This is a genomic window from Fervidicoccus sp., from assembly GCF_049967375.1.
Classification (GTDB): Archaea; Thermoproteota; Thermoprotei_A; order Sulfolobales; family Fervidicoccaceae; genus Fervidicoccus; species Fervidicoccus fontis.
Genome location: NZ_JBMFSV010000011.1, coordinates 1 through 40652, shown reverse-complemented (window position 1 = coordinate 40652; position 40652 = coordinate 1). Strand labels below are relative to the sequence as shown.

The 40652-nt window shown below is 34.8% G+C and carries 43 protein-coding genes and 1 pseudogene; 21 read left to right on the top strand and 23 right to left on the bottom strand.

Annotated features, from left to right (window positions below):
- Nucleotides 1-309: pseudogene (locus ACP5SL_RS03270) on the bottom strand (hypothetical protein); the annotation flags it as partial.
- Nucleotides 310-329: 20 nt separating this feature from the next.
- A complete protein-coding gene (locus tag ACP5SL_RS03265) occupies nucleotides 330-1070 on the bottom strand; it encodes a PAC2 family protein (protein WP_428228182.1) in 741 nt (246 codons plus the stop codon).
- Between the two features lie 137 nt (nucleotides 1071-1207).
- Here ACP5SL_RS03265 and aspS point away from each other — a divergent pair, with 137 nt between their 5' ends.
- Entirely contained in the window at nucleotides 1208-2533 is a 1326-nt protein-coding gene (aspS, locus tag ACP5SL_RS03260) for an aspartate--tRNA(Asn) ligase (RefSeq protein WP_014557974.1), read from the top strand.
- 2 nt (nucleotides 2534-2535) lie between these two features.
- Here aspS and ACP5SL_RS03255 read toward each other — a convergent pair whose 3' ends face one another.
- Nucleotides 2536-3180, bottom strand: coding sequence for a DUF4443 domain-containing protein (locus ACP5SL_RS03255; RefSeq protein ID WP_428228179.1), 645 nt, complete (start codon nucleotides 3178-3180; stop codon nucleotides 2536-2538).
- Nucleotides 3161-3400 (bottom strand): hypothetical protein, encoded by a 240-nt coding sequence (locus tag ACP5SL_RS03250; protein ID WP_014557976.1) that lies wholly within the window; start codon nucleotides 3398-3400, stop codon nucleotides 3161-3163. Before ACP5SL_RS03250 ends, ACP5SL_RS03255 begins: the two co-directional genes overlap by 20 nt.
- Nucleotides 3401-3489: 89 nt before the next feature.
- Between ACP5SL_RS03250 and coaBC the strand changes: the two genes are divergently transcribed.
- Complete coding sequence (gene coaBC / locus ACP5SL_RS03245) at nucleotides 3490-4743, top strand: bifunctional phosphopantothenoylcysteine decarboxylase/phosphopantothenate--cysteine ligase CoaBC (protein WP_193804019.1); 1254 nt, start codon at nucleotides 3490-3492, stop codon at nucleotides 4741-4743.
- The gene (locus ACP5SL_RS03240) at nucleotides 4721-5578 is read left to right on the top strand and encodes a pantoate kinase (RefSeq protein WP_428228178.1); all 858 of its coding nucleotides are present in this window, start codon (nucleotides 4721-4723) and stop codon (nucleotides 5576-5578) included. Before coaBC ends, ACP5SL_RS03240 begins: the two co-directional genes overlap by 23 nt.
- On the opposite strand, the gene ACP5SL_RS03235 is transcribed toward ACP5SL_RS03240, so the two are convergent.
- The gene (locus ACP5SL_RS03235; protein WP_014557979.1) at nucleotides 5575-6345 is read right to left on the bottom strand and encodes a 4-phosphopantoate--beta-alanine ligase; all 771 of its coding nucleotides are present in this window, start codon (nucleotides 6343-6345) and stop codon (nucleotides 5575-5577) included. The two genes, ACP5SL_RS03240 and ACP5SL_RS03235, sit on opposite strands and share 4 nt — an antisense overlap.
- 95 nt (nucleotides 6346-6440) lie before the next feature.
- Between ACP5SL_RS03235 and ACP5SL_RS03230 the strand changes: the two genes are divergently transcribed.
- Both ACP5SL_RS03230 and ACP5SL_RS03225 read left to right on the top strand, forming a co-directional pair.
- A complete protein-coding gene (locus tag ACP5SL_RS03230) occupies nucleotides 6441-6995 on the top strand; it encodes a rubrerythrin family protein (RefSeq protein ID WP_428228177.1) in 555 nt (184 codons plus the stop codon).
- A 120-nt stretch (nucleotides 6996-7115) separates the two neighbouring features.
- On the top strand, nucleotides 7116-7481 hold the full coding sequence (locus tag ACP5SL_RS03225) for an Sjogren's syndrome/scleroderma autoantigen 1 family protein (RefSeq protein WP_014557981.1): 366 nt from the start codon (nucleotides 7116-7118) through the stop codon (nucleotides 7479-7481).
- 17 nt (nucleotides 7482-7498) lie between these two features.
- Here ACP5SL_RS03225 and tes read toward each other — a convergent pair whose 3' ends face one another.
- A complete protein-coding gene (tes, locus tag ACP5SL_RS03220; protein ID WP_428228176.1) occupies nucleotides 7499-9271 on the bottom strand; it encodes a tetraether lipid synthase Tes in 1773 nt (590 codons plus the stop codon).
- Nucleotides 9272-9435: 164 nt separating this feature from the next.
- Here tes and ACP5SL_RS03215 point away from each other — a divergent pair, with 164 nt between their 5' ends.
- Nucleotides 9436-9972 (top strand): hypothetical protein, encoded by a 537-nt coding sequence (locus tag ACP5SL_RS03215; RefSeq protein WP_428228175.1) that lies wholly within the window; start codon nucleotides 9436-9438, stop codon nucleotides 9970-9972.
- A gap of 16 nt (nucleotides 9973-9988) precedes the next feature.
- Entirely contained in the window at nucleotides 9989-11410 is a 1422-nt protein-coding gene (locus ACP5SL_RS03210) for a phosphopentomutase/phosphoglucosamine mutase (RefSeq protein ID WP_014557984.1), read from the top strand.
- A gap of 19 nt (nucleotides 11411-11429) precedes the next feature.
- Here ACP5SL_RS03210 and ACP5SL_RS03205 read toward each other — a convergent pair whose 3' ends face one another.
- From ACP5SL_RS03205 to hxlB, 3 genes are read right to left on the bottom strand one after another with little or no spacing between them, the layout of a single operon-like run.
- Nucleotides 11430-11771 carry a hypothetical protein gene (locus ACP5SL_RS03205; protein ID WP_148683642.1) on the bottom strand — a complete coding sequence of 114 codons (342 nt, stop codon included), beginning with the start codon at nucleotides 11769-11771 and terminating at the stop codon, nucleotides 11430-11432.
- 13 nt (nucleotides 11772-11784) lie between these two features.
- Nucleotides 11785-12798, bottom strand: coding sequence for an AIR synthase-related protein (locus ACP5SL_RS03200; protein ID WP_014557986.1), 1014 nt, complete (start codon nucleotides 12796-12798; stop codon nucleotides 11785-11787).
- A 13-nt stretch (nucleotides 12799-12811) separates the two neighbouring features.
- Nucleotides 12812-13414, bottom strand: coding sequence for a 6-phospho-3-hexuloisomerase (gene hxlB / locus ACP5SL_RS03195; RefSeq protein ID WP_014557987.1), 603 nt, complete (start codon nucleotides 13412-13414; stop codon nucleotides 12812-12814).
- 163 nt (nucleotides 13415-13577) lie between these two features.
- On the opposite strand from hxlB, the gene ACP5SL_RS03190 reads away from it, so the two are divergent.
- Entirely contained in the window at nucleotides 13578-13916 is a 339-nt protein-coding gene (locus ACP5SL_RS03190; protein ID WP_148683643.1) for a hypothetical protein, read from the top strand.
- A gap of 324 nt (nucleotides 13917-14240) precedes the next feature.
- Here the strand turns inward: ACP5SL_RS03190 and gyaR are convergent, their stop codons facing one another.
- Nucleotides 14241-15254 carry a glyoxylate reductase gene (gene gyaR / locus ACP5SL_RS03185; protein ID WP_014557989.1) on the bottom strand — a complete coding sequence of 338 codons (1014 nt, stop codon included), beginning with the start codon at nucleotides 15252-15254 and terminating at the stop codon, nucleotides 14241-14243.
- Between the two features lie 186 nt (nucleotides 15255-15440).
- On the opposite strand from gyaR, the gene ACP5SL_RS03180 reads away from it, so the two are divergent.
- A complete protein-coding gene (locus ACP5SL_RS03180; RefSeq protein ID WP_014557990.1) occupies nucleotides 15441-16664 on the top strand; it encodes a Cdc6/Cdc18 family protein in 1224 nt (407 codons plus the stop codon).
- Nucleotides 16651-17238, top strand: coding sequence for a DUF99 family protein (locus ACP5SL_RS03175; RefSeq protein WP_014557991.1), 588 nt, complete (start codon nucleotides 16651-16653; stop codon nucleotides 17236-17238). Before ACP5SL_RS03180 ends, ACP5SL_RS03175 begins: the two co-directional genes overlap by 14 nt.
- A gap of 19 nt (nucleotides 17239-17257) precedes the next feature.
- Here the strand turns inward: ACP5SL_RS03175 and ACP5SL_RS03170 are convergent, their stop codons facing one another.
- Both ACP5SL_RS03170 and ACP5SL_RS03165 read right to left on the bottom strand, forming a co-directional pair.
- The gene (locus tag ACP5SL_RS03170; protein ID WP_244403698.1) at nucleotides 17258-17755 is read right to left on the bottom strand and encodes an AAA family ATPase; all 498 of its coding nucleotides are present in this window, start codon (nucleotides 17753-17755) and stop codon (nucleotides 17258-17260) included.
- Between the two features lie 410 nt (nucleotides 17756-18165).
- Nucleotides 18166-18378, bottom strand: a complete 213-nt coding sequence (locus ACP5SL_RS03165) for a DUF2148 domain-containing protein (RefSeq protein WP_428228181.1) — start codon at nucleotides 18376-18378, stop codon at nucleotides 18166-18168.
- Nucleotides 18379-18895: 517 nt separating this feature from the next.
- On the opposite strand from ACP5SL_RS03165, the gene ACP5SL_RS03160 reads away from it, so the two are divergent.
- Nucleotides 18896-19582 (top strand): RibD family protein, encoded by a 687-nt coding sequence (locus ACP5SL_RS03160; protein WP_014557994.1) that lies wholly within the window; start codon nucleotides 18896-18898, stop codon nucleotides 19580-19582.
- Nucleotides 19583-19637: 55 nt separating this feature from the next.
- On the opposite strand, the gene ACP5SL_RS03155 is transcribed toward ACP5SL_RS03160, so the two are convergent.
- Entirely contained in the window at nucleotides 19638-19826 is a 189-nt protein-coding gene (locus ACP5SL_RS03155) for a 50S ribosomal protein L37e (RefSeq protein WP_014557995.1), read from the bottom strand.
- A 24-nt stretch (nucleotides 19827-19850) separates the two neighbouring features.
- Nucleotides 19851-20081: an LSM domain-containing protein gene (locus tag ACP5SL_RS03150; protein WP_014557996.1), complete on the bottom strand. Its 231-nt coding sequence runs from the start codon at nucleotides 20079-20081 to the stop codon at nucleotides 19851-19853.
- Nucleotides 20082-20229: 148 nt separating this feature from the next.
- On the opposite strand from ACP5SL_RS03150, the gene ACP5SL_RS03145 reads away from it, so the two are divergent.
- Nucleotides 20230-20694, top strand: coding sequence for a DUF1947 domain-containing protein (locus tag ACP5SL_RS03145; RefSeq protein ID WP_014557997.1), 465 nt, complete (start codon nucleotides 20230-20232; stop codon nucleotides 20692-20694).
- Between the two features lie 46 nt (nucleotides 20695-20740).
- Here ACP5SL_RS03145 and ACP5SL_RS03140 read toward each other — a convergent pair whose 3' ends face one another.
- Nucleotides 20741-21136: a hypothetical protein gene (locus tag ACP5SL_RS03140; protein ID WP_272984733.1), complete on the bottom strand. Its 396-nt coding sequence runs from the start codon at nucleotides 21134-21136 to the stop codon at nucleotides 20741-20743.
- Complete coding sequence (gene rpiA, locus ACP5SL_RS03135; protein ID WP_014557999.1) at nucleotides 21102-21803, bottom strand: ribose-5-phosphate isomerase RpiA; 702 nt, start codon at nucleotides 21801-21803, stop codon at nucleotides 21102-21104. The genes ACP5SL_RS03140 and rpiA overlap by 35 nt, the downstream gene beginning before the upstream one ends.
- Nucleotides 21804-21923: 120 nt before the next feature.
- Here rpiA and ACP5SL_RS03130 point away from each other — a divergent pair, with 120 nt between their 5' ends.
- Nucleotides 21924-22280 carry a transcription elongation factor gene (locus tag ACP5SL_RS03130; RefSeq protein ID WP_158308313.1) on the top strand — a complete coding sequence of 119 codons (357 nt, stop codon included), beginning with the start codon at nucleotides 21924-21926 and terminating at the stop codon, nucleotides 22278-22280.
- Entirely contained in the window at nucleotides 22270-23004 is a 735-nt protein-coding gene (locus ACP5SL_RS03125) for a geranylgeranylglyceryl/heptaprenylglyceryl phosphate synthase (RefSeq protein WP_428228174.1), read from the top strand. Before ACP5SL_RS03130 ends, ACP5SL_RS03125 begins: the two co-directional genes overlap by 11 nt.
- A 301-nt stretch (nucleotides 23005-23305) precedes the next feature.
- Here the strand turns inward: ACP5SL_RS03125 and ACP5SL_RS03120 are convergent, their stop codons facing one another.
- The gene (locus ACP5SL_RS03120) at nucleotides 23306-23686 is read right to left on the bottom strand and encodes a helix-turn-helix domain-containing protein (protein ID WP_014558002.1); all 381 of its coding nucleotides are present in this window, start codon (nucleotides 23684-23686) and stop codon (nucleotides 23306-23308) included.
- A 93-nt stretch (nucleotides 23687-23779) separates the two neighbouring features.
- Entirely contained in the window at nucleotides 23780-25270 is a 1491-nt protein-coding gene (locus ACP5SL_RS03115) for an NCS2 family permease (protein WP_428228180.1), read from the bottom strand.
- A 368-nt stretch (nucleotides 25271-25638) separates the two neighbouring features.
- Between ACP5SL_RS03115 and ACP5SL_RS03110 the strand changes: the two genes are divergently transcribed.
- Nucleotides 25639-26583 carry a DNA methyltransferase gene (locus ACP5SL_RS03110; RefSeq protein WP_428228173.1) on the top strand — a complete coding sequence of 315 codons (945 nt, stop codon included), beginning with the start codon at nucleotides 25639-25641 and terminating at the stop codon, nucleotides 26581-26583.
- Between the two features lie 20 nt (nucleotides 26584-26603).
- On the opposite strand, the gene ACP5SL_RS03105 is transcribed toward ACP5SL_RS03110, so the two are convergent.
- A complete protein-coding gene (locus tag ACP5SL_RS03105) occupies nucleotides 26604-26936 on the bottom strand; it encodes a helix-turn-helix transcriptional regulator (protein WP_014558005.1) in 333 nt (110 codons plus the stop codon).
- Between the two features lie 80 nt (nucleotides 26937-27016).
- On the opposite strand from ACP5SL_RS03105, the gene ACP5SL_RS03100 reads away from it, so the two are divergent.
- From ACP5SL_RS03100 to ACP5SL_RS03090, 3 genes are all read left to right on the top strand, one after another.
- Nucleotides 27017-28123 (top strand): inositol-3-phosphate synthase, encoded by a 1107-nt coding sequence (locus ACP5SL_RS03100; RefSeq protein WP_193804002.1) that lies wholly within the window; start codon nucleotides 27017-27019, stop codon nucleotides 28121-28123.
- Nucleotides 28124-28160: 37 nt separating this feature from the next.
- Complete coding sequence (locus ACP5SL_RS03095; protein WP_014558007.1) at nucleotides 28161-29297, top strand: ATP-NAD kinase family protein; 1137 nt, start codon at nucleotides 28161-28163, stop codon at nucleotides 29295-29297.
- A 106-nt stretch (nucleotides 29298-29403) separates the two neighbouring features.
- Nucleotides 29404-30615: a DUF401 family protein gene (locus ACP5SL_RS03090; protein ID WP_158308314.1), complete on the top strand. Its 1212-nt coding sequence runs from the start codon at nucleotides 29404-29406 to the stop codon at nucleotides 30613-30615.
- Nucleotides 30616-30671: 56 nt separating this feature from the next.
- On the opposite strand, the gene ACP5SL_RS03085 is transcribed toward ACP5SL_RS03090, so the two are convergent.
- Together ACP5SL_RS03085 and ACP5SL_RS03080 are read right to left on the bottom strand one after the other, a co-directional pair.
- A complete protein-coding gene (locus ACP5SL_RS03085; protein WP_014558009.1) occupies nucleotides 30672-31487 on the bottom strand; it encodes an SPL family radical SAM protein in 816 nt (271 codons plus the stop codon).
- A gap of 17 nt (nucleotides 31488-31504) precedes the next feature.
- Nucleotides 31505-32728 (bottom strand): Nre family DNA repair protein, encoded by a 1224-nt coding sequence (locus ACP5SL_RS03080; protein ID WP_014558010.1) that lies wholly within the window; start codon nucleotides 32726-32728, stop codon nucleotides 31505-31507.
- Between the two features lie 172 nt (nucleotides 32729-32900).
- On the opposite strand from ACP5SL_RS03080, the gene ACP5SL_RS03075 reads away from it, so the two are divergent.
- Nucleotides 32901-33989, top strand: a complete 1089-nt coding sequence (locus ACP5SL_RS03075) for a M24 family metallopeptidase (RefSeq protein WP_272984788.1) — start codon at nucleotides 32901-32903, stop codon at nucleotides 33987-33989.
- A gap of 72 nt (nucleotides 33990-34061) precedes the next feature.
- On the opposite strand, the gene ACP5SL_RS03070 is transcribed toward ACP5SL_RS03075, so the two are convergent.
- Entirely contained in the window at nucleotides 34062-36872 is a 2811-nt protein-coding gene (locus ACP5SL_RS03070) for a DNA-directed DNA polymerase I (protein ID WP_428228172.1), read from the bottom strand.
- Between the two features lie 565 nt (nucleotides 36873-37437).
- Here ACP5SL_RS03070 and ACP5SL_RS03065 point away from each other — a divergent pair.
- Nucleotides 37438-39078, top strand: coding sequence for an APC family permease (locus tag ACP5SL_RS03065; RefSeq protein WP_428228171.1), 1641 nt, complete (start codon nucleotides 37438-37440; stop codon nucleotides 39076-39078).
- A gap of 21 nt (nucleotides 39079-39099) precedes the next feature.
- Here the strand turns inward: ACP5SL_RS03065 and pcp are convergent, their stop codons facing one another.
- On the bottom strand, nucleotides 39100-39768 hold the full coding sequence (gene pcp / locus ACP5SL_RS03060) for a pyroglutamyl-peptidase I (RefSeq protein ID WP_193804012.1): 669 nt from the start codon (nucleotides 39766-39768) through the stop codon (nucleotides 39100-39102).
- A gap of 126 nt (nucleotides 39769-39894) precedes the next feature.
- Between pcp and ACP5SL_RS03055 the strand changes: the two genes are divergently transcribed.
- Nucleotides 39895-40652: aminotransferase class III-fold pyridoxal phosphate-dependent enzyme (locus tag ACP5SL_RS03055; RefSeq protein ID WP_428228170.1), on the top strand; the 758-nt coding region annotated here is incomplete at its 3' end.

Sequence of the window (40652 nt, the reverse complement as noted above, 5' to 3'; positions counted from 1 at the left end):
AATGTACTCTCTCTTTATGTAATATTTCTCAAAGTTCTTTTCAATAATCTTAGGAACTAAAACTTCTCCTGAATAACTCTCAAAAAAATTTACTTCTCTTTTCATCCTTTCTAAAGGATCTACAGTAAATTGATAGAAAAACCATACTATAGGAATATTTAAAAGGAACCATTTGATAAGTCCGTTTGGCTTTATATAGTTTTTTACAACTATTTTTTTGCCGTTTTCCTCACGAACTTCTGACTGTTCAAAAAAAGAAGCTAATTGCCAGAGAAAACTTATCCTGATATTCCTATTCTTCATGCTCATAAAATTCACAGCTTAAATGTTTACATATGTGTTGATGGTTGTTCCTCTTTTTCTTCTGCTACTTCTTGGAACCCCTTTTCCATTGCCTTTTTAATTTTCTCATCTATATCTTTAGCCTTGGAAGTCAGGTCTTCTAGATCAATTTCAAATTTTAAATAAGATGAAAGGACTCTTAATATTTCACCGACTGCCATATAATCAACAACATTGCTTGCCACATAGACTTCAATCGTTTCTCCGAGCAGAACAGCTCCCTCAATACCGTACATTTCTGCCAGTGCAGGAATTAATCCGTTTAGCCCCGAGATACCGCCGTTCATTGGCACACAACCAACTTTTGACAGTTCATCGATAAATTCTTTATTTGTCGCCGCAACAAAAACTTTCCTTCCGTTTTTTATTTCAGGAGAAACATATGCAGCTGCAGAAATGATTTTAGAAAAACCTAGGTCTACAAGCTTTTTGCTGAGATCAAATGCTAATGCTGTTTGAGCCTCTTCGCCTTGAGGCTGAAAACTAGCTGTTAGAACTGCAATTTGCAGTGATGATGATGAGTATAATTTTATGGACAATGGCTGTATGATTCCATCCATTACTATTACTGAGCTTGGAGATTGAACAGGAAAGAATTCCACGTATTCTTCGAGCTTCATTTTTGATATGAGAAAATCTGCGGTAGCCTTTCCAACTAAGGCCATACCCGGAAAACCAACTATTAGTGTTTTTCCTCTAAGGTTTTTTGTATCATTTTTTTCTATCACTATCAAAATTAACACTCTCAATAATTTTTTAGAAAACAAGAGATGATTAAGGTTTTCTTTTTAATCAAATAGCTTATTAATCTTATTATTTTTTATTTTATAAATAGTGGTAATTTCTTCTGAGGAGAGTTTTTAATATGAGTTCATCTCTGAAAGAAAGGATAAGAATAGCCGATGTCTTTTCGAAGAATAACGGAGAAAAAGTGCTTATTGCTGGATGGATAGAAGCAGTAAGAATCATCGGAGGAGTAATTTTTATTGTACTAAGAGACAGAAGCGGAAAAGTGCAAGCAGTAATAAAGAAAAATATAGATGAAAAACTTTTTAATGAGGCATCTGAACTGGGTTCTGAAGATGTTGTAGCAATAAAAGGAGAGGTTAAAGAAGCAAAAACATCTTTAGGAGATAGAGAGATAGTTGTGGAGAAACTATACACAATATCGAGGGCAACTAAGCCTGTGCCTATAGTTCCTGAAGATTGGGAAAAGACAAATATAAATGTCAGACTTGACTGGAGATTTTTGGATTTAAGGGCTACAAGAAATAGGCTAATATTTGTGGTAACAGATGAGGCAGTCAACGCATTAAGAGAATTTTACAGAAGCAATGGATTTATTGAGGTTTTTACTCCAAAAATCGTTTCTGAAGCTACAGAAGGAGGTGCTGAGGTTTTTCCTGTTATCTACTTTGATAAACCGGCTTTTCTTGCTCAGAGCCCGCAACTTTATAAACAAATGATGATGGCAGCAGGCTTTGAAAGAGTGTTTGAAGTTGGTCCAGCATATAGAGCTGAAAAGCATCATACGAATAGGCATTTAACAGAATATGAATCAGTAGATATAGAAATGAGCTTTATTGATAGCCATGAAGATGTTATGAAGATGGTTGAAAATGCTGTAATTTATTCCATAAAAAAAGTCAATGAAAAATACGGAAGTTATATTAAGCAGTACTTCCCAAGAATTCCAGAAATTCCAAGCAATGTTCCAAGAATAACACTTAGGGAAGCCCATAAGTTGCTGGAAAACAAAGGTTTTAAGCAACCTGATCCGAATGATCTTGATACTGAAGGAGAAAGGCTCCTAGGAGAAATTATGGAGAAGGAATATGGTTCACAGTTATTCTTTGTAACTGAATATTCATGGCTATATAGACCATTTTACACAATGAAAAAACCGGAAGAACCAAGCTTAACGAGAAGCTTTGACTTGATATATAGAGGTACGGAGATAGTTAGTGGGAGCCAGAGAGAGCATAGGGCAGACGTGTTGGAGAACCAGATAAAGGAAAAGGGACTAAATGTAAAGAACTTTGAGTTCTTTATAAAGTTCTTCAGATACGGAATGCCGCCTCATGGAGGTGCAGGACTAGGGTTGGAAAGGCTGGTTCAAATGATGCTTGGGCTTAAAAACATAAGAGAAGTAAGGTTGCTCCCGAGAGATCCGGAAAGGTTGTCACCATAGCTTCAAATCAAAGAGAGCTCACACGCTGTTTTTAAAATTCCATAAACTACGGACATTTCTCTTTCTTTGTAATTCATGCCTATTATTATATATAACCCATTTTCAAGCTTCTGTAACTCCTTTTTGATTTCTTTTTCTATTTCATTTCTGATAGAAAGGTCTTCGATTCCTGGAATATTTGTTTCCATATTGCAGTACTGCAATATAATAGAACCTTCGGCTCCCCATCTGATCGCAGAATCTCTCAACATAACTGTTTCCTTTAAAGATATTCTTCTTTTGCATGATTGAGCAATAAAAATAATTATAATTCTTTCCCATGCATTCATTCCACGAAGAAGAAAAGCCTCCCTAATGCGTATAGATTTAAGAACGCTTAATAAGTTTTCTTCTAGTGATTTAATTTTACCTGTTTGCAATATATATGCTTTGTCTTTTAAGCACTTTAATGCTCTTCTTACATAATACTCACTAAATCCAAAAACAGTTGATATTTGAGACCTCCCTATTCTCTTGTTAATAGATAACAGGTAAAGTATGAAAAAAATAAGATCTGGAGGGACTTGGCATTCATTTTTAGAAATTTCATCTATAGTGTTAATAAGAGAACATATATCATGTATCTCGCTAGAACCAGAGCTGTTCATTTACATATCCTCCGTTTTCTATAATCAAAAGAGCAATATCATGAGAGGTTATTTCCTTACTTGAAAGGATCTTTTTCTTCAGAACTTCCTCTTTAGGTTCGGCTTTTATTCCATATTCTTCATATAGCCATTCGGAAATTTCCTCTAGCGAATCTTTCTTTATGGAAAAGAGATCTCTTAAAAGGATCTCTTTAATTTCCCTATCTTTTTCGCTTTTCAAACTGTGCACCTTTCTTTATATTTAACCAACTAGATTTTTTATCGTTTAATTAAATATAATTATTTATAGATTTTGCTGGATTGATCAGAATGGAAAAACATCCTTCACAAAAGATTATTGGCGAAATTTCAAAAGAGCTAGAGGGAAAGAAAATCGTTTTAGGAGTAACGTCGAGTGTTTCTGCTTATAAATCAATAGATCTTGCAAGAACCTTGATGAAAAATGGGGCTGAAGTAACTGTAGTTATGAGCAGTGAAGCAACCAGATTTATTTCTCCATTAATGTTTGAATGGGCAACCGGCAACAAAGTATACTATGAGAAATTTGGAGGAGAGACTGGACATATATCTCTTTCAGAAGAGTACGATGCAATGGTCATCGCACCTGCAACGGCCAATACTATAACAAAGCTCTCTTTTGGGATCGCGGATTCAGCTGTAACATTAGCCGCCTTATCATTTTTAGGAGCCAAAAAACCTGTGATGGTTGTTCCAGCTATGCACATACAGTTATATAGAGCGCCTCAGGTCCAACAGGCTATAAACAAGCTTAAGGAGTATGGGGTTAGTTTACACGAGCCAATTTTGGAGAGAGATAAAGCAAAATTTCCCGATTTAAATGAACTCGAGTGGCATATTGAATCTTTCCTTCTTAGAGGAAACGACATGAATGGAATAAAATTTTTGGTCACAGCAGGACCAACAAGAGAGTTTATTGATACAGTAAGATTCATTAGTAATCCAAGCTCTGGGAAGATGGGAATAGCTATAGCCAGTGAGGCATTATACAGAGGAGGCAAGGTGTCTTTTATACACGGTCCTCTTTCTGTAGAAAAGATCCCCTCTTTCCATTCAACGATTTCTGTAATCAGCACAGATGAAATGCTGAACAGCGTAATTAGTGAAATGAAAATGTTTGATCCAGACGTGATAATTATGTCTGCCGCACCGTCAGATTTCAAACCAATTCAAACACAAACGAAAAAAATCAGTAGCGATAAACCTCTGACTCTTTCGCTTGAGCCTACACCCAAAATACTGAAAGAAATAGTGAGTAGGAAAAGAGAGAGTAGTGTTGTTATTTCATTTGCTGCAGATACCGTTGATAGCGATGAAGAGCTCATCAAAAAAGCAACCGAAAAGATAGAAAAGTATAGAGTTGATGCAGTTGTTGCAAATAATGTTAGCAGAAAAGACATAGGTTTTTCGTCTGATTTTAATGAAGTTATAATCGTCAAAAATGATGGCGAAATAGAAAAAATTCCAAGATCAGAAAAGAAAATAGTTGCGAGAAAGCTAATAGATGTTGTTGGTGAAATTATTGAGAAGAAACGGAGAAGATAGATGTATTAAAATTGCTCATCATATTTCTACTTTTTGGGCTCCTATATACAAAGATAATGAACTTTATACTGGATCAATTGGTGCGGGAATTCTGATTTCTCCATATGCAATTGCATGCTTAAATGAGGAATCGAGTTTTGAAGAACCTAGCGATTTGATAAAAGAAATCGACAAAATGATGGGAAGAGAAAAAAGCTTGCATTTTAAGTATATAGATGAACTTCCTCCCGCTTACGGCTATGCTAGAAGCGCATCATTAGCTATAGGATACACTTTTCTTTCTTTCATATATGAAAATAAGAAATTCACACTATTTGATATAGGAAGAATAGCTCATGTTGCAGAAGTTAGATCAAAAACAGGACTTGGCGATGTGAGTGCAATATTGGGAGGAAGAAAAATCCCAATAAGGCTTAAGGCTGGTGCTCCGGGGATATCACTTGTTGATTCTCTTATGATAAGAGAAAAGATATCAATAATAACAATACCATTGAAGAAAATAAGCACGAAAGACATGCTAAAAAATAAGGAAAGAGAATTTTACAACGCTGGCATGGAAGCCATGAGGCTTTTTTTAGATGAACCTGATTTTGAAAAGCTCGTTACGCTTGCATATGATTTTAGCAAAAAGACTGGCATGTTAAGCGAAGAGGTAGAATCGGTTATAAAAGAAGTAACAAAAAGTGTTGGCATTATCGGGTATTTTATTAAGAAAGGCATAGTTGTATTATTTGCTGAAGAAGGTACAGAAGATGATGTTATAGAAATGGCAAAAAAGAAGCTTAAAACTCAGCCGTTTAAGCATAAACTCCTTGACACAGGTATAGTTGTTTAAGGAAAGCTCATTAATCTCTTTGCTTCATTTTCTAACCTTTCTTTTATGTATATAATGTACTCTCCAAGTCTTCTTCTGTTATTATAATTACTAATTTTCTTCTTTAATTCTTCTTTTGGCAGTTTTTTCATTATCCTGGCTTTATCTATCATAAGCGGTATAGCTCTAGTAACATTGTCCATTATACTTACATCTGCGGCCATTGATGTACGTGAAAATGGGTTTAGGTCGATTGCTATCACTCTTTTCCCAATCTTTTTTAAAGCTTCAGTTCTATCTCCATCTTCTAGCATAACCAAAACAACATCCGCCTTTAATATTCCCCGAGGATCAACCTTTCTTCTTTCGCTAGATAATCCCGGTATACCTTCAACATACTCAAGTCCTAAAACTTCCTTTGCTCCTCTTTCCTTTAGAAAATCTACTATTTTTTTAACCCTTTCTTCTGTTCTGTAAAAAAGATTAACCTCTATCTTTGCGTCAATTATATTTGAAAGATTAATTATTTCATCAGGTACCAGGGCAGCCGCATTTCCATTAACTGAGATGACAGGATAGTTAGAAAGTAAAAGCATAGCAACAGCCACCTCTATAGAATCTTCTGCTAGAGGTATCGTTTTTTCTCCTATTATATAATCAAATGCTTCTCCTCTTCCCTGAGAGATCAACCCATTTATTACGACTATCCCATTTTTGAAACCTTCGATTATCTTTTCCCTCTCCATAAGGCTTCTATATCTAGGATGATCCCTAGGAACATACTCCATTTTTTAACACCAAATTCTTAGGTCTTAATACCGAAGTAGATTATATTTTTATATTTTATATTTTATATAACCAATATAAAAATAGGTGAAAATAAATGGTAAGAGCTATGACCAAAGATGCTTTAATAGCTGCTTTTGGAGGAGAATCTATGGCTCATATGAGATACCAGATTTTTGCGGATATAGCAGAAAAAGAAGGTTTTAAAAATGTTTCTAGGCTCTTTTGGGGAATAGCATATGCTGAGAAAGTACATGCTTCCAACCATTATAATGCTCTAAGAGAGTACAATGAAGACCAAATTGCTCATTCAGGTGTACCAATAGGTCCAGGAAACACAAGCAAAAATCTTGAGCTTGCAATAAGGGGAGAAGAATTTGAAGTAAAAGAAATGTATCCTGTTTATATTGATATCGCAAAAATGCAGGGAGAAAATGAAGCGCTGAAAAGCTTTAACTTCGCTTTGAAAGCAGAAGAGATCCATGCAGAACTTTACAAGCAGGCAAAAAAAGATGTGGACTCAGGAAAAGACTTTAATTTGAAGGGAAGAGTTTATGTATGTCCTGTATGTGGATACACGTATGTAGGAGAAGAGCCGCCGGAAAGATGCCCAATCTGCGGAGCAAAGAGAGAGATGTTTAGAGACTTTTAAAATATAATTTTTTAAAAAATTTGAATTTGAAATTATTTGGGGGATGATACTCGATGGGCGGGTTGAGGGCTTCCGATGAAGAGTATTTGCAATGTTGACCCTTTATAATGGTGAAGGTAAATGAGTAAGGATGATGTTGTTAAAAAAAGCGCTGAGCTACTTAGGCAAGGAGCCACTATGCTTTCTTTAACCTGCCCAATATGCGGTTCTCCCTTATTTAAACTTAAAAACGGAGATATTGTTTGCCCTATACATGGAAAGGTAATTATCGCAAGAGATGAAAGAGAGGTAAAGGAAAAACTTTCAGTGAACATTTACGACAGTATTATAGAAATTGCCTACAAAAGACTTAAAGAATTGAGCAAAAAAATCATCGACTCAGAGGATATGGAAAATGAATCAAAAATAGCTGATCTTCTTTATAAATGGATGAATATTATAGAAAAGGCAAAAAGGCTAAAAGAAGAGCAGAGTAAACAAATTTAAAAAATTTTTAATAAAGTTTATTTTAAAAATGAACTATAGGTCTTCTTATAAAGCGGATGCTCTTTTATTTCTTGGATTTCTTTTGCACTCAAGACATATTTCTCGCTTATTCCATATTTATGCTTCCACTTTTTCGCATTCCATTCTTCAAGAGACATTCCATTTTTCCTGAGAATAGGGTCTCTGTATATATCATTTAAGACATTGTATGCGCAGAAGGGTATCACTCTTCCATCAGGAGATGTATAGTGAATATTGCACCTCATTACTCTTTGTACATCATAGTTATATTGATCCATAAAGTGCATCGTGCCCAAGAATAGCAAAGAGTAGTGAAACTCGCCTAATGCACTATAACTTCTCTCAGTTATTATTTTATACAAAAGCTTTTTGAGGCTTTGCCCATTAGGTAACTTATCCTGTTTAATGAATTTTCCTATCTCTATTAGCATGCCAGCAAGTTGTACGTATTTCATGAATTTACCGGAGTTTTCAATCCTCTCTCTCTTTTCATCTAAGTACTCAATAAATCCATCTACATCTAGAAAATCTGTAATTGAGTGGAACCTCTTAAAGCTTCCATCATTGTTTCTTTCTACAATTACATATGTAGCAGCGCCACATGCTATGTGATTGGCCATTAAAAACTGCTCCTTGCCAGTTATCGCCTCAATGAATCTTGCAAACTTTGCTGCAACAGGTATTGGATACCACGATTCGCTTTTTATTTGTCCATCTGTTTGCTCTTCAAGTAATCTGAATAGATCTGGTATGGTTATTCTGAACTTTTCAACCTCGTGTTGCTTCATTCTTCCAGTGAGGCTTACCGGCTGAAAGTTTACTCCTCTTACTATATCCATGTTCTCTGCTGCAAATTTTACTATATTACCTAGGTCTTCATCATTAACAGATTTAATAACTGTTGGAACCAACACTACACTTGTCATACCGCTTTTTCTAAAAGCATCAAATATGAAGGGTATGTCCCAGTGATTTTTCGGATTTGTCTTTGGTGAGACTCCATCGAAGCTCATATATATCGTGTTAACACCGGCTTCCCTAAGCTCTTTTGCCCATTTTATTGCCTCCTCAGGATTCTTTCTGTACAGCTCAGCTAAAGGTATAGCTTCCGTATTCAACTGAATATGCCTTACCCCCTCTTCTTTAAACATCTTAACTATATCAACAATATCGTCTCTCATTAAAGGCTCTCCGCCGGTAATCTGTATAGCTAAAGTTACTTTCTGCTTCTTCAGTGCTCTAACCTGCTCCCTCAGTTGTTCTATAGTAGGCTCATAAACATAACCAGCTTTTTCGGCAAAGAAGAAGCAATACCAACATGAAAGATCGCACCTATTCGTTACAACTATATTAGCAAGTGCTGTATGGTTCTTATGCATAGGACACAGTCCACAATTAAAAGGACATGGTGCTGAAAGAGGAACGTAGATATTAGTCCCTCTTCCCTCTTCTTGATACTTCAAAAACCTATAGTATATTTTTGCACTTCCATAGTAAAGATCTTCAAATTCTCCATGCTCAGGACAAACCTTTCTTATATAGAGCTTGTCATTTCTTTCTACAATTATAGCAGGAATCAGTCTTTCACAGTATGGACAAACGCTCTGCGTGACCCTTACTATCTTTTCCCCCTCCTTCAGTTCGGGAATTTTGCCTCCTATTCCTATAGTTTTACCTTCTATTACAATAGTTTTTCCTTCCATTTTAGAAATTGGAGTCATTGCACTATTGAGGCTTTTCTCCTTGTTAACTTTAGAACTTTCAGTCATTATTTACAACCCTTTTTAGCTTTAACTAAACCTTTATATCTCAAGTTGTCAATATAAATAATTCTACTCTTTTTCCAGTAAAAAGGGAAATTCTTATCAACTATTAAATTTAATATCTCACTTTCAAATTTATTATAATTATATTTAGAAAAAAGGAGATTATTGTGAGAAGGGAACCTTTTAATTTAATAATAACCCATTACCCCGGTTATGATAATTTTGTAGTAGCCAGAGAGCAGATAAAAAACATCATTGAAAACATAAGAATTGTTGATACCTCACAAAGCATCATATTAGCCATTGTTGATGAGCCATATGCTACAATTGAAAAAATTAAAAGCCTTGAGCTAAAAGAGACGCCTATTTTAAGAATCATTCCTGTAGATAGAGTTACTGATGTTTTTGTTGATAGAGTAAAAGAGGTTATACATGAACTGTTTAATACAAAGGTAAAGAAAGAAGAGACCTTCAAAATAAAGCTAGACGGTCACCTCTATAAAAGACAAGAAGGATCTATCGAAAAAATACACAAAGATGAAGCAATAAAAATACTTGCAGAAGGTCTTGAAAACCCGGTGAACCTAAAGTCTCCTTCCTGGCTTGTGTATGTAAAGACTCTCAGGATGTATAAAGCAACTGAGCTAGCTAGTATAACAGTAACAAAGCCTGAAAACATAATAAGTTTAGCTCCTAAAGAATAATGGCAGGCGTTTTAATATGAGTGGAAGCTCAAGGCTTTTTGGAACTGATGGTATAAGAGGTAAATATCTAGAAAAAGTCAAACCTGGTCTAGCATATGATATTGGACTTGCTGTAGCAGCTCATGTAGGTGGAAGGGGAACTATAACAATTGGACATGATATAAGAACAACAAGTCCTCTTCTCGCATTAAGCGCAGGTTCCGGAGCAATGAGTGGTGGAACAGACGCGATATTCTTAGGAATGGTCCCGACACCCGTTTTAGCATACAGCGTTCCACACACAAAAAGCAAAGCAGGTATTATGATAACTGCTAGCCATAATCCCCCTCCAGACAACGGGATAAAGGTATTTCAATATAATGGAATGGAATATACGGAAAGAATGGAAGACGAACTTGAAAGGATAATACAAGTAAAGTCCGAAGTTCATGCATCTTGGGATCAAGTTGGAAGGCTTATAAATGCACCTGAAATTGGAGAAGATTACGTTGATGAACTGTCCTCCATGATGTCCCCTAGAACGGTAAAATATGTGCCAAGGGTATATGTCGATTGCAGTAATGGCGCTGCATCTAACTATACACCAAGACTCTTAAGAAAAATGGGAGCAAAGGTCTTTTCTGCAAATTGCCATCCTGATGGATATTTTCCCGCACATGAACCGGAACCGAGACAAGACGTTCTTGAGCCTTTAATAAATGTGGCCCAGCCTTTATCTCCAGATGTGATATTAGCACATGACGGGGACGCAGACAGACTATCTGCTTTAACTATAAAGAGGGGATTTATAAAACAAGATCACTTAATTGCGCTTTATGCAAAAGAAAAACTCCTTGAAGGCAAAGGCACAATAATAGTTAGTGTCGACGTTGGAAATAGCGTTAGTGATATTGTAGAAAAATATGGAGGAAGGTTGGTAAGAGCAAAATTAGGAAAACTCCACGAAAAACTTCTTGAATATCCAGGTGCTTTATTTGCTGCAGAGCCGTGGAAGCTTATTGATCCTAAATGGGGCATGTGGGTAGACGGGATATATCAGGCAATTTACCTTACAAAGTTAATGATGGAAGAAGGACTCAGTTTAGATGGGCTTCTAAGTGATATACCATGTTATCCATGGGCAAGAATAAGTATTCCTATAATTAATGATGGAGAGAAGAAAAGAGAGCTATATATGTTGATTGAAGAGAACATCCTGAGTACCTTTGATGGTTATAAAACTTTAACAAAGGTTGATGGAATTAGGTTGGATTTTGATGACAAAACCTGGTTTTTAATAAGAATGAGCGGTACGGAACCGAAAATTAGGCTATATGCTGAAGCGCCTACCACGCAGAAGCTTGAAGAGCTAGTCGATAAACTCAGTAAGATAATAAATGAAATATCATCAAAGCTTGGCGTAAAGCTCGGTAACTACAACGTAAACAAAGGCACATAATTTTTATTAAAAGTTTGTTTCATTCGCTTCCGCATAGCTTTTCTTTAGCCATTTTCTTATATTCTTCTATACATTCAAAAAAACATTTCCCAAAGCATTCAGATTCCCTTGAGCCACATGTATTTTCGCACTTTTTTTCACATACTTGTACTTTAAATCTAACAACGATTACAGTATGCTCACTACTTCCTAGTGAACTGTAAAAACTCTTTACTTCTAAAATGTTTTCCAAACCTAAGTTCCTTACGATCTTAATTAGAGTCTGCACATCAGCATATTCCTCATTAATTATACAACAAGACAAGTAGCTTGTAAGAGAAACACATAGCCTCTCAGTTATCTCTTTTTCGTTTAAGCTCATCTTTAGTGCACTCTCATATTTTTCGTCTTTCAATAGCATTTATGTAGCTGTCCTGTGGTATATCATCAATAATAACCTCTTCTGAGCTTTTCTTTACTATCCTTAATTTTCCTCCACCTTTCAAAACCTCTCCTATAATTGTGCACTCTATTCCATTGTCTTTTAAAAGACCAATAGCTTCGTTGGCCTTTTCTTTTGGAACAGTTGCCAGTAAAGATCCACTTGAGAGCGAAGTTAGAGGATCAGCCCCTATTATTTTAAGAATTTTAAATGTCAATGGGAGCACTGGAATCTTATCTAAATATATTCTGACATCGTTTCTGGAGGCATATGCCATTTCAAAGGAAGACGCTATGATTCCACCCTCAGTAGGATCATGCATGCTATTTGCTAAGCCATTTTCGCTTAGCAACATTGCTTCTTTATATACTGAAATCTTTCTGATAAGACTTTTTGCAAAATTTATTTCATCACTCGAAACTCCTGATTTTACTAGCAGATCGCCATGATCTAAGGCGGCCAAGGCTGTTGCTTCCAATGCTGCATATTTAGTCATAATAATGTAGTCTCCCGGCTGAGCCATTCCTGTAAGCCTTACCTGATTCTTCGATGCCTCACCTATAGCAGTTGTTATTATGACTGATCTATTAACTGAATCTGTAAATTCTGTATGTCCGCCTACAAGGGTTCCATTTATCTCCTTTAAAGCTTCATTTATTCCTGACATTATCTTTATTATGTCATCATAACTTGTTCCAACAGGAAGAAGTAATACTGTTAGAAACCATCTAGGCCTTGCTCCACTGGAAACTATATCGTTAGCAACAACATGAATTGAAAGCCAACCAATGCTATCAATAGCGGATGTAATAGGATCTACATGTGTTACTATAACTTTTTCATTTCCTATATCAATAATAGATGCATCTTCGCCTACTTTTGCACCTACGAGGACTCTATTATCTTTTATTCCTGTATAGCTTAAAACTATTTTTTCTAAAGCAGATATAGGGAGCTTTCCTGACACTTTTCTCTCCTATTTAAAGTTCAATATTAGCGTGTTTCTGCTTTAAGTCTTCTTCTTTCTTTCCTAATCTGTACATTAAACCAACAACTATGCCATCTAGTACAACAAGTGCCGTATCTTCGAAAAGAGTTCCGAGAGGAGCGAGAGGCTCATGAATTCCCAGAATTTGCCTAGCAAAGTAATCGTGTTCGTCTGCAAGCTTTGTCCTTCCTGGAACCTCTAAAACTAAATCAGATATTTCCCCAAGCGGGCTATTTAAAAAAGATGTCACTGCAATTATTTCGGCTCCAGTCTTTTTTGCCGCTCTTGCTGCAGTAATAATGAGCTCAGTTCTCCCTGAACCACTAATCGCCACTACTATATCTCCCTTTGAAATGCTTGGAGTTATAGTATCGCCAAGGACGTAACTATTAAATCCTAAATGCATCAGTCTCATTGCAAAAGCTCTTCCAACCAGACCACTTCTTCCAGCACCCATAACTAATATTTTGCTCTTAGAGTTATAAGCATCAACTAGCCTTTTCACAACTCTATCCACTTCGTCAAATTTGAGCTCATCTATTGATTTATTAATGAACGTTGCTATTTCCTTCATAGCTTCATATTCGTACTCCATATTTGACCCTTCTCGAATATTTTTTTAACACTCTAAAGGTTATTTTTACGAGGATAATTTACTTTTTATTCTACTAAATTATCAAAATGTATACTTTGCCCTTCTTTTTAAAACTGTTAGCTTTCATAAAGGTTTTTTAGTATTTAATTTGGAGGTCGACAAATTGTCACTAATTAATGAATTTCAAGAAAAAATGCCTGGAGAAGTATTAGTAAAGTTTAAAGACATGCTTTACAAAGAAGCAGAAGAAACAAAAAAGCAAGCTCTTTCTACTATTAAACTCTCTATCGAAGTCTATAAGGATGGAGAAAAGGAACTTGCATTAGTCGTATTAAAAGAGAGCATGAGAATAGCTAAAAGCTATCTTGAATTAATGGATAAGCTAGATGCAGATAAGGACACTGCGATCTCAATAATAACAGCTATTGAAGAAATAGAGGAGCTGATGAATCAAAATGAAAAAGTCTCATACATTTATGATATCTACAATGAATTACAATAAACAACTTTTATTTCTATTTTTAACGTTGGGAATAACATAGTAATTTTATAGCTTAAAGCAACGTCATTTATAGCGGAAAAGAAGCCTGATAAGTTCTTAAAAATATATGTTTCAAATATAAATGTATACCGGTTTTTAAATAATTCCTAAATTCTTATAAAAAGGAGATAAAGCAAAACAAAGAGTTTTGGAAGTGTTCAGAGTATTAATAAAAAATTAATATTAATCAATATTCTAAAATATTTTTAAAAAATTAAACTACTGAGCTATAATTTTCTATAGTTATCTTCTCTTTTCTTCCATTAGTACTCACTTTATCATAGCTTAATAGAAACCTGGTTTTCTCACGTTTACAACTTCCTTATTTACAAGATCTGGAGGCACTCTACCGTTAAGAAACTCTATTAAATTAGTTGCAACTTTCATTGCCATTCCATTTCTTGCTTCATGAGTAGCACTTCCGATGTGAGGTACTATAACAACATTATTAAGTTTTGTTAGCTCATGATTTGAAGGAAGCGGTTCTGATTCAAACACATCTAGTCCTGCACCAGCTATCCATCCTTCCTTTAATGCTTTAACGAGAGCTTGCGTATCAATGATTGGCCCTCTAGCCACATTTATTATATATGCAGTCTTCTTCATTCTCTTGAGCCTTTCTTCATTAATTAAATGATACGTTGATTTATTGAGATCTGTGTGTATTGAAACTACATCGCTCTTCTCAAGAAGCTCCTCTAAACTTGCATATTGTGCATTCAATCTTTTCTCTTCTTCAGGTGGCAACTTATTTACATCATAATATAATATATTCATTTCAAAGCCTAATGCACGCTGGGCAACGGCCCTTCCAATTCTCCCCATTCCAATTATTCCCAGAGTCTTTCCCTTCAATTCCATTCCTAAAAGCATTAATGGGTGCCATCCAGTTCTAGATCTCTCCCAGCTTCCATCTCTAACAAATTTATCTGCCTCTACAATTCTTCTAGTTATAGCTAAAATCAAGGCAAAAGTGAGATCTGCAGTTGAGTCTGTAAGAACTCCTGGTGTATTCGTAACGTAAACTCCCTTCTTGGTTGCATAGCTTAAATCTATATTGTCATATCCTACTGCATATTGGCTAATTATCTTTAAGTTTTTCGCCTTATCAAGCAATTCTGCATCAATTTTATCTGTAAGCAAAGATACAAGCCCATCAATATTTTTGACTTTTTCTAATAGGATCTCTCTTGGCGGTGCCCAATATTCTGGCCAAACTTCTACTTCAAAATATTTTTTTATAAGTTCTAAGCCTACAGAAGGTATTTCCCTTGTAATGTATACTCTTGGTTTTGACAAAGTACATCACTATGATTTTTTTCATATCGAAAATATTTAAAATTTTAAAGTATATATTCTCAATATGTCTGACCTTCTCCCGCCCTAAACGGGTGAGGCTTATCGTTATCTGTCAAATAACTTTTTAATCCAAAGAAGCTTTAATTTTTAAAAGGAAATGCTTTTATTTCTACTGGAATGTGAAAGGTGTTGAAATTGCAAAATGAGGACTTTCTTGATGAGGTTTTCAAAAGCATCAAGAGAGCATCGATATTTCTCGACAGAGATAAGCTAACACCGGACTATGTTCCTGAAAACCTACCATTTAGAGAAGAACAAATTAAAAAAATTGCTTCTATCCTTGCACAGGCTTTAAGAAATTCCAGACCGAACAATATTTTCACATATGGTCTAACAGGTACAGGAAAAACTGCAGTCGTTAAATTAGTGACGAAAAAACTTCAAGAAAGAGCAGTAGAATTAAAACTGCCTATACAAACAGTATATGTAAATTGCAGACAAAGAGATACAAGTTATAGAGTTCTTGCAGATATAATAGAAAGTTTGGGCGGACACGTTCCATTTACTGGATTAAGTCTTGCAGAGTTATATAGAAGGCTGATTTCTAAGCTTGAAAGTTTGGGCGGAAGATTTATTGTAATTTTAGATGAAATCGATTTTATAATAAAGAAACAAGGTGATGATCTGCTCTATAAATTAACTAGGATAAATGAAGAACTTAAAAATAGCTCTTTAAGCATGATCGGGATTACTAATGATCTTAACTTCATTGATAATTTGGACCCTCGTATAAGAAGTAGCTTAGGAGAGGAGGAAATTGTCTTTCCTCCGTACAATGCACTACAATTGAAGAGCATTCTCGAAGATAGAGCAAAAATTGCTTTCAGAACTGGTGCTTTAGATGAGGGAGTAATTGATCTCTGCGCTGCTTTAGCCGCAAGAGAGCACGGCGATGCTCGGAAGGCTCTAGATTTGCTACGAGTTGCAGGAGAAATAGCTGAAAGAGAAGGAGATGAGAAGGTTAGAAAAGAACATGTTGAAAAAGCGAGAAAAGAACTAGAAAAGGACAAAGTATATGAGGTCGTTTCAACCCTTCCTTTACATGCAAAGCTAATATTAGCCTCTATAGTAGATTTAACTCGAAGAGGAAAAGATTCTGCTACAACTGGTGAGATCTTCGTTGAATACTCAAAAAAGACGTCAGAGTTGAGACTTGAAACTTTAACACAAAGGAGAGTAACAGATATAATAAGCGAACTAGATATGATGGGGCTTGTAAGTGCTAGAGTTATCAGCAGAGGAAGATATGGAAAAACTAAAGTTGTAAAACTAATAGCAAACTTGAATACAGTGCTCAATGCATTAAAGGATGATGAAATTTTGGAGTCAGTGGTAGATGTTGATAAATAAAATTGCAATAGGAATAGATGATGGTCATTTTGAAAAGGGAAAAAACAAAAACACTGTAATCGTGGGAGTTAAGTTTAACGGATTCAATCCTGTTAGTGCTTTCATAAGGAAAATTGGTGTTGATAGGACAGATGCCACAGAAAGAGGGATAGAGCTTATTCAAAGTGCAACAGAAGGAATCAACTCCAAAGATGTTGTTGTATTTTTAGATGGAGTAACATATGCAGGGTTCAATTTTATAGATCCGGAAGAAATTAAAGAAAAAACAAAAATGGAAATTATAGCGATTTTTTCGAGAAAGCCCAATCAAGATAAAATTGAAAATGCCTTGAGGCTTCACTTTTCCGATTGGGAATACAGATGGGAGCATATTTATAAAGTAATAAAGAATGTCAGAAGCATAGTGAACTTTAGAGGAAAGCTATATTTTTTTACAACAATAGAAAATGCGAAGGATGCGGAATTTCTCATAGAAAGCTACCAGTTAATTTCTAAATTACCTGAACCAATAAGGGTTGCACATATAATAGCAAAAGAAATTTCTTTTTTCTTAATAAAAGAAAACACGATTTGAAATTTATATATAAACGACACTATAATAATGCTTCAAATATTTTTTTCATGGTTGTTGCTATGTCATCGTCTGTATTAATTTCAATGACTTTATTTCCATAACAACTCTTTGCTTCCAGTAAAATTACACTCAACTCTTCGGAATCAATGTTCTCTTCTATTTTTCTCTTTTCCCAACCTCTATTTTTGAGTCTATCATAGAGCTTTTCGGGGCTAGTCCTAAGAACTATAACTCTTTCTACCTTATTTTTGTCTGCAATACATGGATAGTGAGAGGAAATTACTATTAAATCTTCACTTGCAAGCTCAATGATCTTGTTTATTTCTTCTTTTAGAGCTTCTATATCAATAACCAAGGATTTTCTTAAACAATCATAGGCAAAAATAAGATCCTCTTTTATAGCCAGCTCTCCCGCATCAATCATAAGAGCATTTTCTTTAAGCTCTTTCTCTAAATTCTTCAAAATTGTAGTTTTACCTGTTCCAGGAGTCCCAGTTATAATAAAAATCTTTTTCATTTTGCTCACAGGAGACCCAGTCCGTTAGGTAGGGGAAGTTAAGTATAAATGCAAAAAGGCAAGATAAAAAACTTAAGTGATGTTCCCTAAGCTGACCTCCTCCCCGCCTTAAAGGGCGAGGGTTTCAGTTGTAAAGAGGCGTACCATGAAGGCCGCTGGAAACCCAAAGCCTAGACAAGCTGTTTTGGGGTTTCATAAAAGTTTATGTTATCTGATGTTATTTCTTTGTTTTACTTTGGGCTCAAGACTGACACTAATTCCAATTGTCATGATTAGGAAGCATTTACAGCCCTTCAAAGCTGATCACTAGGCTTTAATAAAAATTAAAAGCTTAAAAATGTTCAAATTTCATCCTAACATTAAAAGGCAAGGTTTTCAGCTATGATAAAAAAATTTCGTTGATATTAGCTTCAAATGGGTGGTCTATCAAAGTAAATATTCTTCGCTTTGGCCGAAATTGGTATTCCGAAAGCGACATCTGCATCTATAAGACCTAGCTCAATTGCGGCTACTCCAATAGAATACATTATTCTATTATCGATATTAAGTAATGAAGCCATCTTTACAGAGGAACCAAGCGAAATACCTAAATTAACTAGGAAGCAAGCTGTATTTGGATCGATCTTTTATTTTTCCGATCTTTTTAATCCCTGATCAATTATCTTGCAACCTATTAAAACTATTGCATCGCTATTTCTTACATTGTTTGTATCTCTTGAAAAGAATGAACCAAAGTATGAAGATAACTCTTCCATTTTATTTGCAAGTTTCTCCTTTTCTTCTTTTTTCCAATATTATTGTTGTTATGTTATCCATACCTCTTGCTTTGGAGCGCTTTTCGCAGAAGCTACCATAAGCTTAGCTACTGTGATTGAAGATTCGTAGATCGATTCTTTTTTATTTATCACTATGCTCGCCCTAAAAATTTTATTTGGTATTTTTCTTATTTATTTTAAGGTTTAATGTGATATATACTTTCTGTTGTTTACCTTCGGATTTTATTGCTCTAACTTACATACTTTTATTTGTATTTGTTGAAATATTAGCAAACCATTTAAATTTAAAGATTAAATTTAAAGAAATTGAATCACAAAAGTCAAAAATATAGCAACCACTATAATTCTTCAAAAGGGTAAGATTATGATTCATGTGAGAATATCTATGGCAATGACTGCAGATGGAAAAACAGCCGATGAAGAAGGAGAATGGTATCCTCTATGTCAATATGAAAGAGAAAGATTTTATAGAAACATTGAATGGTCAGATGCAGTAGTTGTTGGTGCTGATACCGTGTTGACGACAAATATATCTTTTCTATCACCTTCTTCTCTGAAAAATCCACTAAGAGCAGTAATTGATCCAAAGCTTAAAACTCCAATAGAAAGAAAAGTATATGATACATTGAGAGGTCCTGTGTTAATATTTTCTAGTAAGGAAGCTTATAACGCAAAAAGAGATAAAATTGAAAAACTCAATTCGAAAGGAATTGAGATAGTCACAATTAATGAAAAAGAAGGATATTTAAGTACTAAAGAAATTTTAAATGTATTAAAAAAACGTGGATGTGAAAAAATTCTTGTTGTAGGCGGAGGAAGAACCAATTGGTTCTTCCTAAAGGAGGGCCTTGTTGATGAGTTTTATATAACGGTAACTCCATACATTCTGGGAAATACTAAATATTCTCCAGTAAGTGGAAGTGGCTTCCCTTTTCCTGGAATTAAACTAGAATTGCTTAGTATGGAAAAGTGCCCCTGTGGAGAGGAAGTTATCCTCAAGTATAAAGTACATAATAATCTCCAGAATATTCTAGATAAAATTAACGAATAAAATATATTCAATTATTCAATGCTGATTCTATATGTTCTTTATTAACAAACGTGCTCTAGACTAATCTTTCTTTATTGACCTTCTTATTTTGCCAAGAATACCTTCTTATTCTCTTAGACCTCCCATATCCACAAGCAGCACAGTATCCTTTAGCTACATTAAAACTATGCCTTCCGCATCTTCTACATCTTATATGTGTTAATCCATTAGAGTGCTTTCCCATCGAAGTAGTTCCTTTTACCATTTTATTATCACTCTCCTAGTTATCTTATCCATTTGATGCAGGCGATATTATGATTACATTATCTCCTCTGATTATAACTGTGCCTAGTTTTCTAGCCTGTCCATCTGGAAATAGTTCTTCGGCATCTTCTAAAACTATATTCAAATGATGGTCATAACTTTTCAGTTTTCCTCTTACTTCCTTGTTGCCTTTTAGCTTTACTAAAACTGTTTGTCCCATTGAAGATGAAAGTATCTTATGTGCAGTATCACTCATTTTATTCACCAAACTGGTAATTGTTATTTCATATAGTTTGCATTAATTAAACTTAACACTTTTTCTTTTATAACTCTTAAGTATGTTTCACAGATTTATGACTTAATAAAGCTTAACATTTAAATTTTTTATAAAAAGGGATGAGATTTTGAGAAGGCATTATTTATCAAAAAAAGAAAAAGATGAAATTTTAAAAGAAGTTAACTCAAAGTTAAAGATCTCCCTTGAGCCAGAAAAAGTTGAAATTCTAGAAAGCAAAGAATTCAGTTGCTATCTTTTCGACTCAGTTCCTGCATTATGCAAAACTGAGGACAAATTTTTTCCTCATCTGAAGTACTTGCTAAAACATAGAGATACAATTTTGCCTAAGATTTTTGTTGACAAGGGAGCAGTTAAGCCTGTATCTTCTGGCGCCGATCTTATGGCACCTGGAATTGTAAGAATAGAAGGAGATTTTTTACCTGGCGACATAGTGATCGTTGAGGATTTGGAGCATAAACTGCCTATTGCAGTAATGATAGCAGAAATGTCATCTGCTGAAATGAAAGTTACCAAAAAAGGAAGAGTTGCTAGAAATATACATTATGTTGGAGATAAATTTTGGAACGTTTGATTTTTGGATTCAGGTTTTATATTAAATTTCTTTTTCAGAAAGCTATTTATTTTCTTAAAAATTTTGACTTTCCATTTTCAAAAATATCTTTTATTATTAAAAAAAGAACTGTGGGTTCGTTGATTATTTTTTCAGTTATCAGCCCCATCTTTTCTGCCAAACAGTAGGAGTAAAGATGATAGCAGTTTTGCCTTTTCTCCCTATAAATAACATTTAATGAAAAATCTGTACAACTGCAAAAGCTATAAGGAATTAATATGTGATCTTCTTTATCGCCTAAAAAAACAGCTATAAGAGGATTTCTACTTATAATAACTATCTTTTTTTCTAAAGCCTTAACTAGGGCTTTTCCTTTACTTGATTCAGGAAGTCCAAAAGAATACTCTGAGCATAGCTTTTTCGCGTTTTCAATTCTTTCCTTTTCTATAGAACTGCTTGACAATAGGAGGTTCTCCTCCGACAATTAATGCATCTATCATTCCAATAAATAGACCTGTTTCAACTACTCCCGTTATAGATTTTAAAGTATTATTAAGTTCTTCCAGACTGATTTTCCAGTTTTTTATCTGAATATCGACTATTACTCCATAACTATCGCTTATAACAGGTCCCCATTTACCTTCTTTAGAATATCTAACATTGCCTATCACACCAATATCCTTTAATTTTTTAATCACATAGTTGACTGCTTCGGGTTTTACTTCAATAGGTATAAAACTATTATTCAGCTCTTTTTTTAGCTTTGAAGTATCCGCAATAGCAACAAAATATTTGCTCATAGATGCTAGTAGCTTTTCTCTAAAGAGAGCTGCCCCTCCACCTTTTATAGCGGTTCCATTATCATCTATAGCGTCCACACCATCAATATATATATCAATGCTTTCTATTGAATCGATGCTTAATACTTTCGCTCCTTTCTGCTTTAATCTTAAAGTGCTATCAAAACTTGAAGTAACAAAAACTTTTCCCTTTAAAATATCTTCTGGAAGATAATCTATGAAATAACTAGTGGTAGATCCTGTACCTATTCCGATGACTTTGGCCTTTTTCACTTCTTCCAAGTTAGTAGCTATACTGGCTGCTATTTTCTTTTCTTCCTCTTTCTGCAATTCTAGTCCCCCAAACGTCTTAATAAAATAAGAACTAGATTGATTTAAAATCCTTTAAAAATATTATTTAAATGTTCGTTATATTTATTTATTAAAAATAATTTTACAGAGGCGATGTTGTTGGGTAGAAGGAAAAGAAAGAGACAGCAACTTAAGAAGCCTGTGCGGAAAATACCAAAAATATTCGTATGTCCGCATTGTAGTAAGGAGTCATTAAGAATTGTAATCCGTCCTAAGCAGGGTGAAGACAAAGCTATAGCTGAGGCTTCCTGTGGAGAATGCGGCTTTTGTGCTAGATTTTATGTTCCCAATATATTTGAACCGGTAAACGCGTATGGTAAAGTTATTGATTTATATGATAGTTTTGAAGGAGACATAGAAAAAGAGATAGCTAGTAATAAATGTATTGGAGAACTTGACGGCTCAAGGATCGAGAAAGAAGAAGAGGATGAAGGTGCTGAAGAGGATGAAGGTTAAAGAATATCTCGAAGAAAGAAGGAAATTTGGCACATTGCATTTTACGCTTATTGATCCTCATAAAACAAATGCTGAAAATGCGGGAAAAATTGCTTCAATACTAAAAGATATAGGAACTGATGCTTTTCTCTTGGGAGGAAGTATTGGTGTAGATCCTATTGAAGCATCTGAAATAGCACTCAAACTCAAGGAGACTGGTCTTCCAGTTATAATATTCCCGGGAGATTTAACAAATATAGTAAAGACCGCCGATGCAATTTTATTTATGAGCCTTTTAAATAGTGAAAATCCTTATCATATAATTGGCGCTCAAGTTCAGGGGGCATTTCTAGTTAAAAAATACGGATTAGAAACCTTGCCAACAGCATACATCGTTATAGGTTATGGAGGAGCTGCCGGTTATATGGGAATGGCTAGACCTATACCATGGGATCAGGTAAATATATCAATAGCATATGCCCTTGCAGCAAACATGCTAGGAATGAGATATATTTATTTAGAAGCAGGTTCAGGTAGCCCGCAACACATTCCTCCGGAAGTTATTAAAAGCATTAAAAAAACCGTTCCCGAAGCTTTTTTGATTGTTGGAGGTGGAATAAGAACTAAAGAGGCAGCACTTTCTGTTGCAGAAGCTGGGGCCGATGCGATAGTTACCGGAAATATAGTAGAAGAAGACATTAAGAAAGCTGAAGAAATTATCAAAGCAATAAAGAAAAAAGATTAACAAAAAAACTTTATTTTTAAATTGCTTTTAAGCAAGCAGTTAATTCAATTTACTGCTTCTTTTCTTCTTTCTTCTCTTTCTTCTTTCCCTTCTGGGACATTCTTTTATTCACCTGTATATTAATTGGTTTAAACAATACTAACTAAAATGAAATATATGAAATATTCTATAACCAAAAAATGAGGTATATTTAAAAATCTCTGAGTTTTTGTTTATTGAGGTAATACCATTTTTAGTAGAGTTTTGCTTTAAAAAATATGCTTTTACGAAACTTTTATTTGTCGTAATACTTAGCAGAGCTTTAAGTCTTTTGATCACATTCTGATTTCAATTCTTTTACAAGAGATTCTAACTCCTCGAAAATTTTCATCTTTATATCTTTATAAATGGTATCTTTTTCGAGAGAAGAAAACAAATTCTTATACTCTTTCAATAAATCTACAATATATTCTCCGATAATAATTGATATTTTCTCTCTTTCTTCTTTGTCAGAAATTTCAAATATTTTAGAAAGTATCTTATCGCTTGGAAATATTTCTCCTTTTAGATATCTGCTGATTGCTGCTTTAGAAACTCCTAGATCTTCGGCTACTTTTTTTCCTCCCCTTTTTAAAACTATCGTTTCAATAATTTTTTTCCTAGTTTCTCTGTCTAGCTTTCTAAAAAATGTAATGGCTGACAAGGCGATTTCACCGTTAGTTTTTAGTCTTAAAATTTCTTTATATTATTCTATTAAACTAGCCAGTTATGTTAAATGAATGATAAAAATTAAAATTTAAAAACCTCTCGCTGCAAGCCAGAAGTATATTATAAACAACAGTGCTATCAAGACGATACCCGGTTTTACATCTTTAAATTTACCAGAAGCAATTTTTATAACAATATAGCTAATGAATCCAAATCCTATTCCAGTTGTAATACTGTAGGTAAATGGTATGGCGACAAGAGTGAAGAATGCTGGAATTACCTCCGTCAAGTCTTCCATTGAAGTTAGTTTACCTGCCAGTCCTAAAAAGAGAAGGCCTACCAATACAAGCACTCCACCAGTGGTAAATGTTGGTATATATGTAAATAGAGGAGCAAATATAGCAGATATGAAGAACAGTATTGCGATTATCAGTGATGTTAACCCACTCTTTCCTCCCGCTTCTATTCCCGACGCACTTTCTACGTAAACTACAGTAGTAGATGTCCCATAAAATGGAGATATTATAGAAGCTAACGCGTCAGAAATTAATGCCTTATTAATGTTCATAATTTTTCCGTCTTTAACCAGCCCTGCTTTCATAGCAAGACCAGTTAAAGTACCTATACCGTCGAAAAAGTCAACTAGAAATAAAGAGAAAGCTATAGGAAATCCTAGCCCAAACAGCGTGAAATACAGGTAGAATGATTTTGGAAGATCGTTAAGAATAGATGTCGTAAAGCTAGGCATTGTAAATAAACTAGAAGAAGTTGATATTAATCCTGGAGTTAATCCTGTTATAGAAAGCAATATTGCAATAGCTGTGCTACCAAGTATTGCAATAATAAAGCCGCCAATAACTTTTTTTGCCATTAATACAGCTGCAATGAAGAAACTCAGCAACCCTAAGTAAAATGCGGCTGTCTTTAATGCTGCTGTATTAAAAGATATTGGAGTTCCTACTCCAGGCTCGACTATGCCAATATTTGAAAAACCAATTAGCGTTATAAAAAGACCAATACCTATGCTAATGCCAAGTCTTATAGATTCTGGAACAGAGTTGAGTATAAACTCTCTTATCCTCCCAACTGAGAATATTAGAAACAGGATCCCGTTAAAGAATACTGAAACCAACGCAAGGTATATAGCAAATATAGCGGGGGCAACCCCTTGAAGATCGTGGGATGTTATGAGGATACTTGCAAAAAGAGGGATCGCTGTGTATCCAATGAAAGCGTTTTCTCCCATCCCTGGAGCAAGTCCAAAAGGCATTTTTGCATATAAGGACATGATTAAAGTTGCTGTAGCAGCTGAAAGCGCTGTTGCTAGTGTGAATCCAAGCTTTACATTGTAAACTAATGGCATGTACTCTTGAGGAATGGGTTGTGTCATTGGTATCCCTAAAGCTTGATGTAATGCTATGGTAAAACCGTCCGTAAGTATTGATGGATTAACGAATAATATATAAGCCATAGATAGAAAAGTAGTTATTCCCGCAATTATTTCTACCTTTGCAGTAGTATTTCTCTCCTTTAATTCGAAATATTTATATAGTGCATCTTTAAATGACAATCCTCTCACCTTAAACAAATAAATTTATCCAATCTTTAATTCGCTATAATGGACTTGAAATTCTAGTCTGAATATGTAGAGTTTTTTACTGTTTGTCTTAGTTTCCACATTTTAGACTTAAGCGAAGATTTGTTATTTAAATTCATTTGCTCATTTAGTGACAAAAAATGGGATTTTTTAGTTATAAATATACAATTTTATCATTTGGATTTTTTCGATCTGATCTCCTTCCCACCTTAAAAGGCGAGGCTTTCAGTTGTAAACTGCTAGCTTATTGGTCAATATTTAAAAGCTCCATTAGTTTTTAACCCAGCCGATCGTCTTGCCCTTTTTAGATGTCTCGCAAAAGAAACTGATTTTTAGGTGTATTACTTATAATGAGTAACATTACAGAATTAAATCAGGAAAATGCTAAGCAAATAGGGTTGCACTTAAGACGCCCTCTTAAAGAGATTACACTTGAAGACTTTGAATCGATCGCTAAAAGAAAAAAATACGTAACAATTGGATGCAAGAAGATTGAGCTAGAGATTGAGGGGTTTAAAGAGCTTCAGCCTAAAGAGTTCGTGGTTGAAAAAACATCGGTATGGAGCTTTCCTGAGAGAGGAAAGTGGGCCACTCACAAATACAATGCAAAATTTAGAGGCAACTGGTCACCGCAGGTAGCGAGAAACCTTTTGCTTCTATATTCTAAAAGTGGCGATACCGTACTAGATCCTTTCCTGGGGAGCGGGACATCTATGATAGAGTGCATTTTACTAAAGAGAAGATGCTATGGTGTTGATATAAACATTGATTCCGTCATGCTTTCCTGGAGTAGAATAAAGCCTATATATTCAAGCGACTCTTTTGTCAAACTATTTGAAGGGGATGCTGAATACTTAGATGCATTTGAAGATGAAAAGTTTGATTTTATACTCGGACATCCTCCATATGCCAGCATCATAAAATACTCCAAAGGAAGCGACGGTGATCTTTCTAAGATGAGTATACAAGAGTACTTAGAAAAAATGAGAAGAATTGCAAGAGAGCTTTACAGGATTCTAAAAAAAGACAAGTACTTAGCCATAATGGTGGGAGATATTAGAAGGAAAAAACATGTGATTCCTTTAGGTTATATGGTTATGAAAATATTTTTGGAAGAGGGATTTATTATAAAGGAACACATAATAAAAGTACAACATAATATGATTGGGACGGCGTTCTGGAAAAACAAGAAAAACGACTTCCTTTTACTAAAACATGAGCATATATTCGTTTTTAGAAAACCCCTGGATTCATCTGACTATGAAAAATTCCAATACTATATGCTTTATATTTAAAGTTTCTTATTAAAAACTTATTAAAAAAGTTTCTTTAGCTGGAGAAGTTTTTCTTCAAGAAAAACAAGTGCTTTCTTATATGTAAGCTCTCCTTCAGGGGTTATAGTATATGTGCTTTTTGGATCGCCTTCAACTTTGACTATTAATCCTTCTTCTTCCATCCTGTATATTATACTGTACAAATATAATGTATTAACCTTTATACCGAATAAATCATTTATCTCTTTCTTTATTTCATTAATGGACAAAGCTCCCTTTTTAATAAGGACGTAAGAAACGTATATCCACAATACTTCATTCTCTATCTTCTTTTTAAGCCTCTCAAATGCTCTTGATTTGCTTTCCTTTTCCATTTTTTCACTTTCAAAAACTTTTTAACGTCAAAAAAATTATACTTTTATAAATATAAAAAATTTTATATGTAGTGAGAAATATGGGAAAAATTAAAGTTGGTTTGATTGGTATTGGAAATTGCGCTTCTGCTATCGTTCAGGGTGTTCTTCTCTCAAAAAAAGACCCTGATAAAACCAAAGAAATTCTATTTACTGATATAGGCGGTTATAAAATTGAAGATATTGACTTTACACTAGCTATTGATGTCGATGTCAGAAAAATTGGAAAAGATCTCGGAGATGCGATATTTGAAGGGCCAAATTTATTCCCTAAAATCGTTGATGATACAAAGACAGGAGTTAAAGTTATAGCTGGTCCTGTGCTTGACGGTGTTGCAGATCATATGAGAAATATTTTCATGCCCCACAATAAAGAAGTCACTATGGAAGAAATTGTAAGTGCGATAAAAAGTTCTGGAACAGAAGTTCTAGTTAATATGTTGCCAGTCGGTTCTGAAGAAGCAACAAGATTTTATGCCGAAGCTGCTATAAAAGCTGGAGTTGCATTCATTAATGGAATGCCTGTCTTTATTGCAAGCGATCCGAAGGGAGAATGGCAGGAGAAGTTTAAGAAGGCTGGATTGCCAGTACTTGGAGATGATGTAAAGGGTCAGTTTGGAGCAACAATACTGCACTCTTCACTTACTGCATTAATGAGGGAAAGAGGTTTGAGGATTAATGAAACTTATCAGCTCAATATAGGCGGAAATACCGATTTCCTGAACATGAAGGAAGAAGAAAGGCTAAGAAGTAAGAGAGAAAGCAAAACTAGCGCTGTTTTGAATACTCTTACAAATCCGAAAGAGATTCTTGAGAAAAACAGAATACGAATCGGACCTAGTGATTGGGTACCTTTCTTAGGAAACACTAAAATCGCTTACATATATGTGAGGGCGACATCATTCCTGGGATTCCCAGTAGAGTTGGACGTCAAGTTAAAAGTTGATGATAAAAGTCAGTATGCTGCAGCAATGATAGATGTTATAAGACTAGCAAAGCTCGCGCTAGACAACGGACTCTCAGGAGCTATTCACGAGGCTAGTGCATATTACATGAAGCATCCGCCAAAGCCTGTTTCTTCCCCGTACGAAGCCAGGAGCCTTCTTGAAGAATTTATAAGAAAATATGGGAAAAAGAGCATTTCTTAATTTTTTACTTTGAAGTTAATCATTAGGGAATATAGCTATGAAGCTCACTAAAATTGGCTTCTTGGCCAATCCAATTGCTGGACTTGGGGGGGCTCTAGCATTAAAAGGTAGCGACGATATTTCTTGGAACGACCTAGGATCTCTAATAGGTCCTGGTTATAAAAAGGCACTTTTATTTGCTTTAATCCTAAAAGAAAGGCTTAAAGAAAAAATCGAGAAAGTTGAGTTCCTCGTTCCTGATGGAATGATGGGAGAAGATATATTCAAGAGGTTTGGTCTTTCCTACACTTCTGTTTGCTCTCCAAACTATCCGTCAACAAATTTGGATACGAAAAATTGTGCAATGGAAATTAAAAAAGAGGGAGCAGAAGTTTTCTTTATTTCTGGTGGCGACGGAACAGTCTATGATGTTTATACACAAGTAAAAACATCCATTCCTATTGTAGGAATACCTTCTGGTACAAAGATGTATAGCTCAATATTTGCCAAAAGCATTAATGCAGCAGCAATTTTATTAGAAGATTTTATTAATGAAAACTACGTACTAGAAGCTGGGGAAATACTACTAGTCGATGAAAATACCATTAGAGAAAATGGAAGCTATCGAGAACTCTTCAGGGGAATAGCTTATACTATCGAGTCAAAAAACAATTTGCTTCACCAACAGACTAAAGACCTTTCCTACTCAGAAGAAGAGTCTCTAGAAGAGATTGCAGAATATGTTAATGAGATTGTAAATGATAAAGTACCCTTAATAATTGGACCTGGGAGAACCTGCAGTAAAATAGCTCAAAAACTTAATATAAAAAAAGACAATGTACTTTCTGTCGCTGCTGGATATAAGGGAAAAACCTATTGTAGCGACTGCAATTCATTGCAACTCTCTAATTTTGTTGATTCTCTAGATAACTTAGACCTCTTGCGGATAATTGTTTCTCCATTGGGGAATTCGGGTTATTTGTTTGGTAGAGGCAACCACCAGATAACTGGCTATATTCTTTCGAAAATTACGATTAAGAATTTATTGATAGTAGGTAGTAGAAACAAAATGAGCAGATTGAAAAGTTTATTAATAGACATACCTAAAAGCAATAAACTATTGACCTTATCAGGTTATACAAGAGCAATTGTTGGCTACGAAGAAGAAGTTGTAATTAAAGTAGAGCTTGCATGAACTACCCGCCCTCACAGAATGGGACTTTCGCCCCCTTAACCCCCAAAAAATTAAAATTCAATAAATGCTAATTTTTGTCTTTTCTCATTATGGAGAGAGAAATAAGATGGAAATAGACTCGTTGACAATTTTTGTTGTTTCTATCATAATTGTTGTTCTTTTAGTTTTGAGAAAAGTAAATATAGCTATTTCTCTAGGTTCAGGTCTTCTCTTTTTCTCTTTACTTGCAATAAGGAATCCTTTAGAAATAGGAATTGTAATTCTCTATACTATGAATAAAACCACTTTAATAACCTTATCTTCGTTAATATTAGCTATGTTTCTTGCCGACATTTATAGAGTTACAGGTATAGCTGAAAAGATGGTTAATGGATTAAAGTTTTTTGGAAAGAAGTTTACTGGAATTTTTACCCCAGCAATTATAGGTCTTCTCCCGATGCCAGGTGGTGCATATATTTCAGCTGTGCTTGCTGAATCTATATATAAAGAGCTAAATCTTAGCCCTGAGGAGAAATCTTTTATAAACTATTGGTTCAGGCACATTTGGATTCCTACGTGGCCATTATATCAAAATGTTATCCTTGCATCCGCATTGCTTAAAATGTCAACTACAGATATTTTTAAAATGAATTGGGAGCTTACTGTATCAGGATTATTAGGAGGAGCGGTAATTCTCCTCTTATTAGGCTCATACTATAAAAAATCTGAGATTGACAAAGATAATAAAGATAATAAAAATATTGAAAAAGCTAGACTGAAAAACATACTTCATATTTGGCCTCTAATTTGCATAGTTATTCTTTCTCTTGTTTTTGGAATTTTGCTTCCTGTTTCAATACTAATTTCAATATTTTTATATATAGCTGTTTACCACCCAACAAAGAAACACCTCTATGATGCGCTAAAATATTCATTCAATCTAACTATAATAGTACTTGTTGTAGAGACGCTTATCTTTGGAAACATGATAACGTTTGGAGGAGTAACAAAGGAGTTGACAGCAATCTTTTCAAGTTACGCTTTTCTAGCAGTCACGACAATACCATTTATAATTGGCTTTGCAACTGGAACAGAACTTACGTATGTAGCGCTCGCCTTTCCCCCTCTAATAAACATATTTAATCAGAGCTCTCTTTTCATTCCAGTAGCATTTCTTTCAGGATATATGGGTGTCATGTTAAGTCCTTCACACTCGTGTTTAATACTAACCGTACAGTACTATAAAGCCGAACTGCCAAAAGTCTACAGATATTTGATACCTTCAGTTATTGTGGTTTTCGCAGTAGCAGTCTTGCTAATATACCTTCTTAAGCTCTAATACCCTTACAACTGAAACCCTCGCCCTTTAGGGCGGGGAGGAGGTTAGAAATAGTGTCAAAAACTCTTTTTTTCTTCCTCAAAACCACCTTTGCATATGATGCCCTCTTCTTCACACCTCTTTTTTAAAAAATTTAAAAAATTTTTCACTCTAGCTTTATCAAAGGTTCTGATTATCTCATTTAAAGGATAAGTATCATTTAGCATAAATGATTTAATATGGAGAGAATCATAAAAAAGCGTACTGCCTGTCTCCACAGCTAATGTAACTATCGCATCTGCCGTCTCTCTGTCATCATTGATTCTGGGAATAATAGGACCGTAAAAGATCCATGTTTTTATTCCTTCTTTGCTTAAAGCTCTTATAGCATTAGCCCTTGAGATGGGAAATGGAGCATTTGGCTCGATAAATTTCGATACACTACTTTTAAGAGATGTTATGGTAAATCCTACATCTACTTTTTCTCTATAATTGAGAAGAATTTCCTTATCTCTTAATATTAGGGGATTTTTTGTCTGAAAGCTTAGGTAAAAACCACTTTCAAGCAATATCTTTACGGATCTCCTTGTCAATTTGTAAATAGCCTCCAATGGTTGATAAGCATCGGTTATTGTCCCAACACCTACTATCCCTTTCTTTTTCCTCTTAACTTCTTTCTTTAGGACTTCAACAAGGTTTGTTTTTACCAGTACGACCTTTCCCCAATTTTTGGATGCTCTTTCATCCTTCGTGTAAAGTCTTGCATAGCAATATATACATCCATGAGAGCATCCTAAGTAGGGATTTAAGGCATAGTCAAGATCAGGCAATCCGCTTTGGGAAATTGCACTCTTTACTTCTATAAAATGCACTTCAGTATTGCCTACTTTCATATTTCCATCTCTAAAAGCTAAAAGTATTCCGTAATTTTCTTTTCTGTCATTATTAACTGAATTATTTTAGAAGAAGCTATCCATTTCGCTGATCCTAGCTTTGTTTCTTTATTCAAAAAGCTTACAACTTCGTTTATATCATAGGTCTTCATAACCGGTCCTCTCTTATACATTTCTCTTATGGATTCTCTTACGAACCAGACACCTATTGGAACATTGAAGCCAGGGTATATTTCCCTGAGTAACACAGCAGTAGCTTGTCTTTTCTTATTCAGCAAAAGCTCGGCTGTAGCTAGTCTAGCTGAATAGTAGCAACCACCTATAGATGGATAGTTCTTTCTGCCTCTGTAGTACTCATAATCGCCCTCAATTTCTACATCTCCGTTCTGAGGATTCCACGTCGAACCGGGCCACCAAGCCTCCATCCATTCAAAGCTCCAGCTTCTAGGAAATAGTATAGATATAAATAAGTTGTCATGTATTTTCAGCTCATATACCTCAATTTCACTGATTTCTTGGAAGCCTTTTACTTTTTTCAGTAATTCTTCTGAAATTGTACTGTCTACTGCTGTAATGCTCCACCTAGTTGGAACTAGCCTTCTTTTTTCTCTTTCTCCAAAAGTTCCTATACTCATTACCTTTGATATATAAGAAACTGGAAAGTTTCTCTCGTATAGATAAATTATCGCATCTTTTGCCTTAATCTCGTCATAATACAAACTGTCAATTATCTTTGGAATGCTTGGATTGTTTACAATTTTGAATCTCTCTATAGGTGAGCTAGGACCAAAAGGAGGTTGTTCCTCATCAAATATTACTATCGGAACTGGCGGCTTGATTAATTTCATTTCTATCTCTACAGGTTTTATACTCATAGCTATATCTCTCACTTCATTTACAAATTTTTCATTAACCTGATTTACGCTCGCATAGTTATAGCCAGTAATTAAGCTGTAACGGTAATCCAGTATATCTTCTATTCTTAATTTCAGCCAAGACTCGGGCAACTCATATATCTGTGTGTCCCCACTTAAAGGTGGAGAGCTCGGCCCTATTCTTACCTTAGGATAACCAATTCTCCCAACAAATACTGAAGGAGGACTGGAACCGTAAATTTCTTTCTTCTCTGTAAGACCTTTTAGCTTTGTTAAAGCCGTATTTCTAGCTATTATTGGACAATATGCCAGCCCGCAGTAGCCCCTACCTCTACATAAGACACACAATCTCGTGTCTATCTTCATTTTTTCAACTCGTGTCTATCTTCATTTTTTTCAACTAAAAGAAAATACTGAGTTCTTATAACCTCTTATATAATTCTTATATAATTATTAATAATTAAACACATGATATAATATTTTAGTTATTCTGTTGAAATATTTTTTATGTGACATAAAATAAAGGAGGCTAAATGTTTTGAAAGAGGTAAAAAGAGGTAGAGTGAAAAAAATACTTTCATATGGGCTCGATTCGATTGTAGTTACTTCTGGTTCTAATTTTTTCTATCTTACAGGTTTAAAAATTGAGACTTTTGAAAGGCCGTTATTATTATTTATGAGCGAAGACTACTCTTTTCTTCTTGCCCCAAAATTGGAAATGGAAAGATTGGGAGATCTTAATGTAACGGAGTCTCTTTTTTATGATGATGCAACTGATCCCTTTAAAATTATTGAAAGTACTCCAACTCTCAAGAATATACTTAGAAAAGGAGTTAAAATAGGGGTAGATCCCAATCTCAGATTTTCCTTTTTTTATAAATTGAATAATATATTTAAGGATGTAAACTTTGTAGATGCAAGCGAAGAGATTCAATTGGCTAGAATGATAAAAGAAGAGGAAGAAATAAAAAACATAGAAAAAGCATCAAATATTTTATCAAAAATTTTTGAAACTGCCCAAGAATCGATTTCTCCTGGGATTTCCGAAGCGGAAGTAAGATTTAATCTAATGAAGAAGGCATCAGAACTTGGCGCTAGTTCTTATGACTTCATCGCTATACAGTCTGGGGAAAATACCGCTATTCCTCATCATGAATTTTCCAGCAGAAAAATCAGAAGAGGAGATTTAATTGTAATCGACGCCGTAGTATCTTACAATTGGTACAATGCCGATTTAACGAGGGTATTTTCTCTTGGAAAGCCAAACGAAGAAGTCCTAAGCATTTATTCATTTGTTAGGCAGGCTCAAAAAATTGGTATAGAATCTTCAATAAGCAACGTAACTGCAAAAAGCATAGATGAAAAAGTTAGAAACTACTTCAAAGAAAGAGAAATTGATCAGTTCTTCATTCACAGAACTGGACATGGATTAGGCATAGATGCACACGAGAAGCCGTTCATTTCATCAACTTCAAACGATATTATTGAAAATGGCCAAGTTTTTACTATAGAGCCAGGACTGTATTTTCCTGGAAAATTTGGAATAAGGCTAGAAGTTGATGTTGTTATAAAAGAAGGAAAACCTCATATAATAGGCGATTTTCCCTTAGATATAGTAATTATCTAAAAATTATTCCGTCTTTATAATTATGAAATAAAATTTGAATTGTAACTTTTTTAAATATTTTGTCTTAGTTTTTTAATTCTTAAAGAAGGTCTCAAGTCTCGCAACGCCTTCTATCTCTTCCCAGCTTATGTTGATGGTCTTTAGAATTTGTTCGAATGTTGTCCTGGCTATATCTAAATATTTTTCGATATCTATATCTGAAAGTTTTGCAAGCTCAACTGTTTTTACTCCATCTTTCCCCTTCACTTTTACATAAGAAATTATATCACCTCTAGCTAAAGCTTTATTAAAAGGCTTTAGCTGAAGTGCCGCCTTAACGTGTTGAGGAGTGTTCTTCTTGTACTCCAAGACATCCTTGTTAAGCATAACATTGAATGCAAGCTCATCGAGGTTATACTCCATATTTTTGAGCTTTAAGTAAATTTTCTTAACATTCTCCTTTATCTTCTCCTGTGTTTCTAAGAAATCGTTCGGCTTATTGATTTCAGAAAGTCTTTTTATTACATCTGAAAAAGCCTGCTTAAGAAACTCTGGCTGATTTCTCTTCTTTCCAAGAAGTCCCTTGATAATAACTTCGCCTAAAGAAGTTACTCCTAAGTAGTTCTTTTTCAGGCCGGAAAAAGCTACGTATCTAAACTCCTTATCTACTTCTAAATCTAATCCAAACTCCTTCTCAACAGAGGCGATTATCTCTTGTAATGCTTCTTTGCTTGGACTCCAGATAAACATGCTGTCTGTGTCGCCATAAAGTATCCTAAGGCCTAATGATTTCGCTTTTTCTACGGTGTTAGTAATAGTGTACCTTCCAACTGCTGTGACACTTTCTGCTACTGGTGGCGCATATAGGGCAAAATTATCGCTTCCGAAGACTCCGTAACTGGCATTAAGCAATACCTTAAGAGCGGATTGAACAGCATTATACCACTCCTTCCTCTCTTCGCTTATGCTTTTATCCTTGCTCTTCTTCTTATATACCTTAACTCTCAGATCTCTCATTGCCCCTATCATTATGGGGGTCATTCCTCTCCTGTCAAAGCAAACCTTATGCCCAACATCAGGTATAGTTCTTTCCTTATTGCACGGATAATGTGGATTTACCGTTTCGTAGCTTAAGTTCCACACCTTTATTATCGATGGATATAGACTAGCAAAATCCAAGACTACAACATTGAAGAAGACGCCTACTGGCGGATTAAGAACTATTGCCCCAGCGTACTTCTTTCCTTTAATTACAGCTTTGCTTTTTATTTCTTTCTTATGAGCTAATATATCCTCTTGCTTTGGAATTATATAGTTTCTCTTTCTATGCTCCCAATAGAACATGTTTTTAATCCATGCACTGATTTGTGTTCTGCTTAACTCTTCTATGCTTGTCTTAGTCAGTCTTGAAAGCAAAACAAGCAATTTCCATGTTAAGAAGTTTTTCCATCTAACCAATTCTAGAGTTATAAACGAGTCCCTGTAGTTATACTCTACGAGCTTAGAAATGCCTAGTGTTCCAGGATTCTCGTCTACTTTTACTTTTCCGATACCGATTATTGCCTCGGCTATGCTGTTCAGCGTATTTTCTCTGTACTCTCCTCCAAAGGCATAAGTTTTAAGCGCTTTATTGTTGAATACATGGTACAAGTCTATATGTATTGCGTTTTTAAATGTATAAAAGTCCTGAAACTCTTCAATTGGGATTTCTTCTTCTCTCATTCCAAGAATGATTGCTCTGTTTCTTATATAAGGAAGATCGAAGTTATCTCCGTTGAATGTATATACAACAGGATAGTCTTTTAATATACTGAAAAACTCTTGAATAAGAGAATACTCATCATCGAACACATAAACTTCTATGTCTTTAGTTTCCGATTTAATAGGATCCTTACTTGAAAGAGGGTATGCGCTTGTAAGAACAATCTTCTTTCCATCCGTAGTGCTAATCGATATAGCTACAATAGGATATAGTGCTTGCGATACATCAGGAACTCTGTTTTGGTACGGAGAAAAGACCTCTATATCTATGGCAGCCATTTTTGGTTGCGGAGGAGACTGCTCAAAAAGAGGATAAACATCTCTTACAAACTTTAAGGTTTCTTCGTCCTCATTTGAAAAGCTCTGTTCTATTTCTTTCGGAATGGAATTACCCTCAAATGCGAGAGCAAGATTTTTTCCTAATACATTATATTTTGCTCCGGGTATCAGCTGTCTATCGAATATGAAGTTATGGTGGTATTTTATATTGCTTTCCCAGCTGTCTCTGAACTTATCTCTCATTTCTTTTACAGCAAGCGGATCTGTGACTGTAATCTTTGTATAGTGCTCATTTTTCATTGTAAGCGGGTTGATTTTTAAGACAATATCTTTGCTTATCACCTTCTGTTTTAAAGACCCGTTTAATATCTTATCTATTTCTTCTGGGCTTTCCTTCACGAGAAAATATGGCTTATGATCGGTCTTGTCATACCAATACAAGATCCTTCCGCTTTTTTCTTCATAAAAACACAGAACTGCTTTGTTTCTGTGATTATCGTAATAGTAAGAGAGCAAATATCCATCATTAATTGTAGCATTATCAACTTTAACGAACCATACAATTTTTTTATTTTCATTAACAACTATACTCGATTTACCTAGTTCTTCAATCTTCTTCTCATTTTCCTCTTCGCCTTTTGCATTTCCATTAAGCAATAAGCTGGAAATATATTCGATCGAATTGTCTTTAGATATATATGCTAACTTTTGCACTTCATCTTCGTGAACTTTAAGTTCTTTATCCTGGTTATACGTCAAGTCTTCTGCAAAATTGTTTGCCGTCTTTTCTTTTTTGTTACTTGAGTTTATAAAATCAAATAATGTTGGACCGTTTTCTTTTCTGTCCCTCTTCAAAGTTGCCATAGCCATTTACCTTACAAAGCAAATATTTTAATAAAAACAAACTGTCTATAGATAAATAGTGTCAATTGGGAATTAAACCTTCATATGTATTTTTAACTATAAAGTATTTAATATAATGCCTCTCTTAAATAAATTTCATGTTTTTTCTATGGCACGTTGCAATTGAACTGAACTAGCTCTTAGTATAGGGAAATCGTTTACTTAAAGAATTGCTACTTTTTGTAATTACTAAAAAAGCATCTTATTTTTTGATAAGGTGGCTACAGCAATTAAACAAAAAATGCGTATTACACTAATATAAGAACTAATCCTGTTCATATGGAACCCTAAAATGTAACTAAGTGATCACCTTTATTAACTATTAAAAATACGCTATAATTTATAAAAATTTATAATTTAAATAAATTATCTAACTATATATAAAAAATAAATTAGATTTTATTTTAATTATTTCAGTGATTATTTTCATATAGGTTGTTCTAAAAAAATTATCGAAAAAAATAAATATAAGAACTTAAAAAATATTTTTCCAAATTTTTTAAATAACTTTATCATAGGTGAAGCTATGAGCGAGAAGTCTGAAAAAAATATGGAAGATTTAAAAAATAGCACAAGTACCCAGTATAAAGACAGCAAGCATTATAAGAAAGCTCTCGGCTTTTGGGATAACGTGATGCTAAACATAGGAACAATGATAGGCTCAGGAATACTATTACTGCCTTTCGTAGTTGCCGCTTATGCTGGACCATATGAGTGGATCTCTTGGTTAGTGGCAGGTATTTTTATTCTGCCGGTAATTCTAATATATAGCCTGCTGGTTGAGCTATATCCAGTTTCTGGAGGAATGTCAAGATATCCCTACTACTCTCATGGAGGTTTGGTCTCATTTTTAGCATCAGTCAACGCAATATTCTACTTTTCAATGATAATAATCCCTGTAGAAGCACAGGCTATAGTAAGATACCTGAATCTCTTCTGGCCTGTTCTGTTGGAACCTAGCGGATATCCGACTATACTAGGATATATTGTTGAGGTTATATTAACTGTCTTAGTATCAGTTATCGTTTACTTAGGGGCCAGAAGTGTTTCGACAAGCAACTTTGTAATTACAGCAATAAAATTAGGCCTAATACTTCTCTTCGGACTTACTATGTTCCTGTTCTTCTGGAGTCCTAAGAACTTTACCGATCCCAGCATAGCAGTAATGCCAATGGGTATACCTGGAATATTTGCTGCTGCTGGAGCAAGCATATTTGCATATACAGGATTCAGAAGAACGGCAATATTTGCAGGTGAGGCAAAAGAAGAAATTGTCAAGAAGTTGAACTGGTCTGAAATTGTTGCATGGGCTATAGTGCTAGTAGTATATGTGTTTATGTCTGTAGCTATTGTAGGAGCTATTGACTGGGAAAAGCTTGCACCTATAGCTGCAAAAATGGGAATTAACCTTTACCCAGGAAATTGGGCAGGAATTGCAAACCTCAGCGGACCATTCGCAGCTATGGCTTTAGGATACGGCTTAATATGGATGTACTATTTGTTTTTATTAGACGGAATTATATCTCCATTTGGAGTTTCAATAGTAGAACAGGGTGGCCTCCCAAGGCTGTTCTATGCAGCCGCAAAAGCTAAATACATGCCAAAAGCTTTCTTAAAGGTTGACAAGAAAACAGGAACTCCTATATGGGGATTAATCGCGTCACTGATAGGAGAGATTGTTTACTTGTTTGTAATACGATTATATAGCCAATCAGTAGATGTCGTAGTAGCATCTTCTAATATACTTTATGCAACAGGGCCTGCTGCTGTCATTGGAATACTAGCCAGAAAGAAAATTAAGAGCACCTTTTACAGTATATTAGCACCGGTAGCAATGGTAAGCAGTAGCCTCATATTCTACTGGGCAACATATCCATATACTCTATGGGGAACTATTGCCTTATTTATATTCCTTCCGCTATTCATCTACTATGTAGCAAAAGGCGAAGCGAGAGGAGACATTAAAAACGGAATATGGTATCTAACATACATTATTGTCTTGGACATAATAAGCTACCTTGGCGAAACAACTTTCGGAGGAAAGGGCATTCTATCGTTCCCATGGGACTTTGTAGTTATCATAATAGTAGCGTTAATATTCATTTATTGGGCTAAGATTTCAGCATTAAAAGAAGAACCAGAAGAAGCTGTCGATATAGAAGAATAAAATTAAAAAATTTTTATTTTTTTATAACGAAATTTTTTCGTCTCCGACGTAAAATTTCTCAACAGTCACTTTTAACGTTATGATTGCTGCTCTTATCATATTTTCAAGTGACATGCTAGGAGGGATTCCAAACTCAGACTTCACAGACGCTGTCTGCTCTGGAAGGAGAGGAACGTGCATATATCCTGATCTTCTTGGATATCCTTTTGTAGCTCTACTGTGGAGAGCAATATACATAACATAATTGCATAAGAATGTACCTGCAGTATTGGAGACCGATGCAGGTATTCCAGATTCCTTCAATCTTTTCACTATAGATTTAATTGGAAGAGTTGAAAAATAAGCATTTGGTCCTTCTGTATAAATCGGCTCATCGATTGGTTGATAACCATCGTTGTCAGGAATTCTCGCATCCATAATATTAACAGCAACTCTTTCCATAGTAACATAAGATATGCCTGCCCACAAACCCATGCTGAGCACTATGTCTGGTTTATAGCTATCAAGAAGAGTTAAGAGTTTATCTTTAGCTTTCTTATAAGCTACAGGCAATATTGCTGTTTGAAGCTCAACATTTGGCATCTCTTTTTCTATTTTTTCTGGAAGATGCTCGGCAATAATTTGTGAGGGGTTTTGCTTATAGCCTCCAAATGGCTCAAAGCCGGTTACTAATATTTTATATTTTTCCATTTTTCTTCACTCCTTTATTTTTAATTTTTACTTAAAATTTAAACATAAAGATGAAGTAGTTTTTATTTTTAGTAAAAATTTTTATAGTAATTAATTTAAATTTTTGTTTATTTGTGGTGTTTAATTTTGGAAAACAGTATTTTTGATAGATATTGGAAGTCAATTTCGAGAGCTTCCTCCTATAAGTATTTTCCATTAATAGTGAAGAAAATAGAAGGGTCAAGAATCTTTGATGTCAACGGAAAAGAATATATAGATTTTCTCTCCAGTGCTGCCTTGTATAATGCTGGCCTAAATAACGATGAAGTAGTGACTTCCTTGTTAGAGGAGCTCAAAAACATGTTGCATTATACACAGTATCTGTATCATAAAAAAAGTATAAAGTTAGCTGAAATTTTAAAGGAAATAACTCCTGGAACCTTTGAGAAAAAGGTTGCGTTTGAGCTAAGTGGAGGAGCAGCAGTTGATATTGCTTTAAGGTCATCTCTCTACTTTTCAGGAAAGAAACTTCTAGGTTCGTTTGAGAATTCCTATCATGGAACCACATATCTTAGTATTTCTGTCTCTGGTTCGTTTAGACCAGAGATCAGAGAAAAACTCAATGCATACCCCTATGTATACTTCTTCAAGTATCCAGATACGTTCAGGAGACCGAGAGGTATTGAGCCTGAGGAGTATGGAGAGATACTCCTTGGAGAGATCGAGAGGACCCTCCAGGTGGATGCATATGGGAAGGGGTTCGCTGCTATAATATTTGAGCCTATACAGGGGGATAGGGGAGTCCTCGTGCCTCCTAAAAGCTTCATAGTAGGCCTCAGGAAGATCGCTGATGAGTATGGGATAGTACTAATAGATGATGAGATTCAGACAGGCTTCGGGAGGAC

Bases quoted from the DNA above. Each gene is read 5' to 3' on its own strand.
- aspS (WP_014557974.1), top strand. From the start codon at position 1,208: ATGAGTTCATCTCTGAAAGAAAGGATAAGAATAGCCGATGTCTTTTCG.
- ACP5SL_RS03255 (WP_428228179.1), bottom strand. From the start codon at position 3,180: ATGAACAGCTCTGGTTCTAGCGAGATACATGATATATGTTCTCTTATT.
- coaBC (WP_193804019.1), top strand. From the start codon at position 3,490: ATGGAAAAACATCCTTCACAAAAGATTATTGGCGAAATTTCAAAAGAG.
- ACP5SL_RS03235 (WP_014557979.1), bottom strand. From the start codon at position 6,345: ATGGAGTATGTTCCTAGGGATCATCCTAGATATAGAAGCCTTATGGAG.
- ACP5SL_RS03230 (WP_428228177.1), top strand. From the start codon at position 6,441: ATGGTAAGAGCTATGACCAAAGATGCTTTAATAGCTGCTTTTGGAGGA.
- ACP5SL_RS03225 (WP_014557981.1), top strand. From the start codon at position 7,116: ATGAGTAAGGATGATGTTGTTAAAAAAAGCGCTGAGCTACTTAGGCAA.
- tes (WP_428228176.1), bottom strand. From the start codon at position 9,271: ATGACTGAAAGTTCTAAAGTTAACAAGGAGAAAAGCCTCAATAGTGCA.
- ACP5SL_RS03210 (WP_014557984.1), top strand. From the start codon at position 9,989: ATGAGTGGAAGCTCAAGGCTTTTTGGAACTGATGGTATAAGAGGTAAA.
- ACP5SL_RS03205 (WP_148683642.1), bottom strand. From the start codon at position 11,771: ATGAGCTTAAACGAAAAAGAGATAACTGAGAGGCTATGTGTTTCTCTT.
- hxlB (WP_014557987.1), bottom strand. From the start codon at position 13,414: ATGGAGTACGAATATGAAGCTATGAAGGAAATAGCAACGTTCATTAAT.
- ACP5SL_RS03175 (WP_014557991.1), top strand. From the start codon at position 16,651: ATGTTGATAAATAAAATTGCAATAGGAATAGATGATGGTCATTTTGAA.
- ACP5SL_RS03170 (WP_244403698.1), bottom strand. From the start codon at position 17,755: ATGAAAAAGATTTTTATTATAACTGGGACTCCTGGAACAGGTAAAACT.
- ACP5SL_RS03160 (WP_014557994.1), top strand. From the start codon at position 18,896: ATGATTCATGTGAGAATATCTATGGCAATGACTGCAGATGGAAAAACA.
- ACP5SL_RS03155 (WP_014557995.1), bottom strand. From the start codon at position 19,826: ATGGTAAAAGGAACTACTTCGATGGGAAAGCACTCTAATGGATTAACA.
- ACP5SL_RS03150 (WP_014557996.1), bottom strand. From the start codon at position 20,081: ATGAGTGATACTGCACATAAGATACTTTCATCTTCAATGGGACAAACA.
- ACP5SL_RS03125 (WP_428228174.1), top strand. From the start codon at position 22,270: ATGAAGGTTAAAGAATATCTCGAAGAAAGAAGGAAATTTGGCACATTG.
- ACP5SL_RS03110 (WP_428228173.1), top strand. From the start codon at position 25,639: ATGAGTAACATTACAGAATTAAATCAGGAAAATGCTAAGCAAATAGGG.
- ACP5SL_RS03105 (WP_014558005.1), bottom strand. From the start codon at position 26,936: ATGGAAAAGGAAAGCAAATCAAGAGCATTTGAGAGGCTTAAAAAGAAG.
- ACP5SL_RS03100 (WP_193804002.1), top strand. From the start codon at position 27,017: ATGGGAAAAATTAAAGTTGGTTTGATTGGTATTGGAAATTGCGCTTCT.
- ACP5SL_RS03095 (WP_014558007.1), top strand. From the start codon at position 28,161: ATGAAGCTCACTAAAATTGGCTTCTTGGCCAATCCAATTGCTGGACTT.
- ACP5SL_RS03090 (WP_158308314.1), top strand. From the start codon at position 29,404: ATGGAAATAGACTCGTTGACAATTTTTGTTGTTTCTATCATAATTGTT.
- ACP5SL_RS03085 (WP_014558009.1), bottom strand. From the start codon at position 31,487: ATGAAAGTAGGCAATACTGAAGTGCATTTTATAGAAGTAAAGAGTGCA.
- ACP5SL_RS03080 (WP_014558010.1), bottom strand. From the start codon at position 32,728: ATGAAGATAGACACGAGATTGTGTGTCTTATGTAGAGGTAGGGGCTAC.
- ACP5SL_RS03070 (WP_428228172.1), bottom strand. From the start codon at position 36,872: ATGGCAACTTTGAAGAGGGACAGAAAAGAAAACGGTCCAACATTATTT.
- ACP5SL_RS03065 (WP_428228171.1), top strand. From the start codon at position 37,438: ATGAGCGAGAAGTCTGAAAAAAATATGGAAGATTTAAAAAATAGCACA.
- pcp (WP_193804012.1), bottom strand. From the start codon at position 39,768: ATGGAAAAATATAAAATATTAGTAACCGGCTTTGAGCCATTTGGAGGC.